Annotated in this window: 32 protein-coding genes, 2 tRNA genes and 1 pseudogene (1 of these 35 running past the window's edge); 8 read left to right on the top strand and 27 right to left on the bottom strand. The window is 69.9% G+C overall.

Annotated elements, in window-relative coordinates; translation table 11 throughout:
• Together BM004_RS00185 and BM004_RS00180 are read right to left on the bottom strand one after the other, a co-directional pair.
• A protein-coding gene (locus BM004_RS00185; RefSeq protein WP_256219727.1) for a TolC family outer membrane protein crosses the window boundary here: on the bottom strand, positions 1-704 show its start. 724 nt of this gene lie to the left of the window's left edge; the window shows 704 of its 1428 coding nt (coding positions 1-704); its start codon is at positions 702-704; its stop codon lies off the left edge, out of view.
• An 8-nt stretch (positions 705-712) separates the two neighbouring features.
• On the bottom strand, positions 713-14746 hold the full coding sequence (locus BM004_RS00180; RefSeq protein WP_143072386.1) for an Ig-like domain-containing protein: 14034 nt from the start codon (positions 14744-14746) through the stop codon (positions 713-715).
• A gap of 389 nt (positions 14747-15135) precedes the next feature.
• Here BM004_RS00180 and BM004_RS00165 point away from each other — a divergent pair, with 389 nt between their 5' ends.
• Positions 15136-16566 carry an MFS transporter gene (locus BM004_RS00165; protein ID WP_093126671.1) on the top strand — a complete coding sequence of 477 codons (1431 nt, stop codon included), beginning with the start codon at positions 15136-15138 and terminating at the stop codon, positions 16564-16566.
• 11 nt (positions 16567-16577) lie between these two features.
• The gene (locus BM004_RS00160; protein WP_093210511.1) at positions 16578-17420 is read left to right on the top strand and encodes an amidohydrolase family protein; all 843 of its coding nucleotides are present in this window, start codon (positions 16578-16580) and stop codon (positions 17418-17420) included.
• A 40-nt stretch (positions 17421-17460) separates the two neighbouring features.
• Here BM004_RS00160 and BM004_RS00155 read toward each other — a convergent pair whose 3' ends face one another.
• Both BM004_RS00155 and BM004_RS00150 read right to left on the bottom strand, forming a co-directional pair.
• Complete coding sequence (locus tag BM004_RS00155) at positions 17461-17697, bottom strand: hypothetical protein (protein WP_093126676.1); 237 nt, start codon at positions 17695-17697, stop codon at positions 17461-17463.
• A gap of 131 nt (positions 17698-17828) precedes the next feature.
• The gene (locus BM004_RS00150) at positions 17829-18446 is read right to left on the bottom strand and encodes a LexA family protein (protein ID WP_143072385.1); all 618 of its coding nucleotides are present in this window, start codon (positions 18444-18446) and stop codon (positions 17829-17831) included.
• A gap of 171 nt (positions 18447-18617) precedes the next feature.
• Here BM004_RS00150 and BM004_RS00145 point away from each other — a divergent pair, with 171 nt between their 5' ends.
• Entirely contained in the window at positions 18618-18851 is a 234-nt protein-coding gene (locus BM004_RS00145) for a hypothetical protein (RefSeq protein ID WP_093126680.1), read from the top strand.
• 32 nt (positions 18852-18883) lie between these two features.
• On the opposite strand, the gene BM004_RS00140 is transcribed toward BM004_RS00145, so the two are convergent.
• Positions 18884-19465 carry a helix-turn-helix domain-containing protein gene (locus tag BM004_RS00140; protein ID WP_093210509.1) on the bottom strand — a complete coding sequence of 194 codons (582 nt, stop codon included), beginning with the start codon at positions 19463-19465 and terminating at the stop codon, positions 18884-18886.
• A 123-nt stretch (positions 19466-19588) separates the two neighbouring features.
• Here BM004_RS00140 and BM004_RS00135 point away from each other — a divergent pair, with 123 nt between their 5' ends.
• Both BM004_RS00135 and BM004_RS41320 read left to right on the top strand, forming a co-directional pair.
• Positions 19589-20293: an aspartate/glutamate racemase family protein gene (locus BM004_RS00135; protein ID WP_093126684.1), complete on the top strand. Its 705-nt coding sequence runs from the start codon at positions 19589-19591 to the stop codon at positions 20291-20293.
• Between the two features lie 116 nt (positions 20294-20409).
• The gene (locus tag BM004_RS41320) at positions 20410-20730 is read left to right on the top strand and encodes a polysaccharide deacetylase (RefSeq protein WP_177206281.1); all 321 of its coding nucleotides are present in this window, start codon (positions 20410-20412) and stop codon (positions 20728-20730) included.
• Between the two features lie 4 nt (positions 20731-20734).
• Here the strand turns inward: BM004_RS41320 and BM004_RS00125 are convergent, their stop codons facing one another.
• From BM004_RS00125 to BM004_RS00115, 3 genes are read right to left on the bottom strand one after another with little or no spacing between them, the layout of a single operon-like run.
• On the bottom strand, positions 20735-21037 hold the full coding sequence (locus BM004_RS00125) for a hypothetical protein (RefSeq protein WP_093126686.1): 303 nt from the start codon (positions 21035-21037) through the stop codon (positions 20735-20737).
• 12 nt (positions 21038-21049) lie between these two features.
• Complete coding sequence (locus BM004_RS00120) at positions 21050-25402, bottom strand: OmpA family protein (RefSeq protein WP_093210507.1); 4353 nt, start codon at positions 25400-25402, stop codon at positions 21050-21052.
• Positions 25399-33471, bottom strand: coding sequence for an SdrD B-like domain-containing protein (locus tag BM004_RS00115; protein WP_093210505.1), 8073 nt, complete (start codon positions 33469-33471; stop codon positions 25399-25401). The genes BM004_RS00120 and BM004_RS00115 overlap by 4 nt, the downstream gene beginning before the upstream one ends.
• 224 nt (positions 33472-33695) lie before the next feature.
• On the opposite strand from BM004_RS00115, the gene BM004_RS00110 reads away from it, so the two are divergent.
• From BM004_RS00110 to BM004_RS00100, 3 genes are all read left to right on the top strand, one after another.
• A complete protein-coding gene (locus BM004_RS00110; RefSeq protein ID WP_093210503.1) occupies positions 33696-34571 on the top strand; it encodes a response regulator transcription factor in 876 nt (291 codons plus the stop codon).
• Positions 34572-34578: 7 nt separating this feature from the next.
• Complete coding sequence (locus tag BM004_RS00105) at positions 34579-36888, top strand: sensor histidine kinase (protein ID WP_177206278.1); 2310 nt, start codon at positions 34579-34581, stop codon at positions 36886-36888.
• Positions 36889-37008: 120 nt separating this feature from the next.
• A complete protein-coding gene (locus BM004_RS00100) occupies positions 37009-37416 on the top strand; it encodes a PaaI family thioesterase (RefSeq protein WP_093126696.1) in 408 nt (135 codons plus the stop codon).
• Here BM004_RS00100 and BM004_RS00095 read toward each other — a convergent pair.
• The 19 genes and pseudogenes from BM004_RS00095 to BM004_RS00005 form a co-directional block, all read right to left on the bottom strand.
• Positions 37382-38440 (bottom strand): lysylphosphatidylglycerol synthase domain-containing protein, encoded by a 1059-nt coding sequence (locus BM004_RS00095; protein ID WP_177206276.1) that lies wholly within the window; start codon positions 38438-38440, stop codon positions 37382-37384. The two genes, BM004_RS00100 and BM004_RS00095, sit on opposite strands and share 35 nt — an antisense overlap.
• Positions 38441-38450: 10 nt before the next feature.
• Positions 38451-38696, bottom strand: a complete 246-nt coding sequence (locus BM004_RS00090; RefSeq protein WP_093211923.1) for a hypothetical protein — start codon at positions 38694-38696, stop codon at positions 38451-38453.
• Positions 38697-38856: 160 nt separating this feature from the next.
• Complete coding sequence (locus BM004_RS00085; protein WP_093210497.1) at positions 38857-39078, bottom strand: hypothetical protein; 222 nt, start codon at positions 39076-39078, stop codon at positions 38857-38859.
• A 183-nt stretch (positions 39079-39261) separates the two neighbouring features.
• Positions 39262-39337, bottom strand: a tRNA-Phe gene (locus BM004_RS00080).
• Between the two features lie 24 nt (positions 39338-39361).
• Positions 39362-40063, bottom strand: a complete 702-nt coding sequence (locus tag BM004_RS00075; protein WP_093126705.1) for a response regulator — start codon at positions 40061-40063, stop codon at positions 39362-39364.
• An 89-nt stretch (positions 40064-40152) separates the two neighbouring features.
• Positions 40153-42483: a sensor histidine kinase gene (locus BM004_RS00070; RefSeq protein WP_093126708.1), complete on the bottom strand. Its 2331-nt coding sequence runs from the start codon at positions 42481-42483 to the stop codon at positions 40153-40155.
• Positions 42480-43046: a DUF4390 domain-containing protein gene (locus BM004_RS00065; RefSeq protein ID WP_177206375.1), complete on the bottom strand. Its 567-nt coding sequence runs from the start codon at positions 43044-43046 to the stop codon at positions 42480-42482. The genes BM004_RS00070 and BM004_RS00065 overlap by 4 nt, the downstream gene beginning before the upstream one ends.
• 52 nt (positions 43047-43098) lie before the next feature.
• On the bottom strand, positions 43099-44478 hold the full coding sequence (gene rsmB, locus BM004_RS00060) for a 16S rRNA (cytosine(967)-C(5))-methyltransferase RsmB (protein WP_093210495.1): 1380 nt from the start codon (positions 44476-44478) through the stop codon (positions 43099-43101).
• A gap of 77 nt (positions 44479-44555) precedes the next feature.
• On the bottom strand, positions 44556-45182 hold the full coding sequence (locus tag BM004_RS00055) for a LemA family protein (protein WP_093210493.1): 627 nt from the start codon (positions 45180-45182) through the stop codon (positions 44556-44558).
• A gap of 98 nt (positions 45183-45280) precedes the next feature.
• Positions 45281-49516 carry a DNA-directed RNA polymerase subunit beta' gene (rpoC, locus tag BM004_RS00050; protein ID WP_093126719.1) on the bottom strand — a complete coding sequence of 1412 codons (4236 nt, stop codon included), beginning with the start codon at positions 49514-49516 and terminating at the stop codon, positions 45281-45283.
• Between the two features lie 19 nt (positions 49517-49535).
• Positions 49536-53660, bottom strand: a complete 4125-nt coding sequence (gene rpoB / locus BM004_RS00045) for a DNA-directed RNA polymerase subunit beta (RefSeq protein ID WP_093126721.1) — start codon at positions 53658-53660, stop codon at positions 49536-49538.
• 252 nt (positions 53661-53912) lie between these two features.
• Positions 53913-54290: a 50S ribosomal protein L7/L12 gene (gene rplL, locus BM004_RS00040; protein WP_093126724.1), complete on the bottom strand. Its 378-nt coding sequence runs from the start codon at positions 54288-54290 to the stop codon at positions 53913-53915.
• Between the two features lie 42 nt (positions 54291-54332).
• On the bottom strand, positions 54333-54869 hold the full coding sequence (gene rplJ / locus BM004_RS00035) for a 50S ribosomal protein L10 (RefSeq protein ID WP_056512894.1): 537 nt from the start codon (positions 54867-54869) through the stop codon (positions 54333-54335).
• A 244-nt stretch (positions 54870-55113) separates the two neighbouring features.
• Positions 55114-55812 (bottom strand): 50S ribosomal protein L1, encoded by a 699-nt coding sequence (rplA, locus tag BM004_RS00030; protein ID WP_093126727.1) that lies wholly within the window; start codon positions 55810-55812, stop codon positions 55114-55116.
• Positions 55813-56244 carry a 50S ribosomal protein L11 gene (gene rplK / locus BM004_RS00025; RefSeq protein ID WP_056584627.1) on the bottom strand — a complete coding sequence of 144 codons (432 nt, stop codon included), beginning with the start codon at positions 56242-56244 and terminating at the stop codon, positions 55813-55815.
• A 137-nt stretch (positions 56245-56381) separates the two neighbouring features.
• A complete protein-coding gene (gene nusG, locus BM004_RS00020; RefSeq protein ID WP_081269556.1) occupies positions 56382-56993 on the bottom strand; it encodes a transcription termination/antitermination protein NusG in 612 nt (203 codons plus the stop codon).
• Positions 56994-57377: a preprotein translocase subunit SecE gene (gene secE / locus BM004_RS00015; protein ID WP_093126729.1), complete on the bottom strand. Its 384-nt coding sequence runs from the start codon at positions 57375-57377 to the stop codon at positions 56994-56996.
• 103 nt (positions 57378-57480) lie between these two features.
• Positions 57481-57556, bottom strand: a tRNA-Trp gene (locus tag BM004_RS00010).
• 21 nt (positions 57557-57577) lie between these two features.
• Positions 57578-57671 (bottom strand): annotated as a pseudogene (locus tag BM004_RS00005) (elongation factor Tu); the annotation flags it as partial.

Here is a 57671-nt window from a genome sequence, read left to right as displayed (position 1 = left end):
TTCACCTGCAGCAGGTTGGCGCGCGCGCTGTCCACGCGCGACTCGGCCTGGATCGGGTCGGCCCTGGTGCTGATGCCCGCGTTGGCGCGCAGCCGCGCGGTCTCCAGCACCGCCTCCACCGCCTGCACCTGGTCCTGCGCGATGGCGTAGAGCGACTGGTAGCGGTGCGCCATGACCACCGCCTCGGCCGCCTGCTGCGCCACCGCGTCGATCTGCTTCAGGATGCCCGCCTGCTGGCGCCGCACCAATGCCTCCGACTGCGCCACCGCGCCGTCGACCTTGCCGAAGTCGTACAGCATCTGCGACACGGAGGCCGAGGCCACGGTGCCGGTGCGCCCGCCCTGCGAGGCCGGCGCGCTGCTGGTGCCGCCGCCCACGCCCACGCGCACCTGCGGGTAGTAGCCGGCGCGCGCCACGTCCACGCCGCCGGCCTGCTGCGCGAGCGTGGCGATGGCATCGGAGATCGACGGATGGCGCGCCACCGCCTGGCGCACCGCCTCGTTCAGCACCAGCGGCTGCGTGCTGGCCGGCGCCTCGGGCAGCGGCGCGCCGGGGCGCACCTGGAGTTCCTGCGCGAGCGAGCTCGGCGCGAGGCGGCGCGCGACCTTGAGGCCGCCGTCGTCCGCCCGCGCGGCGCCCGTCAGGCCCGGCAGGCCCGAAAGGGCCAGCGACGCGCACACGGCAAGGGCGATGCGGTGCTTCACCACCCTGCTCAGACCACCACCAGCTGGTGGTTGGCGAGCAGCGTCGCCAGGTCGGTGTTCACGCCGTTGAGCGCCAGCAGCGGCGTCATGGCCTGCGCGCTGCCCGCGCCGTCGCGGTCGATGCTCAGCACGGTGTTGCCGTCCGTGTGCGTCACCTGCAGGTAGTTGGCGAGCGGGTCGCCGGTGTGGGCCGCGTAGCCGGTCAGCAGCGACGAGAGGTCGATGCGGTCGGCGCCGGGCGTGCTCTCGAAAGCGCCGACCTGGAAGTGGTTCAGTTCGCTGAAGGCGTTGCCGCCGGTGTCGCTGGCCGCGACCAGCAGCTTGAACATCAGCGTCTCGTGGCCGTTGCCGGCCGCGGGCTCGGCCGTGGTCGCCGCCGGTTCGCTCGAGGCTGCGGGGTCCGCCACCGTGGTGTCGACCGCGGCCAGCGACGCCTTCTGCGCCACGGCGTCGTCCGCCGCGGGCGCCTCGATGCTCGCGAGCGACTGGATGCCGGTGCTGCTCGTGCCACCCACCAGCAATTGCCCGTTCGCCAGCAGCGTCTCCAGCGACACCGTCACGCCGGTCAGCGTGATCATCGGCGCGCCGAAGCTGCCGGTGCCGCCCGTGTCGATGGCAATGAAGGTGTTGCCGCCCGCGTTGGTCACGTGGATGTAGTTCAGCAGCGCGGCCGACGAGGCGTCCAGCACGTAGCTGCCGCTGGCCGCGTCGCGGTACACGTGCGCGGTGCCGGTGTAGCCCGCGAGCACGCCGCCCAGGTCGATCAGGTCGGCGTCGGTGCTGGCCGCGTTGGCGAAGCTGCCCAGCGTGAAGCCGTTGACCACGTCGCTGCCGTTGCCGCCGGTGGCCTTGTCGGCCGCGTTCACCAGGTTGTAGACCAGCCGGTCGTTGCCGCCGCCCACGCCCAGGAAGTAGGTGTCGTTGCCGCCGCGGCCCTCGAACAGGTTGTCGCCCAGGCTGCCGACGAAGGTGTCGCCCAGCGCGCTGCCGCGCACGCCCTCGACGTTGTTCACCGTGCCCAGGATGCCCCAGCCCGTCACCAGGTTGGTGGTGAGGTCCACGCCCACGCCGCTGCTGGCGTTGCGGAAGTCCACGATGTCCATGCCGCCGGTGGCCGACCAGGTCCGGGTCTCGCCCGGCAGCAGCGGCACGCTCCAGCCGCCGCCGCCGTTGTAGACCACGCTGCCGCCCACCACGCTGGTGACCACGTAGGTGTCGTCGTAGCCGGTGCCGGTCATCACGTTGGGCAGCGCGGTGGTCAGGTCGGAGGTGGTCAGCAGCTGCGCGCTGGTGGCGTCGCCCGGCGTCACGCTCCACTGGTAGGTGGTGGGCGTGCCGTTGTTGTTGGCCAGCAGCTTCACGGTGTAGGTCTGCGTGGGGTCCAGGCCGAACACGTTGACGATGCCCGAGCTGTCGTTGCCCCAGTTGCCCGACTGCGGGTTGAGGATCTGCGTCGACACCAGCGTGCCGGCCGCGTTGTACACCTGCACCGTGTTGCCGAAGTAGACATTGAAGCCCTCGGCGTTGAGGATGCGCAGGTGCAACGAGGTGCCGTCCTTCACCTGGTTGGTGTTGGCGATGATTTGCGTGGCGGTGTTGCCGTTCATGCCCACCAGCAGGTCGACGTCGCCGTCCCAGTCGTAGTCGGCCGCGGCGATGCTGTTGGCCGCGTTGTCGGCCAGGTCGGCGAGCTGGCGCGTGGCCCAGCCGCCGGCGGCCACGTTGCCGCTGTTGGTGTAGAGGTTGGCCACGCCGGTGGCATGGTCGAGCTCGATCGCGTCCATGCGGCCGTCGCCGTTCCAGTCGAGCGCCACCGAGGCGTCGCCGGCCAGCGTGTCGCCGGCCACCGCCACGCCGGTGGTCGACAGCGTGCCCGCGTTGTTCACGTAGACCTTGCTGGCCGCGCCCGCGCGGCTGCTGTTGACGAACAGGTCGAGGTAGCCGTCGCCGTTGAAGTCGGCCCAGGTGAGCGAGACCGCGTCGGTGCTGTTGCCGGTGGCGGCGTTGGTGGCGAACACGTCGTTGATGGCCTGCGCCTCGGTCCAGTTCGCGCCGTTGAGGCTGCTCTTGCCGTTGTTGGTCAGCAGGGTCAGCGTGAAGTCGTTGTTGTTGCCCAGCGTGGTGGTGGTGGTGCTGTGCAGCGCGATGTCCACGCGCCCGTCGTTGTTCAGGTCCACGCCCGAGACCTCGCGCCCGGTCTGCAGGTTCGCGATGCCCGCCGCCGTGAGGCCGATGCCGGTGCTGTTGCCGTAGGGCGTGAACACGCCCAGGCCGTCGTTCTTCAGGAACGAGGCGGAGTCGCCCGCGCCGTCGCCGACGATCGCGTCCAGGAAGCCGTCGCCGTCCATGTCGAGCACCGCCACGCCGCCGTTGGACACGCCGGTCAGCCCGGTGGCCGCCGCGCCGGGCACGTAGCCGAGCGCCGAGCCCGCCCACAGCGGCGTGCTGTTGACGCCGCCGGCGTTGTTGTCGGTGCCGATCACGTCGAGCAGGCCGTCCAGGTTGTAGTCGAAGAACGAATACGCGGTCGACGTGCCGCCCGAGAGCAGCTGCAGCGCGAGGTCGGTGGTGGTGTAGGCGCTTTGCGAGGTGCCGTTGTAGACCGCCTGGTCGCCCACGAAGCTCCAGTTGCCCAGCAGGTTGATCGCCATGGCGCCGCCGAAGCCGGTGCTGTTGCTGGTGCCGTGCGCGCCGTTGGCGGCGGCGAGATGGTCGAGCGTGGCCACCACGTCGACCTCGCTGGTGGCGCTCAGGCCGGTGCGGTTGCCCGCGGCGTCCCACACCACGTAGCCCAGGTGGTACGGGCTGGCCGACGCGGCCAGCGCGGCCGATATCGTCCATGCGCCGCCCGCCCCGGCCACGGCCGTGCCCAGCACCACGTCCACGCCCTCGGTGTAGATGCCGTCGTGGTTCACGTCGTTGATCAGCGCCACCGTGGCGCCCGCCTCGACCGTGCCGTCCACCGTGCTGCCGAACACGGCCGTGCCCGCGGCGATGGTCTTGTCGCCGTCGGAGTCGATGGCCGCGGCGTTCACGAAGTCGGGCGCGCTGAGCGACGGCACCGGCGCGGAAAGGTCGACCGTGAAGCTGGTCGTGACCGCGTTGCCGTGCGTGCCGTTGGCGGCGTTCTCGATGCGCACCTGCGCGGCGATGGTGGCGCCGGCGGCGAAGGCCGGCGGCGCGTAGCTCCAGGCGGTGGCGCCGTCGGTGTCCTGCACCGTGATCCAGGTCAGGCCGCCGTCCAGGCTGACGGTGACCACCTCGTCGGCCTGCAGCGGCCGGCCGATGGTGCCGCTCAGCAGCGGCGTGGCGTCGCGCGTGACCAGGTCGGTGTTGAGCGCGTCGCTGCTGTTCGAGAAACCGCCCGCGACCGAGAAGCCGGTGTCGGTGGCCAGCGCGGTGAGCGTGGCCAGCGCGTCCACCGTGAGCGTGAACGGCGTGCCCGCCGTGCTCTCGTTGCCGGCCGCGTCCACGAGGGTGGTGGTGTAGCTGTGCAGGCCGAAGCCCAGCACCGGCGGCGCGTAGGTCCAGCTGGTCTGGCCGGCGGCGAGCACGATGGAACGCACCAGCACGCCGTCCTGGTAGATGCGCAGCGTGTCGCCTGCGGCCACGCCGGCGCTCAGCGTGCCGTTGAGCACCGGCGTGGTGTCGTCGGTGATGGCGCCGCTCAGGAAGTTGCCGACCGCCGCGCCCAGGTTGTCGGTGAAGCTGGCAATGGCCGCCACCTGCGTGGGCGCCGTGACGTCGACCACCACCACCTGCGAGTCGACCGGCCCGAGGTTGCCGGCCGCGTCGATCACCCGCACGCGGTAGGTGTAGCTGCCGCCCGCGAGCACGCGCGCATCCGTGAACGACCAGGCCCCGCCGACCACGGCAAGGTCGACCCAGGTGGTGCCGTCGATGCTGATCTGCGCCCGCTCGCCCGCGCCCAGCGTGCCCACCGTGCCGTTGACGGTGAGCGAGGTGTCGCGCGTGAGGAAGTCGGTGAGGCTGCTGCCGGTGTCGTCGCTGATCGAGGCGATGTCGATGGCGGCTGTCGGTGCGGTGACGTCCACCGTGAGCGTGAACGACGCCGAGGCCGCGCTCTCGTTGCCGGCCGCGTCGGCCACCACGGCGGTGTACACGTGGGTGCTGCCGCCGGCCAGCGCGACGGGCGCGAAGCTCCATGCGGTGCCCGCGACGGTGGCGGTGCCGATGAGCGTGGCGCCGTCGTAGATGCGCACCACCTCGCCCACGCCGAGCGCGGCGCTGAGCGTGCCGTTGAGCACCGGCGTGGTGTCGTCGGTGGGAACGCCGCTGCCGAAGGGGCCGAGGTTGAGGCCCACGTCGTCGGTGTAGCTGACGATGAGCGCGCTCTGCGCCGGCGGCGTGGTGTCCACCGCGAGCGTGAACGGCGCGGAAGGCGCCGACTCGTTGCCCGCCGGGTCGGCCACCACCGCGGTGTAGCTGTGGCTGCTGCCGTTGGCGAGCGCCGGCGGCGCGAAGGTCCACGCGGTGCCGGCGACGGTGGCGGTGCCCACCAGCGTGGCGCCGTCGTAGATGCGCACCACGTCGCCCGCGGACAGGGCCGCGCTCAGCGTGCCGTTGAGCACGGGCGTGGTGTCGTCGGTGCTGGTGCCGCTGCCGAAGGGGCCCTGGTTGGTGCCGGCGTTGTCGGTGTAGGTGGCGATGGCGGCCGTCTGGGCGGGCGCCGTGGTGTCGATGGTGAGCGTGAAGCCGCCCGAGGCCGCGCCCTGGTTGCCGGCCGCGTCGGCCACCACGGCGGTGTAGGTGTGCGTGCTGCCGTTGGCCAGCGCGGTGGGCGCGAAGGTCCACGTGCTGCCGGTGACGGTGGCCGTGCCCAGCAGCGTGGCGCCTTCGTAGATGCGCACCACGTCGCCGGCGCCGAGCGTTGCGCTCAAGGTGCCGCTGAGCACCGGCGTGGTGTCGTCGGTGACCGTGCCGCTGCCGAACGGGCCCTGGTTGCTGCCCGCGTTGTCGGCGTAGTTGACGATGGCCGCGGTCTGCGCGGGCGGCGTGGTGTCCACCGTGAGCGTGAAGCCGGCCGAGGCCGTGCCTTCGTTGCCGGCCGCGTCGGCCACCACGGCCGTGTAGGTGTGGCTGCTGCCGTTGGCCAGCGTGGGCGTGGCGAAGGTCCACGCGGTGCCCGCGACGGTGGCGGTGCCGACCAGCGTGGCGCCGTCGTAGATGCGCACCACCTCGCCCGCGCCCAGCGCGGCGCCCAGCGTGCCGTTGAGCACCGGGGTGGTGTCGTCGGTGGTGCCGCCGCTGCCGAAGGGGCCCTGGTTGGTGCCCGCGTTGTCGGTGTAGCTGGCGATGGCCGCCGCCTGCACGGGCGGCGTGGTGTCGACCGCGAGCGTGAAGCCCGCCGAGGGCGTGCCCTGGTTGCCCGCGGCGTCGGCCACCACGGCCGTGTAGGTGTGGCTGCTCCCGTCGGCCAGCGTGGGCAACGCGAAGCTCCAGCTGGTGCCGGTGACGGTGGCCGTGCCCAGCAGCGTCGCGCCTTCGTAGATGCGCACCACGTCGGACGCGCCGATGGGCGCGCCGAGCGTGCCGTTGAGCACGGGCGTGGTGTCGTCGGTGCTGGTGCCGCTGCCGAAGGGGCCCTGGTTGGTGCCGGCGTTGTCGGTGTAGCTGGCGATGGCCGCGGCCTGCGCCGGCGGCGTGGTGTCGACGATCAGCGTGAAGCCCGACGAGGCCGTGCCCTGGTTGCCCGCGGCATCGGCCACCACCGCCGTGTAGGTGTGGATGCTGCCGTTGGCCAGCGCGGGCGTGGCGAAGCTCCAGGTGGAGCCGGTCACCGTGGCGGTGCCCAGGAAGGTCGCGCCGTCGTAGATGCGCACCACGTCCGTCGCGCCGAGCGCGGCGCTCAGCGTGCCGTTGAGCACCGGCGTGGTGTCGTCGGTGGTGGTGCCGCTGCCGTAGTCGGCCTGGTTGGTGCCGGCGTTGTCGGTGTAGCTCGCGATGGCCGCGGTCTGCGCGGGCGGCGTGGTGTCGACCGCGAGCGTGAAGCCCGCCGACGGCGCGCCCTCGTTGCCCGCCGCGTCGGCCACCACCGCGGTGTAGGTGTGCGTGCTGCCGTCGGCGAGCACGGGCGCGGCGAAGGTCCACGCGGTGCCGGCAACGGTCGCGGTGCCCACGAGCGTGGCGCCGTCGTAGATGCGCACCACCTCGCCGGCGCCGAGCGCCACGCTCAGCGTGCCGTTGAGCACCGGCGTGGTGTCGTCGGTGGGGGTGCCGCTGCCGTAGTCGGCCTGGTTGGTGCCGGCGTTGTCGGTGTAGCTGGCGATGCCGGCCGTCTGCGCCGGTGCCGTGGTGTCGATGGTGAGCGTGAGGCCCGCCGACGGCGCGCCCTCGTTGCCCGCGGCGTCGGCCACCACGGCCGTGTAGGTATGGGTGCTGCCGTCGGCCAGCGTAGGCGTCGCGAAACTCCACGCGGTGCCGTTCACCGTGGCCGTGCCCACCAGCGTGGCGCCTTCGTAGATGCGCACCACGTCGCCCGCGCCCAGCGCCGCGCTCAGCGTGCCGTTGAGCACCGGCGTGGTGTCGTCGGTCGGCGTGCCCGACGGGAACGGTCCCTGCTGCGTGCCGGTGTCGTCGGTGTAGCCCGTGAGCGCGGCGGCCTGCGTGGGTGCGGTGGTGTCCACGCTCAGCGTGAAAGGCGGCGACGCGGTGCCCTGGTTGCCCGCGGCATCGGCCACCACGGCCGTGTAGCTGTGCGTGCTGCCGTTGGCGAGCGCGGAAGGCGCGAAGGTCCACGCGGTGCCGTTGACCGTGGCGGTGCCCACCAGCGTCGCGCCGTCGTAGATGCGCACCACCTCGCCGGCGCCGAGCGCGGCGCTCAGCGTGCCGTTGAGCACCGGCGTGGTGTCGTCGGTCGGCGTGCCCGAAGGGAAGGGGCCCGCGTTGGTGCCGGCGTCGTCGGTGTAGCTGGTGAAGCTCGCGGTCTGCACCGGCGCGGCGGTGTCGATGGTGAGCGTGAACGGCGCGGAGGCCGTGCCTTCGTTGCCTGCCGCGTCGGCCACCACGGCGGTGTAGCTGTGCGTGCTGCCGTCGGCGAGCACGGGCGCGGCGAAGGTCCACGTGGTGCCGGCAACGGTCGCGGTGCCCACGAGCGTGGCGCCGTCGTAGATGCGCACCACGTCGCCCGCGCCCAGCGCCGCGCTCAGCGTGCCGTTGAGCACCGGCGTGGTGTCGTCGGTGGGGGTGCCGCTGCCGTAGTCGGCCTGGTCGGTGCCGGCGTTGTCGGTGTAGCTGGCGATGCCGGCCGTCTGCGCCGGGGCCGTGGTGTCGATGGTGAGCGTGAGCCCCGCCGAGGGCGTGCCCTCGTTGCCCGCCGCATCGGCCACCACCGCCGTGTAGGTGTGGCTGCTGCCGCCGGCCAGCGGCGGGGTCGCGAAGCTCCAGCTGGTGCCGCTCACGGTGGCGGTGCCCAGCAGCGTGGCGCCTTCGTAGATGCGCACCACGTCGCCCGCGGCGAGCGGCCCGCTCAGCGTGCCGTTGAGCACCGGCGTGGTGTCGTCGGTCGGCGTGCCTGCGGGGAAGGGGCCCACGTTGGTGCCGGCGTCGTCGGTGTAGCCGGTGAGGCTCGCGGTGAGCGCCGGCGCGGTGGTGTCGGCGGTGAGCGTGAAGGCCGGCGACGGTGTGCCCTCGTTGCCGGCCGCGTCGGTCAGCACGGCCGTGTAGCTGTGGCTGCTGCCGTCGGCCAGCGCGGGCAGCGCGAAGCTCCAGCCGGTGCCGCTGACCGTGGCGGTGCCGAGCAGCACGGCGCCGTCGTAGATGCGCAGCACGTCGCCCGCGCCGGGCGGCGCGCTCAGCGTGCCGTTGAGCACGGGCGCGGTGTCGTCGGTGCTGGTGCCGCTGCCGAACGGGCCCTGGTTGGTGCCGGTGTCGTCGGTGTAGCTCTGGATGGTCGCGGTCTGCACCGGCGCGGTGGTGCTCACCGACAGCGTGAAGTCCGCCGAGGCCGGGCCCTCGTTGCCCGCGGCGTCGGCCACCACGGCTGTGTAGGTGTGCGTGCTGCCGTTGACGAGCCCCGGCGCGGCAAAGCTCCACGCGGTGCCCGAGACCGTGGCGGTGCCCAGCAGCGTGCCGTTCTCGTAGATGCGCACCACGTCGCCCGCGGCCAGCACCGCGCTCAGCGTGCCGTTGAGCACCGGCGAGGTGTCGTCGGTGGTGGTGCCGCTGGCGAAATCGCCGCGGTCGGTGCCGGCGTTGTCGGTGTAGGTGGCGATGGCCGCCGTCTGCGCGGGCGGTGTGGTGTCGACGGTGAGCACAAGGGCGGCCGAGGGCGCGCTCTGGTTGCCGGCCGCGTCGGCCACCACGGCCGTGTAGCTGTGCGTGCTGCCGTCGGCCAGCGCGGTGGGCGCGAAGGTCCACGTGCTGCCGGTGACCGTGGCCGTGCCCAGCAGCGTGGCGCCGTCGTAGATGCGCACCACGTCCGTCGCGCCGAGCGGCGCGCTCAGCGTGCCGCCGAGCACCGGCGTGGTGTCGTCGGTGCTGCCGCTGCCGAAGGGGCCCTGGTTGCTGCCCACGTCGTCGGTGTAGGTCGAGATGGCGGCGGTCTGCGTGGGCGGCGTGGTGTCGACCGTGAGCGTGAAGCCCGCGGAGCGCGTGCCCTCGTTGCCCGCGGCGTCGGCCACCACGGCCGTGTAGGTGTGGGTGCTGCCGTCGGCCAGCGCGGGTGGCGCGAAGCTCCAGGCGGTGCCGTTGACCGTGGCCGTGCCCACCAGCGTCGTGCCTTCGTAGATGCGCACCACGTCGCCCGTGCCGAGCGCGGCGCTCAGCGTGCCGTTGAGCACCGGCGTGGTGTCGTCGGTCGGCGTGCCCGCGGGGAAGGGGCCCACGTCGGTGCCGGCGTCGTCGGTGTAGCCCGTGAGCGTGGCGGTCTGCGCCGGTGCGCTGGTGTCGACCGTGAGCGTGAAGACCGCGGAGGGCGCGCCCTGGTTGCCCGCGGCGTCGGCCACCACGGCCGTGTAGGTGTGGGTGGTGCCGTCGGCGAGCACGGGTGGCGCGAACGTCCAGGCGGTGCCGTTGACCGTGGCGGTGCCCACGAGCGTGGCGCCGTCGTAGATGCGCACCACGTCGCCCGCGCCCAGCGCCGCGCTCAGCGTGCCGTTGAGCACCGGCGTGGTGTCGTCCGTCGGCGTGCCCGCGGGGAAGGGGCCCTGCTGCGTGCCGATGTCGTCGGTGTAGCCCGTGAGCGTGGCGGTCTGCGTGGGCGCGGTGGTGTCCACGGCGAGCGTGAACGGCGGCGATGCCGTGCCTTCGTTGCCCGCGGCATCGGCCACCACGGCCGTGTAGCTGTGCGTGCTGCCGTCGGCCAGCGCGGGCGGCGTGAAGGTCCAGGCGGTGCCCGTGACCGTGGCGGTGCCCACCAGCGCGGCGCCGTCGTAGATGCGCACCACCTCGCCCGTGCCGAGCGTTGCGCTCAGCGCGCCGTTGAGCGCGGGCGTGGTGTCGTCGGTCGGCGTGCCCGCGGGGAAGGGGCCCACGTTGGTGCCGGCGTCGTCGGTGTAGCCGGTGAACGCCGCGGTCTGCACCGGCGCGGTGGTGTCCACCGTGAGCGTGAAGCCCGCCGACGGCGTGCCCTCGTTGCCCGCCGCATCAGCCACCACCGCCGTGTAGGTGTGGCTGCTGCCGCCGGCCAGCGCGGGCGGCGCGAAGGTCCAGGCGGTGCCGGTGACCGTGGCGGTGCCCACCAGCGTGGCGCCGTCGTAGATGCGCACCACCTCGCCGGCGCCGAGCGCCGCGCTCAGGCTGCCGTTGAGCACCGGCGTGGTGTCGTCGGTCGGCGTGCCCGCGGGGAAGTTGCCGTTCTGCTGCGTGCCCACGTCGTCGGCGAAGCCCAGCAGCGCCGCCGTCTGCGTGGGCGCGGCGTTGTCGAGCGTCACGGTGCGGGTGTCCACCGCGGTGTTGAGCGCCGTGTCCTGCACCTCCACGCGGACGGTGACGGGGCCGTTGACCAGGCCGCTGATGTCGGCCGCGGTGGCCGTCCAGGCGTTGCCCGCCACCACCGCGGTGGCGGTGACGCTGTTCGTGCCGTCGCTGAAGGTGACGGTGACGACCTGCCCGTTCTCGATGTTCGCCGTGGTGCCGCCGACCACCAGCGCGCCGTCTTCCGCCGCGTTGACCAGGCCGTCGCCCGCGATGGGCGAGCCGATGGTGACCACCGGCGTGGCCACGCTCACGCCGTAGGCCTGGCTGGCCGTGCCGCTGGCGGTGTTGCCGGCCGCGTCGGTGGCGGCCACGCTGGCGGCCACGGCGTGGTCCGCGTCGGCCACCAGGTCGCTGCCCGCCACGTCGATGTGCCAGTTGCCACCGGCGTCGACCGTGGCGCTGTAGCTCACGCCGTTGACCACCAGCGTGACCACGTTGCCGGCCTGCGTGCCGGTGCTGCCGCCCGTGACGGCCACGGTGCCGCCGGCCTCGGCCGCATTGACGATGTTGTCGGAGGTGATGCTGGCGACCGTGAGGCCCGGCGTGGCCAGCACGGTGTCGACCACCGCGCTGGCGCCGACGGGCGGCGCCGAGACGTTGCCGGCCGCGTCGCGGCTGGTCGCGCTCACGGTGAGCGTGGCGCCTTCGGGCGGGTTGGCGAAGCTGAAGTCGACGAAGCCGTTGGCCAGGTCCGCCGCGCCGAGCGTCACGCTCGAGGTGGTGGTGCCGTCGGTGGCCTCGACCGTGTCGCCCACCGCCGCGCCGGACACCAGCGAGACCCGCACGGTCACGCCGGCGCTCAGCTCCGCGGCGTTGATGAAGCCGTCGCCGTTGGCGTCGCTGACGATGCTCACGCCGATGGCCGGCGCCGCGCTGTCGACCGTGGCGGTGGCCTCGGGGCTGGTGTTGCCGGCCGCGTCGGTGGCCGTGACGTGCAGCACCGTGCCGTTGGCCGGCGTGCTCGCGGGCGTGAGGCTGTAGGTGCCGTTGCCCAGCGCCGTGACGCTGCCGATGACCGTGCCAGCGCCGTCGGTGATGGTGACCAGCGAACCCGCTTCGGCGCTGCCGGTGATCGGGCTGCCGTCGGTCGGCGCGATGGTGGGCGCGGCGGGCGCCGCGCTGTCGACCGCGCCGGTGACCTCGGCGCTGGTGTTGCCGGCCGCGTCGGCGGCGGTGACGTGCAGCACGGTGCCGTTGGGCGGCGTGGTGGCGGGCGTGATGCTGTAGGTGCCGTCGCCCAGCGCGGTGGCGCTGCCGATGACGGTGCCCGCGCCGTCTTTCACGATGACCACCGAACCCGCTTCGGCCGTGCCGGTGATCGGGCTGCCGTCGGTCGCGTTCAGCGTCGGCACGTTGGGCGGGACGCTGTCGACCGTGGTGGTCGCCTCGGGCCCGGTGTTGCCGGCCGCATCGGTGGCCGTGACGTGCAGCACGGTGCCGTTGGGCGGCGTGCCGGCGGGCGTGATGCTGTAGGTGCCGTCGCCCAGTGCGGTGGCGCTGCCGATGACCGTGCCCGCGCCGTCCTTCACCACCACCAGCGCGCCCGCCTCGGCCGTGCCGGTGATCGGGCTGCCGTCGGTCGCGTTGAGCGTGGGTGCGGGAGGCGGCGCGCTGTCGACCGTGGCGGTGGCCTGCCCGCTGGTGTTGCCGGCCGCGTCGGTTGCGGTGGCGTGCAGCACGGTGCCGTTCGGCGGCGTGGTGGCGGGCACGATGCTGTAGGTGCCGTCGCCCAGCACGGTGGCGCTGCCGATGACGGTGCCGCCAGCGTCCCTGATGGTGACCACGGCGCCCGCCTCGGCCGTGCCCGAGATCGGGCTGCCGTCGGTCGCCGCGATGGTGGGCGTGGGCGGCGCCACGCTGTCGACCGTGCCGGTGACCTCGGCGCTGGTGTTGCCGGCCGCGTCGGCCGCGGTGACGTGCAGCACGGTGCCGTTCGGCGGCGTGGTGGCCGGCGTGATGCTGTACGTGCCGTCGCCCAGCGCCGTGGCGCTGCCGATGACGGTGCCCGCGCCGTCCTTCACGACCACCAGCGAACCCGCTTCGGCGGTGCCGGTGATGGGGCTGCCGTCGGTCGGCAGCACGGTCGGCGCATTGGGCGGCACGCTGTCGACCGCGCCGGTGGCCTCGGCGCTGGTGTTGCCGGCCGCGTCGGTCGCGGTGGCGCGCAGCACCGTGCCGTTCGGCGGCGTGGTGGCCGGCGTGATGCTGTAGGTGCCGTCGCCCAGCGCCGTGGCGCTGCCGATGACCGTGCCCGCGCCGTCCTTCACGACCACCAGCGCGCCCGCTTCGGCCGTGCCGGTGATCGGGCTGCCATCGGTCGCATTGAGCGTGGGTGCGGGAGGCGGCGCGCTGTCGACCGTGGCGGTGGCCTGCGCGCTGGCGTTGCCGGCGGCGTCGGTCGCGGTGGCGTGCAGCACGGTGCCGTTCGGCGGTGTCGTGGCGGGCGTGATGCTGTAGGTGCCGTCGCCCAGCACGGTGGCGCTGCCGATGACGGTGCCGCCGGCGTCCCTGATGGTGACGACGGCGCCCGCTTCGGCCGTGCCGGTGATCGGGCTGCCGTCGGTCGCGGCGATGGTGGGCGTGGGCGGCGCCGCGCTGTCGACCGTGCCGGTGGCTTCGGCGCTGGTGTTGCCGGCCGCGTCGCTGGCCGTGACGTGCAGCACCGTGCCGTTCGGCGGCGTGGTGGCGGGCGTGATGCTGTAGGTGCCGTTGCCCAGCGCGGTGGCGCTGCCGATGACCGTGCCCGCGCCGTCCTTCACGACCACCAGCGCGCCTGCTTCGGCGGTGCCCGTGATCGGGCTGCCGTCGGTCGGCAGCACGGTCGGCGCGTTGGGCGGCACGCTGTCCACGGTCACGGTGGCGGGCGGGCTCTGCTGGCCGCCCGCGTCGGTCGCGACCACGCTGAGCACCGTGCCGTTGGGCGGCGTGCTGGCGGGCGTGACGCTGTAGCTGCCGTCGGGCGCCACCGTGGCGCTGCCGATCACGTGGCCGGCGCCGTCGGTCACCGTGACCACCGCGCCGGGCTCGGCCGTGCCGGTGATGGGGCTGCCGTCGGTCGCGTCGACCGTGGGCGTGGGCGACGTGGCCTCGATGGTGGCCGAGGCCTGCGCGCTGGTGTTGCCGGCCGCGTCGCGCGCCACCGCGCGGATCGACGTGCCCGCCGCCAGCGGCGTGGCGGGCGTGAAGCTGAAGCTGCCGTCCGCCCCCGCCGTGACGCTGCCGATGACCTCGCCCGCCGCCGTGCTCAGCGTGACCACCGAGCCCGCCTCCGCGAGGCCCGTGATCGGGCTGCCGTCGGTCGGGTTGAGCACGGGCGCGGCCGGCGCGGCGCTGTCGACCGTCACCGTGGCCGGCGGGCTCGCGTTGCCGGCCGGGTCGGTGGCCACCACCTGGAGCACCGCGCCGTTGGGCGGCGTCGTGGAAAGGGTGACGGTGTAGCTGCCGTCGGGCGCGGCCGTCGTGCTGCCGAGCACGTGGCCGGCGGCGTCGACGACGCTGACCAGCGCTCCGGGCTCGGCGGTGCCGGTGACGGCGGTGCCGTTGCTCGGGCGGCTGGTGGGCCGCTCGGGCGGGGTGGTGTCGCCGGGCATGCCGGGTGCGGGTGGAGGTGCGGGCGGCGGTGCGGGCGGCGGTGCGGCAGGCGGAAACGGCGCGATGCCGGGGTCGTCGCCGCCGCCGCCGCCGTTCGCAACGGCCGCACCGGCCAGCAGGCCGCCGCCGATCACCCAGGGCAGCGCGCCGCCCCATCCCGCGCCGGCCGAGGCATGCAGCATCAGCGGCTCGACCGAATCGATGCCCGTGTAGCCGACCGCGAGTTCGCCCTGCCCTTCGCTCAGGCCGGCCAGCCACTGGCCGCCGCCGCCGTCGGAGAGCACCAGGTCGCTGTGCACCTCGCCGGGCCAGGCGAAGAAGTCGTGCACCGTGACGGTCTCGCCCGCGGTGGTCGTGATGACCAGGTCGTTGCCCACCCTGCGCATGCCCCTGACCGACGCACGCGGCAGGTCGATACGGACAACCGATGCCTCTGTAAGAAAAACCTCGCTCGATGCCGCCAGTTTATTGACCGCACCGCCGCTTTTTCCGATGACTTCCAATGAGACCATTCCGCCTCCGCTGTCAGTTCAATTCGTTATTCAGAGGCTCCCGGAGGCGCCGTTGAAAACATAATTTAACAACGTTGACAGAATTTGCAATGCAACGCTAAGTCTTCGATTTCATGGAAGAAATTGGAACGAGATTCAAAAAGTAATGCTTTTTAAATAGGATTCATCGCAAATACCGGCCCTTTTGATTCACATATAGAAACAAAGAATACATGCGGCCGGCCCGACTCAATTAGCGAAATAACCATGGGCAAATACCCTGAACCCCCCTGAATTGCCGGAATTCATCTGGCAATTGCCTTGCGCTCAATTCGGGGCGCCGGATGCTCGCCACGCCGCCACAGCCCCGCTGTAGGCAGCTGGCGCCACCCGGTGTCAGACTTCGCCTCATGACAGACATCGCCAGGCCCGCCGAGGCCACGGACAGCGCCTCCAAGCGCATCGCCCTCACGGTGGCCGCGGCCTTCTTCATGGAGACGCTGGACGCCACCGTCATCGTCACGGCGCTGCCGGCCATCGGCGCGGGCTTCGGCATCGGCGCGCTCGACGCCAGCCTGGCCGTCACCGTCTACCTGATCGCGATGGCGGCGCTGGTGCCCGCGGCGGGCTGGTGCGCCGGGCGCTTCGGCGCGCGGCGCGTGTTCGCGCTGGCGGTCGGCACCTTCACGCTGGCCTCGCTGCTGTGCGGGCTGGCGCCCACCTTCGAGGTGCTGGTGGCGGCGCGCGTGCTGCAGGGCGCGGCGGCGGCGTTCATGTCGCCGGTCGGGCGGCTGGTGGTGCTGCGCGAAACGCCCAAGCACCGGCTGATCGAGGCCATCGGCACCATCACCTGGCCCGGCCTCATTGCGCCGGTGCTCGGCCCGCCGCTGGGCGGGCTGATTGCCACGCACGCGTCGTGGCACTGGATCTTCCTGCTCAACGTGCCGCTGGGCCTGGCGGGGCTGTGGCTGATCCTGCGGCTCTTTCCGCGCCGCACCGACGCGGCGCCCACGCGCTTCGACGCCACCGGCTTCGTGCTGACCGCCGTGGCGCTGGCCGCGCTGGTCGAGGGCCTCACGCGGCTGGGCGGCGCGCAGCCGGGCTCGCCCCTCACGCTCGGCCTGCTGGCGGGCGGCGCGCTGGCCGGGGCCGCCGCGGTGCGCCATGCGCGGCGCGCGGCGGCGCCCATGCTCGACCTGCGCGCGCTGGCCGTGCCCACCTATGCGCTGGCCACCGCCACGGCCGGCTTCGTCTCGCGCGTGGCGATCAACGCCTCGCCCTTCCTGCTGCCGCTGATGTTCCAGATCGGCTTCGGCATGACGGCGTTCCAGGCCGGCTCGATGCTGCTGGTGTACATGGGCGGCAACCTCGTGATGAAGAGCGCCACCACCGCGGTGCTGCGGCGCTTCGGCTTTCGCAACGTGCTGGCGGTGAACGGCGCCATCTGCGCCGCCACGCTGTTCGCCTGCGGGCTGCTGGCGCCCGGCGACCCGCTGCCGTGGGTCTGCGTGCTGCTGTTCGTGGCGGGCATGGCGCGCTCGATGAACTACACGGCGATCAACACGCTGGCCTTTGCCGACGTGCCCGACAGCGCGCGCGCCGGCGCGAGCACGCTCGGCACGATGCTGCAGCAGGTGTCGCTCGCGCTCGGCGTGGCACTGGGCGCGATGGTGCTCGGCGCGTCGAAGGCGCTGCGCGGCGCGCCGGCGGTGCAGCTGGTGGACTTTCATCATGCGTGGTACGTGGTGGGCGCGCTCATGACGGCGGCCACGCTGATGTCGCTGCGGCTGGACCGGCATGCGGGCGCGGCGGTGTCGGCAGGGCAGCGAGGCGCGCGTTGAAAATCCACGCCATGGACGCCTCCATCTTTTCCACCCCCAAGACCGACTGCCACTGCCACCTGTTCGACCCCGCGTCGTTCCCGTATGCGCCGGGCGTCTTCTACGAACCCGCGGGCGGCGAGATCGCCACGGCCGCCTGTTTCACCGAGGTGATGGACGCCTACGGCGTGCCGCACGCGCTGCTGGTCGGCCCCAACTCGGGCTACGGCACCGACAACCGCTGCATGCTCGACGCGATCCGCCACGGCCAGGGCCGCTTCAAGGGCATCGCGGTGGTCGAGAACGACGCATCGCGCGCGCAGCTCGAAGACCTGCGCGCGCAGGGCGTGGTGGGCATCGCCTTCAACATGGCGCTGCTCGGCCTCGCGCACTATGCCGACGCCGACGCGCTGTGGGAGCGCCTGGCCGCGCTCGGCATGTGCGTGCAGGTGCAGGTCGAGGGCAACCAGATGGCGCAGCTCGCGCCGCGCCTGCTCGGCTGCGGCGCGCAGCTGCTGGTCGACCACCACGGCCGGCCCGACGTGTCGCAAGGCCTCGCGAGCCCCGGCTTCCAGGCCTTGCTGGCCATGGCACCGGGCGGGCGCTGCGCGGTCAAGCTGTCGGGCTACGACAAGTTCTCGCGCGAGGCCTTGCCGTACGCCGACGCACAGCCCTTCACCGCCGCGCTGCTGGCCGCGTTCGGCCCCGCCAACTGCCTGTGGGGTTCCGACTGGCCGCATGTGCGCGCCACGCGCCGGCTCGACTACGGCACGCTGCTCAAGGTGTTCGAGCGCAGCGTGCCGCTGGAGGCCGACCGCCGCGCGATCCTCATGGACACGCCGGCGCGGCTGTTCGGTTTCGGCAAGCAGGACTGACACGGCGGCAGCGGGTGCAACCGGCGCAATGCGCCGGCCGCTATGGATGCCGCGCGATCCACTCGTCGATGTACAGGCGCGAGCGCGCGTCGAGCTGCACGATGGTCTCCACCGGGTCCGACATCACGCTGGCCGACACGAGGCGGCAGCGGTGCGCGCCGTTCTCGTGCAGGTCGGCATGGCCGGCCACGCATTCGCCCGCGCGCACCACCGTCAGCCGGACGACGATCGTCCAGCCGCGGTGCGCGAACACGTGCTCCTCGCTTTGGATGGCCATGGGGTCAGGCGCCGGGTACGGCCCCAAGGCCTGCGGCAGCCGCCTGTTCAGTCGGATAGAAAATTAATCAAACGCAGGCAAATCTATCCATAACGCCTGCTTTCCACAACCCTCAGCCCCTGCGCGCGCCGCTACCGGAAGCGCTTGGAGAACTCCCGCACCACGCCGATGATCGCGGCCTTGCCCAGCGGCCGAATGGGGTAGCGGGTGTTCAGCGGCTTCAGGTAGAGCTCGCCGCCGTCCTTCACGAGCTGCTTGAACGTGGTCTCGTTGTTCGCGTTCAGCGCAATGACGTAGTCGCCCGGCACGGCCTCCATCTCGGGTTCGACGATGACGATGGCGCCTTCGGGAAACGAGTCGCCGGTCTCGCTCACCATGCTGTCGCCGCTCACGCGCAGGGCGTAGGTGTGGCGCTTCACGGGCACCGTGACGGGCACGGTCTCGAACTGGTTCTTCGGCTTGTAGTTGTCGATGACGGTGTAGTTGCCGGCCACCACTTCGGAGACCAGCGGCACTTCGGCGCGCGCGCCCACGCCCGGGCCGATGTTCGATCCCCCGGACAGCAGCTCGGCCACGGAGATGCCGAGCAGGCGGGCCACATGCGGCTGGTTGGTGCGCTTGGGGGCGGTGCCGCCGGGCTTCTCCCACTGCTGCACCGCACCCCGACTGACCCCGACGGCATCGGCGAACTGCTGCTCGCTCATGCCCAGACGCTGGCGCCCTTCTCGAATCAGTCTATGAATGCTCATAGTTGGCGAGGCTAGGACTTCACGAAGATAGAAAATAAATCTTCGATAGGCATTCTTGCAAGCCTTGCAGGGGTCGCGTTCGTGGTTTTTGTGCCCTCGCGCACCCCGGCGCCTCGGCACAGGTCTATGCTGGCCGTCTTGGTCCACAGGATCCCCCTCGAGAGGCCCGACATGGACACAGACCTCGGCCCGGAATGCAACCCCCTGCTGCCGGCCGGATGGACCTTCGAACTGCGCATGAGCCGCGACGCCGCAGGCGAGTTCAGCGGCGCCGGGCTGCTGCGCCGCCGCGGTCAGAACATGTGCCACCTGACCTTGCCCGGCCTGCGCAAGGACCGCGCTGGCGCACTGAAGGCGGTGAAGCTGCGCGTGGAGTCGTGGCTCGCCGAGTGGCAGTCCCGCTAGCCGGGGCCACCGTGCTGCCTGTCCAGCACGCGCTAAGCGTGCTCGATCACGATGACCGCCGTGGTCTCCGGCTCCAGCGCCTCGAACAGGTGGGGCACGTCGCCCGCATAGCTGATGAAGTCGCCGGGGAACAGCTCCACCGGCGCATCGACCGGCCCCACCCTCGCGCGGCCCGTGGCCAGCACCAGGTGCTCGGTGGTGCCCGGCATGTGCGGCTTGGAGACGCGCGGCTTGCCGGGCTGCACGCGCAGGCGGTAGATGTCGCGCCGCGCATGCGCCGGTGAGGCGGCCAGCAGCGTGGCCACGTAGTTGCCGCGCTCGGCCCGCGTGCTCGGGCCCTCGCCCGCACGGATCACGCCCACGCGCGCACGCGGCGCCTCGATCAGCCGGCTCACCGGCACGTCGAGCGCCGCCGCCAGTGCCCACAGCGTTTCCACGCTCGGGTTGCCGACACCGGCCTCGAGCTGCGACAGCGTCGACTTGGCCACGCCCGCCGACTTGGCGAGTTCCGACAGCGACAGCCCCGCGCGCTCGCGTTCGCGCTTGATCGACGCCGCCATGGCGCCGAGCGGATCGGCCGCGGGGCTGCTTTCGAAGGTGGTGGACAGGTCCATGGGGTGTTCGCTTTGATGCGCGTTCGTTCGGCTTGACGAACGATTCTAGGACGTTCACCATACCGGTCGATCGTTCGTTTTGTCGTTCGTTCTTCCGTTTCCACTTTTCCCAGGAGTCCTGTCATGTCACTGCACATCGGCGTGGTCGGTTGCTCGGCCGAGGGCGCCGCGCTCTGCTACCGCACGCTTTGCGTGGAAGGCGCCGCGCACATGGGCGCGCCGCACGCGCACCCCGAGGTCTCGATGCACACGCACTCGCTCGCCACCTACGTCGAGCTGCTCGACCGCGGCGACATGCAAGGCGTGGCGCAGCTGATGCTGTCGTCGGCCGGCAAGCTGGCCGCGGCGGGCGCGGACTTCCTGGTGTGCCCCGACAACACGATCCACCAGGCCATGCACCTGGTGCGGCCGCACTCGCCGCTGCCGTGGCTGCACATCGCGGAGGTGGTGGCGGCCGAGGCGGCCGCGCGCGGTTTCAGTCGCGTGGGCGTGCTGGGCACGCACTGGCTGGTGGGCAGCGAGGTCTATCCGCAGGCGCTGGCCGCAGCGGGCCTGGCCGCCGTGAAGCCCGAGGCGCCCGAGCGCGCCGAGCTCGGCCGCATCATCATGGACGAGCTGGTGCGCGGCGTGTTCCGCGCGGCGTCGACCGCGGTGCTCCAGCAGATGATCGAAGGCCTGAAGGCGCGCGGCTGCGACGCCGTGGTGCTGGGCTGCACCGAACTGCCGCTGGTGCTGGACGACGGCAACTCGGCCCTGCCCACGCTCGACTCGACGCGCCTGCTGGCGCGCGCCGCCTTGCGCCGCGCAACCGCCCCGGGTTTGTCCTGAGGCCGGCGGCGGGCCGGGCGCGTCGCTTTCTGTTGCAGGCGCGCCCGTGGCACGCGTATGCTGCTTCGACCGAACCAGGGACTGTGAGATCGGGACGCTGATGCAAGGAAACCTGGATGACCTACGAAGCGATACGCGACCAGTTCAACGTGCCCGCCCGTCGCGGCGCGCGGGTGCTGGTCAACGGGCAACCGGGCGCGGTGACCTCGGTGCGGGGCTTCGTGCTTCGCGTGAAGCTCGACGGCGGCACCTACTCCCGGCCGTTCCACCCCAGCGAACTGCAGTGGGTGCTTGACGCCGCCGAGGAGCGGCAGGAGCCCGACATCGAAACCGCCTCGCCCCGCCTGCCGCACCAGGGCGACTTCCACGAGGGCGCGCCGTCGCCGCTGCCCTCGCCCTGGCACCGCCCGCGCAGCAGGCCGCCGGCCTGCCGCTGAAGACTCAGCGCACGCCGGCGATCAGCCGCGCCTCGCTGCACAGCCGCGCGCCGAAGTCTTCGCTGCGCGCCTCGAAGCCATAGGCCGCCGCGCGGCGCAGCGCGAACGCCGTCACGTCGCGCAGGTAGGTGCGCCCCGGCTTGCGGCCGGCCGCGGCGCGGGCCTCGAAGTCGGCCTGGAAATCGCGCGCCCACTCCTCGTAGAGCTGGTAGCGGCCCTGGTGGTCGACCGGGCAGCCCGCCGCGGCCAGCGCCTGCGCGATGTCGACCAGCGGAACCGTGATGGGAATGTCGCGTAGGTCGCGCATGGCGGGGCCTCGTCAGAACTTGCCGAGCACGTTCAGGAACCACCCCTTGCTGCGGTAGCTCATGTCGGTGAGGTTGTCGGAGTAGTCGGTGAAGTTGTAGCCCACGCCCACCTTCAGGTTCTCGTTGACGTGGTAGTACGCGGCGGTGACCCAGCCGTTCTTGCGGTCCTGCAGCTCCCTGGCGCGCAGCGAACGCCACTCGACCATCCAGTCCCAGTTGCGCACCAGCTTCCAGTCGACGCGCAGCACCGCGAGCTCGGCCGAGCTCTTGAACCACGGCGACGAGTTGTCGCGGCTCGCGCGCAGTTCGCCGCGGCGCCAGGCGTACTTGCCGCCCAGCGTCCAGCGCTCGTTCAGGTCCCAGGTGGCGTCGATGGCGAACACATGGCTGCGCTGCTGGTAGTCGATGCCGGTGGTGGACACGGTGCCCAGCGTGGAGTCGACGCCGCCCGACACCACCTGGCCCGGCGACGACAGGTCGTACAGGTAGGTGTACTTGAACAGCAGGTTCAGCCGGTCGTCCAGCGCGGGGCGCAGCGCGTAGCCGATCATGGCCTCGGTGTACTTGGCCGCGGCCAGCGTGCCGGTGGTGCTGTCGCTGTCGGCCCAGTTGAACTTGCCGACCCAGCGCGCGTCGTTGTCCACCTTCCAGCTGAAGGAGTTCTTCACGAGCCAGCTGGTGCGCGTCTCGCTCGCGGTGGCGTCCTTGCGGTACTCCAGGCCGCCGCTGTACTTCAGGCGCTCGCTCGAATAGCCGGTGGTGAAGGCCACGGCCTGGCGGCGCGTGGCGCCCAGCGTCTCGGCGCCGATCCAGCCGTTCTCGAAGTTCACGCCGAAGGTCCAGCGCGTGTCGGGCGCGTACTGCACGCCGTAGGCATGCGTGAGGCCGGGCTGCGTGCCGGTGGCCTGGCGGTGCTCGGTGAACAGCGTGAGGCCGTCGCCCACGCGCGAGCGCACGCCCGTCACCAGCGAGCCGCCGCGGCCGATGAGGTTCTCGTCGGTGCGGCCGGTGTCGGCCACGTAGGTCATGTAGACGCTGGAGCGGTCGTCGTACTGGTAGTCGACGCCGGCCTTGCCGGCAAAGCCGCCGTCGCCGGTGGACACCTCGCCGCGCAGCGCGAGCTTGTCGTTGACGCGGTAGCGCCCGCCGATGCCGAGACGGTCGTTCTCCAGCCGCGTGCCGGTGCGCCGCAGCGTCTTCTGCGCGAAGCCGTAGGCGCTCCAGGTGTCGCTGCCGGTGTACTCCAGCTGCACGGCCGCGTCGGCGCGCTCGCCCGACACGGCCTGCGTGGTGGGCAGCGACGGGCTGGTGATGAGCGCGTCGCCGGTCTTGTCGTCGTAGCGCATGCCCAGGCCGAGCTTCCAGTCCGGCGACAGCGCTACGGCGTACTGCGCGTCGAGCACACTGCTGTTGTAGCCGTTGCGCTCGTCGCGGCGGTCGGCCTTCAGGCGCAGCTCGCCACCCTCGCCCTTCTCGCCGAAAGGCACCGTGGCCTGCACGCCCACCTGGCGCGTGGCGTTGCTCGCGTACTGGCCGGGCGCGGAGAAGCCCGCGTCGCGCGACTGCGCATAGGCGCTCACGCGCCCGCCGCCGCGGATCTCGTAGTCGCCCAGGTCGGCCTGGCCTTCGAGGCGCCACGCGTTGGCGTTGCCCGTGGGGCCATTGCCGAGCGAGTTGCCGAGCGACCCGTTGCGTCCCGTGAAGCTGAAGCCCCCGTCCAGCGAATCCAGCTGGCTCGTGCCCGGGCCCTTGCTGCGCGCGAACTCGCCCTTGACATAGGTGTTCTCGGTCTTGCGCAGCGTGATGTCGGCGCCGGCCAGGCGCTGGTCGCCGCCGATCTGGTCCTGGCGCGATGCGGTCACGCCCACGCCCACGTGGTCGTTGGCCCACCACGACACGCGCCCGCCCACCGCGAGCGTGTCCAGCGTGGTGGCCAGCGGCGTGTATTCGTAGTCCACCACCAGGTAGGTCGGCATGCCGGTGAAGCCGCCGGCGCGCACCAGCGAACCGTCGTCCGACAGGCTGGGCAGCGGCGCGGACAGCAGCACGCGGCCCTGCAGGTAGTCGATCTCGTAGTCGGAGCTGGGCACGAGCTGCGTGCGCTTGAGCACGAAGCCCGAGTCGCGGTCGCGGATCTCCAGCGTCACGCGCTCGGCGCCGCGCGTGATGTCCTGGTTGCGCAGGTAGTACAGCGAGCCGCCGGTGCCGCGGAACTCCTCGCGCGCGGCCAGCGTGCCGGGCTCGGCCGCGAAGGCGTCGATCTTCAGGCGCGCCTCGCCGAAGGCGGTCGACTCCTCGCCCAGGTAGCGGCCGTGAAAGCCGTAGAGGCCGCGGCTCACGCGGGTGAGCTCGGTGTCGCCGAAGTTGAGCTTGAAGTTGCCCCACATGGCCTGCGAGCGGCCGTCGTCCACGCGCAGGTAGAAGCGGCCCTGCGTGGGCGCGTCCTCGACGGTGGTGGAGTCGTCGCCGAAGGTGCTCCACGAGTCCTCGGGGTCGAAGCGGCGGAACAGCGAGGTCGGGTCCTTGCGGTCGAGGTTGCGAAACAGCTCCTTCAGCGGCCGCTCTTCGGTGTCGACGCTGGCGGTGAGCGTCCAGCGGTCGTTGAGCTGGCCCTTGGCGTAGCCGGCGATGCGGCCTTCGCTCCAGCCGCCACCGCCGTAGCGGTTCTTGTCGTTGGTCATGATCGCGGCCGGGCCGCTCACGCTGTTGCTGCCCACCGTGAGGTCGGCCTGGCCCACGAAGAACCAGTCGCTGGCGGGCAGCTCGAAGTCGCGGCGGTAGGCGCGCGTGGCGCCCTGCGCGTCGGTGACGGCGATCTCGCCGGTCTGCACGCGGCGCGGCACCAGCTGCTGGAACACGAAGCGGCCGTTCTCGTCCACCGGCACCGCGAAGCCGAGCGCGCGCACGCTTTCGCCGGGGCGGATGGCCGCGCCGCTGGCGGTGACGGTGCCGGCGCTCAACGGGATGTTGGCAATGGCGATGTTGTTGTTGCCGTAGCCGCGCAGCAGTTCGCGCGCGGGGTCGATCGGCGTGCCGGTCTCGGGCTTGTGGCGCTTGGCCAGCGTGAGCGAGAGGTCGTCGGTTTCGTCGAAGCGGCCCTGGCGGTCGTACACGCGCACGCGGTAGTACAGCTTGCCCGTGGCCGCCTCGGCGAGGCGATCCGCCAGCCCCGCGGGCACCTGCCACTCGCCACGCAGGCCGGCGTCCAGCGGCACGGTGGCCAGCAGGCGGCGCTGCATCACGTCGTTGGCGGTGTACACGCGCAGCTCGGCCTTCGAGGTGAACAGCAGGTAGTTGCTGTAGCCGGCGAAGCGCACGGTGTCGCCGGCCACCACGGTGGTGGGCCAGGCGCTGGCGCTCAGGCGGCGCGGCTGCGAGAGGTTGTCGTACTGCAGGCGAAGCTGGTTGCGCTCGAGTTGCACGTCGACACAGCGCTGGCGGTCGGCGCTGGCGGTGCCGGTGGTGCCGGTGGTGCCGGCTGTGCTGGTGCCGGTCAGCAGCTCGCCGTCCACGCTCAGGCGCAGCGGCGCATCGTCGGTGCCGAAGGCGGTGAAGGTGCGGCAGATGCCGGGGTCGGCCGGCGCCGTGGCGGCGGCGGCCATGGCAGCGGGTGCATCGCGCCAGTACACGCGCACTTCCACGCGCCGGTTGGCGGCCCAGTTGGAGGGGTCGACGGCGGGCACGGCCACGGGCGCGTCGGGGCCGCGCGAGGTGGCGGAGGCGGCCGCTTCGTCCAGGCCCAGGCGCTGGGTGAGGTAGCGCGCGGCCTGCTGCGCGCGGGCCAGGCCCAGCGCGTGGTTGTCGGCGAAGCGCTCGCGCGACTTCGCGCCCAGCGGCTGCGCGTCGGTGTGGCCGACGATCTCGAAGCGCAGGCCGTCGCGGCCCTTCACCTGCGCGGCGATGCGCTCGAGCTGCGCGCGGTCGGCGGGCGCGAGGCTGTCGGCGCCGGAATCGAAATGCGGCGTGCCGGTGTCGCTGCGCTCGGCGGACGACGCAGCGGCGGCGACCGGTGCGGCGGCTGTAGCGGGTGCGGCAGCCGGTGGTGCGGGTGCGTCGCCGAGCACGAAGGTCGCCTTGGGCAGCTCGCGCTCGCTGCCGCGCGGCAGGTGGCGCGCGCCGTCGATCTCCACCGCGCGCGGGTCGGCGGCGGCGCGGTCGAGCATGCGCCCGCGCACGGCGCTTGCCTGTGCGCCATCGGTTGCAAGGTCCTGCGCGGCGGCCAGGCTCATGCCCAGGCAGGCGGCGGTGACGGCACCCGCCAGGGTCATGCGCTGGGGCAGCTTTCTTCTTCTCATGTCGGCTCGCTGGATCGGGTTCGGTGTGGAGGGGCGGGTCATGGCGGTGGTGCTGTGTCCTCGCGTCATGGCTTCACCTCCTCCGAAGCGGCCTGGGCGGGCACGAGTTCGACCTCGATGTCCAGGTTGAACAGCGGCGGCTCGTTGCGTCCGGCGCGCTGTTCGCCCAACTGCTTCCAGCGCGCGAGCACCGCGGCCTTCACCGCGTCGGTGCGCTGGCGGCCCAGCGACCCGGCCTCGCCGGCCGCGGCCTTGTAGGCCAGGCGCAGCACCGAGGTCTTCGCGGCCAGCACGGCGACCGTGCGATCGAGCTCGCCCACGAAGCCGGCGCTCAGCGTGGCGGCGCCTTCGTCGAAGGCCGCGCCCTGCAGCGCGAGGCGCACCACGCGGTGCACGGTGGCGCCGAAGTTGATCTTCAGCACCTTGCCGCGCGTGGCGCGCTCGGCCGCCGGGTTCTCGCTGGTGGTGCGGTAACCCGAGGGCAGCGTGCGCTCGTCGAGCTTGAGGACCAGGTTGCTGCCGGTGCCTTCCTTCGGAATGGCGGCGCAGGCGATGTGGTAGCGGCCTTCGGCGTCGGTGGTCGCCAGCACGCCGTTGACGGTGGCGATGCGCACGTTGGCCAGGCCCGGCTCGCCCTCGTCCTGGTAGCCGTTGGCGTTCCTGTCGTCGTAGGCCTTGCCGATCACGTCGGTGCAGTCGAACAGCGCGTCGGGCACCACGCGCACGGTGGCGGTGGCCAGGTTCGACAGCGTGCGGCCGCCCACGCCCTGCAGCGCGACGACCTGGTTGACGAACTCGCCCTCGCCCACGCCGACCCCCACGCCCGCGACCATCAGGTACTCCCTGGTCTCGTTGGGCGCGAAGTTCTGCCCGGGCACCACGAGCTGGCGCCCGCTGACCTGCGGCACCACCGGCAGCGCCGCGCCGCCGGGCAGCGTGCGCACGGTGAGCGAACCCTGGATGTAGCGGAAGCCCGGCGGCAGCGTGTCGACCACGGCCACGCCCGGCACGGCGTTGCCGCGCGTGTTGCGCGCCGTGATGCGGTACGGCAGCAGCTCGCCCTTCTTCACGGTCAGCTTGGAGGTGGTCTTGCGCAGCTCGATGAGCGTGGCGTCCGACGGGTCGAGCGGAATGTTGTTGGCCACCACGTGCTGGCCGCCGCCGCCCGGCATCTGGAACACCAGGTAGTAGCCCGCGCCCGGCACCAGGGCCGCGCCGGGGCTCACCACGCAGGGGTTGACCTGCGCGGGCGCCGGGCCGTTGGCGGGCGCCGCGCACGACTGCGTGCCCAGCGCGCCGGCCGCGGCCGGGTACATCGACGAAGGCAGGTAGGCGCCCGGCGGCGTGACGACCAGGCGGTACTCGCCGGCCGGTGCGCCCGGCAGCACGAAGAAGTCGTAATAGCCGCCGGGGCCGGTGGTGTAGCTGTCGCGCTTGTCCAGCAGGTGCTGCGCGGGGTCGAAGCCGCTCGGGCCGACCAGGCGCACCACGGCGCCGGGCACGGGCGTGCCGCTCACGCTGTCGTACACCACGCCGCCCGGGTCGTACGGCAGGTCCTGCTTCTGCACGTTGGCGCCCGCGTTCACGCGCACCTTGATGCTGAAGCGCGGGTCGCTCGCGGCCGGGGTCGGGTACGGGCCGCCGGCGCCGTTCTGCGCGGCGTCGGTCGGCCACACGCCGCCCACGGTGCGGCCGTCGGGCGAGCGGAAGCGCACGCGGTACTCGCCGGGCACGAGGTCGCCGAAGCGGTAGCTGCCGTCGGCGCCGGTGGTCACGGTGTAGAGCACGGTGGCCGCGGTTTCCGAGCAGGCGTTGCCGCCGTCGGCGCAGCGCAGCAGCTCCACGGTCCAGCCCTCGCCCTGGCCTTCGCCCGATTCGCGCGTGCGGTTGTGGTTCTGGTCGAACCACACGGTGCCGGTGAGCGAGGCGGGCTGGTTGCTGTGCTCGTTGAAGTCGTAGCCGGTGCCGTGCGCGTCCAGGCCGGTGAAGCTCACGCGGATCTGGTTCGGGCCGGCCGCCGTGCCGCCCAGCGTGCCGGGCACGGCGATGCCTTCGTCGTAGCCGGCGGGCTGCGTCTCGGTGAGCGTGTAGCCGCCGCTGCCGGGCAGGGGCAGGCCGGGCAGCTCGTAGCGGCCGTTGGCGTCGGTGACGGCGGTGCGCGTCACCGGCTGGCCCGCGGCGTCGGTGCCGGTGAGCGTGACGGTCACGCCCGCGATCGGCAGGTCCTGCGGCTCGCGCGTGCCGTTGCGGTTGGCGTCGTTGTAGACGGTGCCCGCCAGCGATGCGCCGCGTTCGCCGAAGTTGTAGTTGTCGCCGTTGCCGCCGCGGTAGGCGATGGCGCTGATGACGTCGTTGCCCAGCGTGCCGCTGGGCGCGCCGTCGAGCGTGCCCACGGCGTCGAGGCCGTCGGCGTAGGTGGCCGGTTGCGTCTCGCGCAGCGTGTAGCCCGCGGCGTCGGCCGGCAGCAAGCCGGTGAAGACGTAGCGGCCGCTGGCGTCGGTGACGGCAGTGGCGTTCACCACGAGGCCGCTGGCCGAGCGGCCGGTGAGCGTGACGCTCACGCCCGCGATGCCGGCCTCGGTGGCCTGGCGCACGCCGTCGTTGTTGGCGTCCACGTACACCCAGCCCGCGATCTGGCCGCCGCGCTCGCCGAAGTTGTAGTCGATGCCCGCTTCTTCCGACACCAGCGCGAGGCCGCCGAAGCGGTCGTTGGTGCCGCCGGGGTTGGCGCTGCCGCGCGGCGCGCCGCCCACGGTGCCCAGCGACTCGGGGCCGTCGGCCATGCCGGCGGGTTGCGTCTCGTCGATCTGGTAGGTGCCGGGGGTCAGCGTGTCGACCAGGTAGCGGCCGTCGGCGGCGGTCTGCACCGTGCGCGTGACGGCGTTGCCCAGGAAGTCGGTGCCGCTGACGCGCACGGTGGTGCCGCCGATGCCGGGCTCGCCGCTGTCGCGCGTGCCGTTGGACGGTGCCACGTCGGCGTACACGTAGCCCGAGAGGCTGGCCGGCTTCACAGCCGAGAAGTTGTTGCCGGTCGAGCCCGCGTCGGCCACGCCGGCGCCGAGCACGATGTCCCGGATCACGTTGGCGGTCGAGCCGTTGGGGCCGCTGCTCACGCCGGCGCCGGTGGTGGGCACGGTGCCGCGCACGCTGCCCGTGCCGGCGACGAGACCGGCGTGCGTGAGGCCGGGCTCGTAGCCCGCGGGCCGCGTCTCGGTCACGGTGTAGGTGCCCGCGCCGAGGTCCGCGAAGCTGTAGTTGCCGCTGGCGTCGGTGACGGTGGTGCGCGACACCGGCTGGTTGTTGATGTCGATGCCGGTGACGGTGATGGTCACGCCCGCGATGCCGGGCTCGGTGGCCGGTGCGCCCTGCGCGCCGTTGCCGTCGCGGTCGTAGTACACGCGCCCCGAGATGCCGGCGGGCAGCAGCTCGCCGAAGTAGTACTCGCCCTGCGTGAGCGGCACGCTGGTGGCCGAGACGGTCACGCCCGTGATGACGTTGCCGCCGCCCTGCGGCGTGCCCGGGTTGCCGTTGTTGTTGGCCTTGCCCGGCGCGTAGTTGGCCGGCTGGGTCTCGGTGATGGTGTAGCCGCCCGCGCCCGACGGGGGCACGTTGCGGAACTCGTAGCCGCCGGCCGTGCCGGTGGGCACCGCGACGATGTTCACCGCGTTGCCCGCGGCGTCGGTCCCCGTGAGGCGCAGCTCGACGTTGGGAATGCCGGTCTCGCCGGCCTGCGGAATGCCGTCGTTGTTGGGGTCGACGAACACGCGCACCGGAATGCGCGTGAGCAGCTCGCCGAAGTCGTAGCCGGTGGCGGCGACGTTGGACCGCAGCGCGATGGCGCTCACCACGTCGTTGGCCACGGTGCCGCCGGCGGTGCCGGCCGCGTCCGCGCCGTCGGCGAAGGCCGCGGGCTGTGTCTCGGTCAGCGTGTAGCTGCCGGGCACGAGGTTGCCGAAGGCGTAGTTGCCGGTGGCCGCGGCGGTGGTGGTGGTCAGCGACACCGGGTTGCCGAACATGTCGGTGCCGGTGAGCTTCACGGTCACGCCGGCGATGCCGGGGTCGCCCGCGCTGGCGGTGCCGTTGTAGTCGGCGTCCTGGTAGACGCGGCCGGCCAGGCTCGCGGCGCGCACTTCGCCGAAGTTGTTCGCCGGGGAGGTGCCGCCGGTGCCGAGCACGATGGCGTCGATGCGGTTGGCGTTGGAGCCGTTGGGCCCGTTCGACGTGCCGGGCGGCACGGCGCCGGGCGTGCTGCCCGCGCCAGTGACGGTGCCGGCGCGCGTGATGCCGGGCTGGTACGCGGCGGGCTGGTCTTCCACCACGCTGTAGGTGCCCGCGGGCACGGTGAAGCCCCAGTTGCCGTTGGCGTCGGTGGTGGTGACCATCGAGACCGCGTTGCCGACCGCATCGGTGCCGCTCAGGCGCAGGGTGACGCCGGCAATGCCGGGCTCGCCGGCCTCGATGGTGCCGTTGCCGTTCAGGTCTTCGTACACGCGCCCCGAGAGCGCGCTGTTCTGCACCACGACCTGGCCGTCGTTGAAGTTGTTGCCGCCGTCAGGGTCGGTGCCGCCGTTGGTGTCGGCCGAGCCGGTGGTGACGATGTGCGCGCGGTTGCTGAGCACGGTGCCGTTGGCCGGCGCGGCGCCGCTGAAGCGCACCGGGATGCGCACGGTGGCCGTGCCGTTGGCGGGCATCGAGGTGATGGCGCAACTCACGGCCGTGCCGCCGGCCGCGCCGGTGCAGGTGGGCGCGGTGGGCGTGAACACGCCGCCGGTCACGGTGAACACCGGCGGGCCGGCCAGCACCAGCGGCGAGGGCAGCGTGTCGGTGAAGGTGGTGGTCTCGGCGGGGTCGGGGCCGTTGTTGCGCAGCTGCACGAGCCAGTCGAAGGTCTGGGTCGTCGACACCGCGGCCAGCGGCGTGGTGGTTCCGCTCGACATGGCAGCCTTGCTGACCACCTGCACGTCGGCCTTGTAGCGGAACGTGGTGTTCTCGGCCACCGCGTTGTTGCCCTTGTTGACGTCGTAGTTGTCGCGCCCGTCGTCGAAGAAGTCGACCTTGGCGTTGTTCTGGAAGGTGCCGCGCGACACGCCCTTGAGCACCACGCGGAACTGCAGCGAGTTGAGGTCGCCGGTGGCCGTGGGGCCGGTGCCGCCCAGCGTCGGGATGGTGAACACGATCTGTCCGCCGGCCGAGCCGACGGCCGCGCCGCCGGCCAGCACGTAGGAGGTGCCCGCGGGCGCGGTCACCGACACCAGCGTGGGCGGGGCCTCGCCGCCGGCGAGCGCCAGTGGCAGCAGCTCGGTCATGCGCACGTCTTCCGCGGTCGACGCGCTGTTGTTCGACACCGTGACGGTGTAGCCGACGTCGTCGCCCACGTTCACCGGGTCGGTGTCGTCGTGCTTGGTGACGACCAGGTCGTACACGGGCGCGGTGACGGTCACCGGCGCGCTGGCGTCGTTGTTGGTCGTGTCGAGCTCGGGCGTGGCGGTGGCGACGTGCACGCCGTTGGTCACGCTGGCGCCGTTGAGCGCGTACAGCGGCCGCACGCGCACCGTGACGGTCTGCTGCACGTTGCGGTCGAGCGCGCCCCAGGTGCACGCGAGCTGGTTGTTGGTGATGCCGGTGCCGGTGGGCTGCGTGGTGCTGGGCGTGGTGGCGCAGACGCCGCCGTTGGAGGCCGTGGCCGAGATGAACATCAGGTTGGCCGGCAGCGTGTCGGTCACGCTCACGCCGTAGGCACGGCTCAGGCTCTGCGGCACGTTGCGGTTGATGGCCGTCAGCGTGTAGGTGAGCATCTGGCCGACCGGCACCGAGGCCGGGCTGGCCGTCTTGGTGACCGTCATGTCGGTGCGCGCCACCAGGTAGGCGGTGGTGCTGCCGTCGTTGTTGGCCAGGTTCGGGTCGGCCGGCGTGGCGGCCACGGCGCGCGCCGTGTTGCCGATCTGGAAGCCGTGGTCGGCGGCCGAGGCGCCGTCGCCGTAATGCCGGGCGACGACCTGGATCACCGGGCACAGCGGCAGCGCGCTGGCGGGGTCGGTGCTGGCGCGGCAGACCGGCAGCGTCGACAGCGTGCAGCCCGAGAGCGACGCCGCGCCGAAGCCGCCGCCGTTGGCCGGCAGCGCGCAGGTGCCGGAGAAGGTGCCGCCGTTGGGGGTCTGGGTGACGATGCCGGCGCCGATGACCTGGGCGAAGGCGTCCGTGACGGCCACGCTCTGCGCTTCGGACGGGCCGGTGTTGACGACCTCGATTTCCCAGGTGATGTTCTGGCCCGCGACCTGGCGGTTGCCGGTGGCGTCGCCGATGCCCACCACGCGCTTGAGCACCTTCACGTCGGCGGCGGTGGCGCCGTCGTTCGCGCCGGTGGCCAGGCTCACGCAGTCGTTGCCGGTGTTGGCGTCGGGGTCGGCGCCCAGGGTGGGCGCGCTCGCGGGCAGCGCCGCGTTCACGCACATGCTGTTGACGATCTGCCCGCCCGGCGGCGCGGCCGGAATGGTGGCGTTCACGACGATGTAGCCGCCGTTGCGCGCGGCGCTGCCGTTGGAGGTGTCCACGCCGATGTCGGCGGTGAGCGTGCGCGTGCAGGTCACGGTGGCGGGGCCGGGCACCGGCACGGCCACGCTCGGCACGACGGGTGCGCCGCCCTTGGTCACGACGCAGGTGTAGCCGTCGCGCTCGGTGACGCTGTTGATCTGCACGCCGGCCGGCAGGTCGTCGACCAGCTGCAGGGTGCTGCCGGCCAAGAGCCGCGTGCTGCCGAGGTTGGTGCTGCCGACCTGGTAGTCGAAGGCCTGGCCCAGCGGCACGTTGTTCTGCGGCCAGCTGCGGCGCTTGTCGGCGCGGAAGTCGGCGGCGGACACCGCCACGTCGGCCGGCACGCTGCCGGTGGCTGAACTGGCGATGGGGCCGGTGGCGCTCACCGTGGCCTGGTTGACGATGCCGGTGCCGGCGGTCATGGCGATCACCGGGATGCTGATGTCGCCGAGCGCCACGCTGGCGCCGCCGTTGCCGCCGATGTCGGCGCGCGTGCAGCTGACGATCTGGCCGCTGACCGAGCAGTTCCAGCCGCCGACCGGGGGAATCGGCGCCTGGATCGAGAAGTTGGCGGGGAGCGTGTCGCTCAGCGTGACGCCCGTGGGCGCGCTGCCGCTGAAGCTCGGGCTCAGCCGGAAGTTGAAGCGCTGGCCCACCAGCAGCTGGCCGCCGTCATGGCTCTTGGCGAGCGCGAGCACGTAGCCCGCGGTGACGCTGGTGTTGGCGGTGGCGCTGTTGTTGGTGGAGACGCCGTCGCCGATGGAACCCGCGGACGCCACGGCCGGCTGGTGCGTGATGGTGGAGCCCGCGCCCGCGGTGACCACGCCGTTGACGCTGAGCGTGCGGGTGCCGTTGACGGCGATGCTGGCCACGTCGCAGGTCAGCAGGCTGGCGCTGACCGAGCAGCCCGACGGCAGGCCCGTGCCCGCCACCGACAGGCCGGTGGGAATGGGATAGGTCAGCGTCGAGCCCGAGCTGGCGTCGGGGCCGTTGTTGGTGAGCGTGAAGACGATCGGCACGGTGGTGCCGCTCGGCGCGCTGGCCGGCGCGCTGATGGCCACGCCGATGTCGGCGCCCTGGTTCACGGTGATGGTCTTGGTCTCGCTGGAGCCGCCGCCGCTGGGCGTGGCCTTGACGCTCAGCGTGCCCTGCGTGGTGGTGCGCAGCAGCACCTCGAAGTTGCGCAACTGGTTGGCGGCGAGCGTGATGCCCGAGCAGGTGAGCATGCCCGGGCCGGCGCTGCCCGCGGTCACGGTCGACGAACAGCTGCCCACCGGCACCGCGCCGGTGCCCATGTAGATCGTGTTGACGGGGATCTCATAGGTGAAGGAGGCCCCCGGCGCGCCGATCGCCAGGCTGTCGGTCTCGGCGATGGTGACGGTGCTGGTCACCGTGCCGCCGGCGGGAAGGATGTCGGGGGCGTGCACCAGGCTGGACACCTGCGGCACCGCCTGCGCGGCGGCGGCGAACAGCAGGCCCGCCAGCGGCAGCGCCAGGCGGGACAGGCGCTGGCGCCAGCGATGAAGCGGCAACGACAGCGGCGCAGGGTTGGAAAGCAGGTCGCGTCGCGACGACGCGCCCGACAGATTCGATGGGGTCCTGGACATCCCGTCCCTCGTGATGGCTCTGATGGACCGGGCACCGTTTGTTCTGTCGCCACTGGCTGCGGCGGGGTGCTCCGGAAAGAGCGGGATTCTTGGACCTGCCTCGCATGCCGACTTTTGCCATTCCGGACAAAAGGTTTGCTTTAGATGACAATTGTTTACGAATGCAACGGAATGTGAACTTAATCACACTGTGTTTCGGCCATGCTCCCCTACGCTCGACCCCCATGTCCTACTGGTCGACCACGCCGCCCCGGCGCGCGCACATCCTCGTCATCGACGACAACATCGAAGAGCTGCAGTTGCTGCTCGGCGCGCTGCGCGACGCCGGCCACCGCATCAGCCTGGCGTTCGAAGCACTGCAGGGCTACCGCCGGGCGACGGCGCTGCTGCCCGACCTGGTGCTGCTGGACGTGCGCATGGGCGCCACCGACGGCTACGCGACCTGCCGGCTGCTGAAGGCCGACCCCGCGACGGCGCACATCCCGGTGATCTTCGTGACCTCGTCGAGTTCGGTGGAAGAGCGGCTCACCGGGCTGCGCGAAGGCGCGGTCGACTACATCCTGAAGCCCTTCGAGCCGGCGGAAGTGCTGGCGCGCGTGGCGGTGCACCTGGCGCTGGCGGGCAGCCGGCAGCAGGCCCGGGCCTGCATCGCGCAGGCGCAGACCGCGCTGGAGAACGCGAGGGGGGCAAGTGCAACGGATGCCGGCGCCGCGATCGTGAGCCACGCCGATCGCGTGCTCGCCCAGGCGGTCGAGCGCCAGGTGCGCGCCGACCTCGCGAACGTGCCCACCCTGCCCGCGCTGGCGGCGCGCGTGGGCACGCACGAGAAGCGGATGTCGCGCGTGTTCCGCGAACAGACCGGCCGCTCGGTGTTCGAGTTCGTGCGCGAGACGCGCCTGGCCGAAGCGCAGCGGCTGCTCGCGGGCTCGGCGCTGAGCGTGGAGGAAGTGGCGCTGGCGGTGGGCTTCTCCAGCGCGGCCAACTTCTCGACCGCCTTCCGCGAACGCTTCGGCCGCACGCCGACGGCGTACCGGCAGGCGCCGCATGCACCACGCGAGCCGCACTCTCGTTGTCCGCCACCGCCGATGGCACCGGCCTGACGCGGCGGTGACCGCCGCGGCCCTGCGCAGTTTCTGCGCCTTCATGCTGTGCGCTGCCTTCTGGCTGGCGGGCTCGCCCGCCGCGCGGGCCGCCACGCTGCATGTGAACGACGACACGCGCTGGCCGGTGGTGCTCGACACGCACGTGGAGGTGCTCGAGGACACCAGCGCGCAGCTGTCGCTCGAGGAGGTAGATGCCCTGGGCAGCGATGCGCCCGACAGCTTCCAGCCCGGCAACGCGGCCCGCATGCGCCCGGGTTCCTCGAAGTCGGTCTTCTGGCTGCGGCTTTCGCTGTCGAACGACACCGGCGCGGTCCAGCCGCTGCGGCTGGTGCTCGACGCCACCTGGCTGCAGCACGTGGACTTTCACGTGCGCAAAGAAGTGGACGGCCAGGCCGCGTGGACCCTCGAGCGGGCCGGCGTGTCGGTGCCGCTGCGCGCGGTGCGTGATCGCGTACCGACCCTGTCGCTCGACCTGCTGCCCGGCGAACAGGCGCGCGTGCTGGTGCGCGTGCAGACACGCAACAGCGTCAAGCTCGCGCCGGAACTGCACACGGCCGACAGCTGGCGCGAGAGCGAGAGCAGCCATGCGCTGCTCGACGGCCTGCTGGTGGGCTGCCTGCTGGTGTTCGCGGTGTACTCGCTGGCGCTGTGGTTCATCACCCGCACCGTGCCGATGGCGCTGCAGAGCCTGGGCTTCGCGTTCGTGGCGCTCTACGAGAGCGTCTACCGCGGCCATGCACGGCTGCTGCTGTGGCCCGACAGCGTCGAGTGGAGCTACCGCGCGGTCGGCGTCACCGCGGGCTGCTGCGTGCTCGCGCTGATGGCCCGCATGTACGCGGCGTCGCGGCGCGGCCCGGTGCGCGCGCCCGGCCTGCCCGTGCTCGTGCTGCTGGCCGCGCTGCACGGCGTTGCGGTGCTGGGCATGCTGTGGGGCCCGTACACGCCCTTCGCCAGGATCGGAGCGTGGAACGCGCCGCTGGCCATGATCGCGCTGACGATCAGCAGCTTCGTCTACATGCGGCGCGCGGGGCCGGGCGGCCGGCTGGCCTTCGGCGCGATGGGCATCGTCACCGTCGGCGTGTGCCTGCGGCTGGTCGAGGTCGCGATGCCGACGCTCATGGTGCCCGGCTTCGACGCCTATGCGCTCGGCTTCCCGGGCATGCTGGTGGGCCTGGTGGCGCTGTCCGCGTGGATGCACCACCTGTCGCGGCAGCGGCGCGCCGCGCAGCGCACGCTGGTGCACTGGCAGGCCGAGGAACAGCAGCGCCTGGAGGAGGAAGTGGCGCGCAAGACGCACGCGCTGAACGCCGCGCTCGAGCAGGCCGAACACCAGGCGCGCGAGCAGACGCGGCTCATGGCCTACATCAGCCATGACCTGCGCGCGCCGCTGTCGACCATCATCGGCAACGTGCGCCTGCTGCGCGACGACAACGCGCCGCCGCCCGAGCGGCTGCAGGCCATCGAGCGCAGCGTGGCCTACCAGCTCGCGCTGATCGACGACCTGCTGGACTACGCCAGGAGCGAGCTGCTGCCCTTCGCGGTGGAGCCCGTGCCGGTGCACCTGCGCGCGCTGATCGACGACATCGCCCAGTACGCAGAAACGCTCGCGCAGCGCCAGCACAACCGGTTCGAGCTCGACGTGCAGGACGCGCTGCCGGTCGGCGTGTACCTGGACAGCAAGCGCTTCCAGCAGGTGCTGCTGAACCTGCTGTCGAACGCCGCCAAGTTCACGCGCGACGGCAAGATCGGCCTGCGCGTGCAGGCGCGTCCGCGCGCGGATTCGTGGCGGCTGAAGTTCGAGGTGTGGGACAGCGGTGTCGGCATTGACGAGGAAGACCAGGCGCGCATCCTGCAGGCCTTCGCGCAGGGCGCGCCCAGTGCGCAGGGCAACGGGCTCGGGCTGGTGATTGCGCGCAGCATCGTGCAGCACATGGGCGGGCGGCTGCTGCTGGAGAGCCACCGCAACCTGGGCACGCGCGTGCGCTTCTCGGTGATCGTGAAAGACGCGCCGAAGGAGCTGTTGCCCGTTGCCGCAAGCCCGCCGCGCCCCAAGTCACCGATGACGCCGGTGGCGGCGCCCCGCACGCGCCGCGCGCCGCCGCCCGCGATTGCGCCGCTGCCCGCCGAGGTGCGCGACGAACTCGAGATGCTCGCGCGCGACGGCCGCTGGAGCGACCTGCACGAATGGGCCGACCGCCTGGCGGCCGACACGCGGCATGCGGCGCTGGTCGACGCGGTGCGCCAGGCGCTGGAGCTGCTGGACTTCGAGCACATCCGGCTGCTGGCGCGTGCGACGCCGAACGCGCGTCAGTGATGCGCTGGTGCTTTCTGCGGCCATGACGCGCCGGTGCCTTGGTCGTCAATGACGCCGCGGTGCTTTGCCTGCGCGCAGGGCTCTGTTTAGTATCGAAGCCCCGATCACGAGGAGACACCCATGCACGACATCGCCGCGCTCCAGACGCTGCTCGATACGCTGTTCCCCGGACTGATGGGCGTGAAGCTCGCCGAGCTCGCGCCCGACCGCGTGGTCGCGCGGATGGAAGTGCGCGCCGACCTGTGCACGGCCGGCGGCATCCTGCACGGCGGGGCGTACATGGCCTTCGCCGACACGCTCGGCGCCGTCGGCACCATCGTCAACCTCGGCGAAGGCCAGCGCACGACGACCACCGACTCGAGCACCAAGTTCATCGCGGGCGCGAAGCTCGGCAGCACGGTGACGGGCACCTGCGTGGCGCTGCACCGCGGCCGCACCACGCACGTGTGGCAGACCTCGGTCACCAATGCCGAGGGCAAGCTGTGCGCGGTGGTCACGCAGACGCAGCTGGTGCTTCAGGCGGCCTGACGCCCTCTTCCTTTTTCTCGTCCTCTTTTTCGCTCTCGCCGGGGTGGGTCGATGCATAACGTTCGAGAAACAGATACAGCACCACCCCGCCGGCCAGCGGCAACAGGTAGTACAGCGCGCGGTACGCGAGCACCGCGCCCATCAGCGCGCCCTGCTTCACCGTGCCCGACAGCAGCGCGAGGTACACCGCCTCGAGCACGCCCAGGCCGGCCGGGATCGGCGTGATCACGCCGACGATGGAAGCGGCGAGCAACACGCTCAGCGTGGTGGCGTACGGCACCTTCTGGCCCAGCAGCAGGTACATGGCGGTGCCCATCAAGGCCCAGTTGGCGGTGGACAGCGCGAGTTGCGTCACGGCGATGCGCGCGTTGGGCAAACGGAGCCGCTTGCCCCTGAACGCCCATTCGCGCTTGCGCGAGACCGCGCATGCCGCCACATAGCCCAGCGCCAGCAGGATCATCGCCACGCCGAGCGCGCGCAACGCGCCCTGCCCGATGTGCGCCTGGCGCGGCGGCTCGATCACGCCGGCCGCGAACAGGCCGCCGGCCAGCAGGCCGTAGCCCAGCCAGTTGGTGAGCAGGCTGAGGCCGACCACCTGTGCGACCGTCGCGTCGTCGAGGCCGGCGCGCGCGTACAGGCGCGCACGCATCGCGATGCCGCCCACGAGCGAACCGAGGTTGAGGTTGAACGCGTAGCTGGTGACGGCGATGGCCCACGTGCGCCACCATGGCAGGCGGTGGCGCAGGTGGCGCCGGCCGATCAGGTCGAAGCAGCCGTACAGCGCGTGGCTCGCGGTGGCGAGGCCCAGCACCGCGAGCAGCAGCCACGGCGAGTAGCGCTGCAGCGCCTGCCACGCGCCGGCCCAGTCGACCTTGTGCGCGTGCGACAGCAGCAGGCCCAGCACGGCGACGCCGAGCAGGGGAAGCACCCATCGGCGGCAGCGCTGCCAGAGCGATGCGTGCGCGCCGGCGTTGTCGGCCGGCATCGAAACGGGGGGCGCCGCCTGGGCGGCCTGGAGGCTCATGACGGCGGCTTCAGGCCGGGTCCTGCTTGCCGCCTTGTTTTTCGGGTTGCCTGTCGGATTTCTCGGAATTCCCGGATTTGCCGGACTTCTCGGGCGTCTTGTGCTCGGCCTCACCCTCGTCGTGGAGCTTGCGATTGGCCACGTCCTTCATCAGGCGCTCGCCCTCGGTGTCCCGGCCGTCGCTGGGCACGGACTCTTCCTGCGTGACTTCGGGTTCTTCGTGCGTGGATGGCTTGGCGGGGGTCGGCTGGGACATGGGCGGCTCCTCGGGCTCTGTGCGGGTGTCATCTATGCGAATGCACGGAGTCTTCGGTGCGCGGCGCTGCCGCACCGCCATCCGCCGGCGACGACGGGTGCAGGACATTTGCCATAGCGGCAGTCGCCGGTGGGGCCGCGGCGGAACCGGGCAGGCCGGCTTACGCGCCCGGCGCCGGGTCGGCGTCGAGGTAGATCAGTTCCGTCGGATGGATCGGCACACCGTAGCGCGAGCCCTCGAACTTGACCCGCACGCAGTCGCCGCTGGAACGCGTGATGACGCCGATCTTTCCCTGGTACGACACACGTGCGCGAAACTTGGCGGGCACGCCGTGCTCCACGCTGAGGTATTCGAGGGCGGGTCGGAACAAGGGGGCCGGCATGGCGGGGTGGCGTCGATCTCGGTGAAAGACCGGCTCCAATGCCGGGCAGCCTGCGATGCTAGCCAGCGCCTGCTGCGGGCGTAAGTGACGAAAGTCATGGGTCGCGCGCGGGGGGCGCGGTTGGCTGAAGCGGCGCCACAAGCGAAAAGCCCCTGACTCTTTTCAGAATCAGGGGCTTTGATTTGGTGGCCTGGGGCGGAATCGAACCACCGACACGCGGATTTTCAATCCGCTGCTCTACCAACTGAGCTACCGGGCCATTGCAATTGTGTGCAGCCTCGAATTATACAGCGCTTCTGCGTCCTCGGGAAAGATCCACACCAAGTTGTTTGAGTTTTCTGTAGAGATGGGTCCGCTCGAGGCCGGTTTTCTCGGCCACGCGCGTCATCGAACCGTTCTCCATCGCCAGGTGGAACTCGAAGTAAGCCTTCTCGAAACCGTCGCGCGCATCGCGCAGCGGGCGGTCGAGGTCGAAGCTCTGGGTCGATTGCGGGCCGGTCTCGGCCACGGGCACGGACGCCAGCGATGCCATCAGCAGGCTGTCGCCCGTGGTGGTGATCGCCGCGGCCTGCGTGCCGGTGACGGGCGCGGGCACCACGCCAGCGGCGGCGCGGCGTGCGCTCTCGCGTGCCAGGCCCTGCTCCACCGCCTTGAGCAGCTTCTGCATGGTGATCGGCTTCTCGAGGAAGGCGAAGGCGCCGATGCGCGTCGCGTCGACCGCGGTGTCGATGGTGGCGTGGCCGCTCATCATGATCACCGGCATGCTCAGCAGGCCCGAGGTGGACCACTCCTTGAGCAGCGTGACGCCGTCGGTGTCCGGCATCCAGATGTCGAGCAGCACGAGGTCGGGCCGTGCACGCTGGCGCGCAGCGCGTGCTTCGGCGGCGTTTTCCGCGAGCTCCACGTTGTGGCCTTCGTCATTGAGAATTTCGAAGAGCAGGTCCCGGATGCCCAGCTCGTCATCGACCACGAGAATGTTTGCCATGAGTGCTGCTTATTGTGTGCGCTGGTGTCTGCAAGATGTGTTGAGGTCCGCCGGCCGATCCGTCGCCTGTGCGACGGAATCGCGTGTGCTCAGGCGGCAGAAGACTTCGAATCTTCGGTGTGAGCGACCGCTGCCCGCGGCTCGCTTGCCAGCGCGAATGATAGCGAGACTTGCGCCCCTGCTACAGCCCCGTCCACCACGCGGTTCGAAAGCTCGATGCGCGCACCGTGTTCATCGGCAATTTTCTTGACCACCGCAAGGCCCAAACCGGTACCTTTTGTTTTCGTGGTGACGTACGGCTCGAACGCGCGCTTCAGGATGTTGTCGGCAAAGCCGGGGCCGCTGTCCTGCACCGTCAGGCGCACGCGCTGGCCCGAATCGCCGAGCCGCGTGCGAATGACCACCTCGCCCATCTTGCCGGTGACGACGGCGGCCGCCTCTGCGGCGTCCTGGGCGTTTTGCAACAGGTTGTGTATGACCTGGCGGATCTGCTGCGCGTCGCCGCGAACCGGCGGGCAGCGCTCGTCGAGTTCGGAGCGCAGCGTGATGGGCAGGTTCTCCACGTGATAGAGCTGGAGCACGTCGGTCAGCAATGCGTTCAGGTCGACCGGCTTCAGGTCGGCCGCGGGCAGCCGCGCGTAGTCGCGGAATTCGTTCACCAGCCGCTTCATCGCATCGACCTGGTCGACGATGGTCTTCACCGACTTCACCAGGATGGCCTGCTCCGGAGGCGGCACCTTGCCCGAGAGCTTCATCTCGAGCCGCTCGGCCGACAGCTGGATGGGCGTGAGCGGGTTCTTGATCTCGTGCGCCAGGCGGCGCGCCACCTCGCCCCAGGCCTGTGCGCGCTGGGCCGAGACGATTTCCGAGATGTCGTCGAACACCAGCAGCCGCGCGGCACCGGGCAGCTCGGCGCCGCGCGCCACGATGTTGATGGCGCTGTCCTGCTGCGGCAGGTCGTTGCCCGAGGCGTGAAGCTCGAAGGCGTGCTGCCAGTGGTCCAGGCCGTGCTGCATGCGCTCGACGAGGAAGTCGTCGAACTGCTGCTGCACCCTGGCGCCGAAGTCGGCCAGGCCCGGCACGTCGGCCAGCGCCTGCCCTTCGTAGGCGGCCATCGGCGCGCGCAGCACGCGCGTGGCGCCGGGGTTGGTCGACAGCACGATGCCCTTGGCGTCGAGCACGATCACACCCGACGTGAGGTTGTCCAGGATGGTCTGCAGGTTGGCGCGCGCGGCGTCGAGCTGGCCCATGGTCTTCTCGACCGCGCCGCGGGCGTCGGCCAGTTGCTGCGTCATGACGGCGAACGAGCGCGTGAGGCCGCCCAGCTCGTCCTTGCCCTGCAATACGGCGGTGGGCCGCAGGTCGCCGGCGGCCACCTGGCGCACGCCGTCGGCCAGCACGAGCAGCGGCCGCGCCAGCTGGTTGCCGAACAGCACGGCCAGCAGCACCGCGCCGAACACGGCGAGGAACAGGCTCAGCGTGAGCGTGCCGATGTACATGCGGCGCAGGCCCTCGCGCGCCAGCGCCCGCTCCTGGTATTCGCGGTTGGCCTCCTGCACCGCGAGCGCGTTGGCCACCACGGCCGGTGGCAACGCCCGCGTGACCTGCAGGTAGCGCGGCGCGGTGTCGAAGTCGAAGCCGGGGCGCTGCACCATGGCCAGCGCGCGCACGCTCGCCACCGGCGGGGTCGCGCCCGGCGCGACGGTTTCGTCCAGCCCCTCGACGTGCGCCACGGCACGCTCGGGGCGAACCTGGCGGAACTGCTGCGCGGTCGGCCGGTCGGGGTTGAGCTGGAAGCGCGAGGCACCGGCGCTGGCCACCAGTTGCCCGCTGCCGGTCCAGAGCACCACGTCGCTGGCCTCGAGCTGGTCGCGGATGCGCTCGAGCATCAGGCCCGCGCTGGCATCGGACACCTGCGCGAGCTGCGAACTGGCGCTGCGCGTCTTCACCGCGAGGTCGTCGGTCAGCGAATCGAGCGTGGCGCGCCCGAGGTTCAGGCCGGCGTCGAGCGCGCCCTCGACCTTGACGTCGAACCAGCTCTCGATCGAGCGCGCCACGAACTGGTAGGACACCACGTAGACCAACGCCCCGGGCACCACGCCCACCAGCGCGAAGATGGCCGCCAGCTTGATCAGCAGGCGGCTGCCGAACTTGCCCTGCCGCAGGCGCCGCAGCAGGCGGAAGGCGACCCAGCCGATCACCAGCACCAGCAGCACCGCCACCACCACGTTGATGCCGAACAGGCGCACGTAGTAGCGCTCGTACAGCGCGCGGTTGTTGGTGGCCTGCGCGAGCAGGAACATCAGCACCAGGCCGATGGCCGTGACCAGTGCCGCGCCGACGCCGACGGCCCAGCGCGTGGCCCGCGCGCGGCGTGCGGCCGGCGTGGCCGCTGCGCCGCTGCGCCCGGAAGTGCTCACTTCTGCTTCTCCACAGTGAGCTTGGCCGAGCGCTCGGCGGCAATGTTCCAGTCGTTCTGCCCGACCACGCCGATCTGGAAGGGGCGCGGCAGCTGCGAGGTGTCGAGCCGGAAGCGGAAGGTGACCTGCTGCTGCGGGTCGTCGCCGATCTCGGCCGCGTCGCCGAGCCGCAGGCGGCCGACGCGCTTGATGGCGTCGAGCGCGTCGCTCAGGGTGTCGAAATTCTGGTTCAGCGAAATGCCCAGGCCGGCCGCGCCGGTCATGGGCGCCGCCGACACGTTGAGCCGCCAGCGCCGCGTGAGCGGCTGGTAGGCCAGGCGCATGTGGCGCGTGACCTGGGCGACCTTGCGGTCGGTCCAGTACCAGCGCTCCTGGAACACCTCGGCCTCGGCCACGAAATAGATGGCGATGCCCTTGTCGAGCACCTCCTCGACCAGCGAGGGCAGATCGAACTGCACGGCGGCGCTGAAATAGACGCCGTCGTCGGCCTGCTCGAGGCGCATCTGGGTGATCGACGCGCCACTGCGGCCCTGGGCCACCGCCGGAGCCGGCAGCCAGGCCATCCACATCACCCATACCCACAGCAGCACGGCCAGCAGGGCCGGCCGGCGGCGATCAGTGCGGGCGCTTTTCGAGCAGGGCGTAGAAGAAACCGTCGTGGTCACCAGAGGGATTGTCCGGGACGCTGCGGCCATTCGACCCGCTTTGGGGCAGCAAATGGCCTGGCGACGGCAGCAAACGTGCGTCGGTGTTGTGTACAAGAAACGCATCAATTTGTTGCGAACCCTCTTCGCGAAACACGGAGCAGGTGCAGTAGAGAAGGCGTCCGCCCGGCCGCACCAGCGGCCACAAGGCGGCCAGCAATGCGGCCTGCTGGGCAGCCAGTTGCGCGGTGTCGCTCTCGCGGCGCAGCCAGCGGACGTCGGGATGGCGGCGCACGATGCCCGATGCGGTGCACGGTGCGTCGAGCAGGATGGCGTCGAACGGCGTGCCGTCCCACCACTGGGCGGGGCGCGAGGCGTCGGCCACCACCACCTTGGCCGGCAGGCCGATGCGCGCCAGCGTGTCGTCGATGCGGCGGGCGCGCACGGCGTCGACCTCCAGCGCAATCACGTCGACAGCCTCGGGGCCAGCCAGCTCGAGCAGGTGCGCGGTCTTGCCGCCGGGCGCGGCGCAGGCGTCGAGCACGCGCAGCGGCGCGGCGCCGGGCGCGAGCGGCAGCAGGCGGTCGAGCAGCAGCGGCGCGGCCATTTGCGCGGCAGCGTCCTGCACCGAACTGGCGCCTTCGGCAAAACCGGGCAGTTGCTGCACCGGCCGGGCGCGCGCCAGTTGCAGGCCGGCGGGGCCGACGCGGGTGGCCGCGAAGCCGGCAGCCTCCAGCTCCACCAGGTACGAGGCCGCGGTCGACTTGCGGGCGTTGACGCGCAGCGTCATCGGCGCCTGCGCGTTGTCGGCGCCCAGCACCCGCTGCCACTCGCGCGGATGGTCGCGCTTGAGGCGCTCGATCCACCAGCGCGGGTGATTCCACTGCGCAACGGGTTCGGTGTCGGTGGCGGCCACCAGCTCGTCGCGCTCGCGCAGGAAGCGCCGCAGGCAGGCGTTGATGAAGCTGGCCTGCGCCCGCGTGGCGGGGTTGCGCTTGGCGGCCTCGACCGCCTGGTCGACCAGCGTGAAGGGCTCGTAGGGGGCGCGCTCGCCGTCCCACGCCAGCGCCAGCGCGGTGCACAGCAAGGCGTCGGGCAGCGGCGGCGGCGTGCGCTTGGCCAGGTGGCGGCGCAGCGCCTCGGCGCGGCCGAGCCAGCGCAGCACCTGGAAGCCGAGCGCCTGCACGCCGGGGCGCATCGCAGGCTCGACCGCCTCGAACGCCACCGAGCCGGAGGTACCGGCGCGGATCGACGCCAGCGCCACCGCGGTCAGTTGCAGTTGGCGCCAGAGCGGAGGTTGCTGCGCCGGGGCGCCGCTGCTGCTCGAAGAATCGGAATGTAGTTCTGACAAGTTGGGGCGATGGTAACGGGCGCCCCAAAAGCCGGACGCCTCGCAATGGAAAGAAAAGACCGGGCCGGGTGCCCCGTTCAGAGCAGCGGCGCGGCCGGACGCAGACGCACGGCCCATGCCACCAGCAGCGCCGGGAACTGTGCGATCGCGGCGTTGTAGTGCCCCACCGCCTGGTTGAACTGGTTGCGCGCGATTTCCGCGGCCGCCGAGGGTTCGGGCCACGCGATCGGTTCGATCGCGGCCGGCACGCCGCTCATACCGTTCATACCGCTCACGCCAGCCGGCATCAGCTGCGCGGGCCGCGACAGTGTGCCGTCGGCGTCGAACACCGTCACGTCGTCGGGGTGCTGGCGCCGCCATGCATTGATCCACACCTGCAGCGCGGTGGCCAGCGCCGCCATCACGCCGGCGTCCAGCGGGCGCGTGCGCGTGGCGCCCAGCAAGGTCGACAGCTGCGTGGTCGCGGCCTGCAGCGGCGCGATGGTCGACAGCGACTCGCCCGTCGGCGCGACCTCCGGCGGCGGGCCGGTGGTGATGCTGGTCTGCACGAAATCCAATTGCCTGGCCAAGGCCGCATCGAGCGCGCCGTAGGCCTGCAGGACGGCGGCGCGCAAACGCACCAGCCGGTTGTAGGCGCCGACAAACCAGAACAGCAGCACCGCGATCACGATCCAGCTGGCCAGCGATTCGGGCAACAGACTCATCGACAACAAGGCCTCATGGAAAACACAAAGAAAAACGCCCCCCAACCGGGAGCGGTCGGGGGGCGTGTGTACCGGTCATGGCCGGTGATGCTAACCAGTTATTCGGTTGCGGCGCCTTCGCTGGCGTCCACCGTGGCTGCTGCATCGCTGCTGTCGCTGGAGGCTGCCATTTCGGCGGCTTCCGACTCGGCAATGGCGCGGCGCTCGGCTTCATCCATGGCGTCCTTGACCTTGCGTGCCTGGTGGTACGCCATGCCGGTGCCTGCGGGAATCAGGCGGCCGACGATCACGTTTTCCTTCAGACCGCGCAGCTCGTCGCGCTTGCCCATGATCGCGGCTTCGGTCAGCACGCGCGTCGTTTCCTGGAACGAAGCAGCCGAGATGAACGAGTCGGTCGACAGCGACGCCTTCGTGATACCCAGCAGCAGGTTGGTGAACGTCGCGGGGATCTTGCCTTCGGCGCGCAGGGCGTCGTTGGTGTTGAGCATTTCGCTGCGTTCGACCTGTTCGCCGGAGATGTAGTTCGTCTCGCCGATGTTGTCGACCACGACGCGGCGCAGCATCTGGCGAACGATCACCTCGATGTGCTTGTCGTTGATCTTCACACCCTGCAAGCGGTACACGTCCTGCACTTCGTCCACGATGTAGCGCGCGAGTTCTTCCGAACCCAGCAGGCGCAGGATGTCCTGCGGGTCCGCCGGACCATCGACCACGCTTTCGCCCTTGTTCACCACCTGGCCTTCGTGCACCAGGATGTTCTTTTCCTTCGGCACGAGGTCTTCGTAGACGCCGCCTTCGGGATCGGTGATCTGCAGGCGGATCTTGCCCTTGGTCTCCTTACCGAACGACACGGTACCGGTCATTTCGGCCAGCATGCCCTTGTCCTTCGGCGAACGGGCTTCGAACAGCTCGGCCACACGCGGCAGACCGCCGGTAATGTCGCGGGTCTTCTGGCCTTCGACCGGAATACGCGCCAGCACTTCGCCGGGGCCCACGTCCTGGCCGTCGCGGATCTGCACCAGCGAGCCAATGGGGAAGCCGATCGTCACCGAGTGGTCGGTGCCGGGGATCTTCACTTCCTGGCCTTGCGCGTCGATCAGCTTGACCTGCGGGCGAACGACCTTGGCAGCGCCGCGGCGCTTCGGGTCGATCACCACCAGGGTCGACAGACCGGTCACTTCGTCCACCTGCTTCGCAACCGTGAGGCCTTCCTCGACGTTTTCGAACTGCGTCTTGCCGGCGAACTCGGTAATGATCGGTCGGGTCAGCGGATCCCAGTTGGCAAGCACGTGGCCGGCCTTGATCTGCTGGTCGGCCTTGACGGCCAGGATCGCGCCGTACGGCACCTTGTGACGTTCGCGCTCACGGCCGTGCTCGTCATGAATGACGATCTCGCCCGAACGCGAAATCACGACCAGCTCGCCCTTGCTGTTGGTCACGTAGCGCATCGTGGCGTTGAAGCCGATCGAACCGTTCGACTTGGCTTCCACGCTCGAGGCGATGGCAGCGCGCGAAGCGGCACCACCGATGTGGAACGTACGCATCGTCAGCTGCGTGCCGGGTTCGCCGATGGACTGGGCGGCGATCACACCGACGGCTTCGCCGATGTTGATCAGGCCGCCGCGGCCCAGGTCGCGACCGTAGCAGGTGGCGCAGATGCCGAAACGGGTTTCGCAGGTCAGCGCGGTGCGGACCTTGACCTCGTCGACGCCTTGCGCTTCCAGCACTTCGATGTTGTCTTCGTCGAACATCGAGCCGGCCTTCAGCAGCACCGAGCGGTTTTCCGGGTGCAGCACGTCGTCCGCAGCCGAGCGGCCGAGGATACGGTCGCGCAGCGACTCGATCACTTCACCGCCTTCGACGATCGCGCGCATCAGGTAGCCGCCGTGCGTGCCGCAGTCCTGCTCGGTCACCACCAGGTCTTGCGTCACGTCGACCAGACGACGGGTCAGGTAGCCCGAGTTCGCCGTCTTCAGTGCCGTGTCGGCCAGACCCTTACGGGCACCGTGGGTGGAGATGAAGTACTCCAGCACGTTCAGGCCTTCGCGGAAGTTCGCGGTAATGGGCGTCTCGATGATCGAGCCGTCCGGCTTGGCCATCAGGCCCCGCATACCGGCCACCTGGCGAATCTGGGCCGCGGAACCGCGGGCGCCGGAGTCGGCCATCATGTAGATCGAGTTGAAGGACTCCTGCTCGACTTCCTTGCCGTGACGGTCGATGACCTTCTGCTTGGAGAGCTTGGCCATCATCACCTTCGACACTTCGTCGCCGGCCTTGCCCCAGATGTCCACCACCTTGTTGTAGCGTTCGCCGGAGGTCACCAGACCGGACACGTACTGCTGCTCGATCTCCTTCACTTCCTTGGCGGAGCGCTCGATGATGCCGTGCTTCTCGGCGGGCACCAGCATGTCGTCGATGGCGATCGAGATACCGGCCTTGGTCGCCAGACGGAAGCCGTTTTGCAGCAGCTTGTCGGCGAACACGACGGTCTCTTTCAGGCCGCACTTGCGGAACGAGACGTTGATGAGCTTGGAGATTTCCTTCTTCTTCAGCGCCTTGTTGATGTTCGAGAACGGCAGGCCCTTCGGCAGGATCTCGGACAGCAGGGCACGGCCCACGGTGGTGTCCACGAGCGAGGTCGACGGCGTGAACACGCCGGTTTCCTTGTCCTTGGTGTACTCCGTGATACGCACTGCCACCTTGGCGGTGAGTTCGACTTCGTTGGCGTCCAGCGCGCGCTGCACTTCACCGATGTCGGAGAAGATCAGGCCCTCGCCCTTGCCGTTGATGCGGTCGCGGGTCGTGTAGTACAGACCCAGCACCACGTCCTGCGAAGGAACGATCGACGGTTCGCCCGACGCCGGGAACAGCACGTTGTTGGAGGCCAGCATCAGCGTGCGGGCTTCCATTTGCGCTTCCACCGACAGCGGCACGTGAACGGCCATCTGGTCGCCGTCGAAGTCGGCGTTGAATGCCGCGCAGACGAGCGGGTGCAGCTGGATGGCCTTGCCTTCGATCAGGATCGGTTCGAAGGCCTGGATGCCCAGACGGTGCAGCGTCGGAGCGCGGTTCAGCATGACCGGGTGCTCCTTGATGACCTCTTCCAGGATGTCCCAGACCACCGGCGTGCCCGATTCGACTTCCTTCTTGGCAGCCTTGATCGTCGTCGCGATGCCCATGGCTTCGAGGCGCGAGAAGATGAAGGGCTTGAACAGCTCGAGCGCCATCAGCTTCGGCAGGCCGCACTGGTGCAGCTTGAGCGTCGGGCCCACCACGATGACCGAACGGCCCGAGTAGTCGACGCGCTTGCCCAGCAGATTCTGGCGGAAGCGGCCGCTCTTGCCCTTGATCATGTCGGCCAGCGACTTCAGCGCGCGCTTGTTGGCGCCCGTCATGGCCTTGCCACGGCGGCCGTTGTCCAGCAGCGAGTCGACGGCTTCCTGCAGCATCCGCTTTTCGTTGCGCGCGATGATTTCCGGAGCCTTCAGCTCCAGCAGGCGGCGCAGACGCGAATTGCGGTTGATGACGCGGCGGTACAGGTCGTTCAGGTCGGAGGTCGCGAAGCGGCCGCCGTCCAGCGGCACCAGCGGACGCAGGTCCGGCGGCAGCACGGGCAGCACGTCCAGCACCATCCAGCCGGGCTTGATGCCCGACTTGCGGAAGGCTTCCAGCACCTTCAGGCGCTTGGAGTTCTTCTTGACCTTGACTTCGGAGCCGGTCAGGTCGCCGCGCAGGCGTTCGATCTCGCTGTCGAGCTCGATGCCTTCCAGCAGGTCCTTGATGCCTTCGGCGCCCATCTTGGCGACGAACTCGTCACCGTATTCCTTGCGCTTCGCGTCGTAGTCGTCCTCGGACATGATGCCGAACTTCTTCAGCGGGGTCATGCCGGGATCGGTGATCACGTAGGCTTCGAAGTACAGCACGCGTTCGATGTCGCGCAGCGTCATGTCGAGCACGAGGCCCAGGCGCGACGGCAGCGACTTCAGGAACCAGATGTGGGCGCAGGGCGCGGCCAGGTCGATGTGACCCATGCGCTCGCGACGCACCTTGGTCTGCGTGACTTCAACGCCGCACTTCTCGCAGATCACGCCGCGGTGCTTCAGGCGCTTGTACTTGCCGCACAGGCACTCGTAGTCCTTGATGGGGCCGAAGATCTTCGCGCAGAACAGGCCGTCGCGCTCGGGCTTGAACGTGCGGTAGTTGATCGTCTCCGGCTTCTTCACTTCGCCGAAAGACCACGAGCGGATCTTCTCGGGCGACGCCATGCCGATCTTGATGGCATCGAAATGCTCATCGGGCGTGAATTGCTTGAACAGGTCGAGTAATGACTTCATGTGACTCTTTCCTTGTCGCTTAAGAACGTTCGAGTTCGATGTCCAGGCCCAGGGAACGGATTTCCTTGACCAGCACATTGAACGATTCCGGCATGCCGGCTTCGATGGAGTGTTCGCCCTTGACGATGCTCTCGTACACCTTGGTACGGCCTTGCACGTCGTCGGACTTCACCGTCAGCATTTCCTGCAGGACGTAGGCGGCGCCGTAAGCTTCCAGCGCCCACACTTCCATTTCCCCGAAACGCTGGCCGCCGAACTGCGCCTTGCCGCCCAGCGGTTGCTGCGTGACCAACGAGTACGGACCGGTCGAGCGTGCGTGCATCTTGTCGTCGACCAAGTGGTGCAGCTTCAAGAAGTGCATGTAGCCGACGGTGACGGGACGATCGAACTGGTCGCCGGTGCGGCCGTCGTACAGATACGCCTGGGTGCGCGTGTCGGTCAGGCCCTTGAGCTTGGCGATGTCGTCCGGGTAGGCGAGCTTGAGCATGCCGCGGATTTCTTCTTCCGATGCGCCGTCGAACACAGGCGTCGCGAAGGTCGCGCCGTTCTGCAGGTTCGCCGCCATCTCGAGCAGTTCGGTGTCGCTCAGCGAGCCGATGTCTTCCTTGCGGCCCGAGCCGTTGTACAGCTGCTCCATGAACTTGCGCAGTTCGGCCACCTTGGCCTCTTGCTGCAGCATGTCGCCGATGCGCTGGCCGATGCCCTTGCCGGCCCAGCCCAGGTGCACTTCGAGCACCTGGCCCACGTTCATCCGCGAAGGCACGCCCAGCGGATTCAGGCAGATGTCGCACGGCGTGCCGTCGGCCATGTGGGGCATGTCTTCGACCGGAACGATCTTGGACACCACACCCTTGTTGCCGTGACGGCCGGCCATCTTGTCGCCGGGTTGCAGGCGGCGCTTGACGGCCAGGTAGACCTTGACCATCTTGAGCACGCCCGCGGGCAGCTCGTCGCCCTGCGTGAGCTTCTTGCGCTTTTCTTCGAACGCGAGGTCGAAGCTGTGACGCGTCTGCTCCAGCGAGTTCTTGATCGACTCGAGCTGCGTGGCCACTTCGTCTTCCGCCGGGCGGATGTCGAACCAGTGGAACTTCTCGACCGACGACAGGTAGGCCTTGTCGAGCTTGGTGCCCTTGGCCAGCTTGTTCGGGCCGCCGTTGGCGACCTTGCCGGTCAGCAGCTTCTCGATACGGTCGAACGCGTCGGCTTCGACGATGCGCAGCTGGTCGTTCAGGTCGAGGCGGAAGCGCTTGAGTTCGTCGTCGATGATCTGCTGGGCGCGCTTGTCGCGCGTGATGCCTTCACGGGTGAAGACCTGCACGTCGATCACGGTGCCCTGCGAACCCTGGTCCACACGCAGCGAGGTGTCCTTCACGTCGGAAGCCTTCTCGCCGAAGATGGCGCGAAGCAGCTTCTCTTCAGGCGTCAGCGTGGTCTCGCCCTTCGGCGTGACCTTGCCCACCAGCGTGTCGCCCGGCTGCACTTCGGCGCCGACATAGATGATGCCGGATTCGTCGAGGCGATTGAGCTGCTGCTCGGCCAGGTTCGGGATGTCGCGCGTGATTTCTTCGGCGCCCAGCTTGGTGTCGCGGGCCATCACCACCAGTTCCTCGATGTGGATCGAGGTGTAGCGGTCTTCGGCGACGACGCGTTCGGAGATCAGGATCGAGTCTTCGAAGTTGTAGCCGTTCCAGGGCATGAACGCGATCAGCATGTTCTGGCCGAGGGCCAGTTCGCCGAGGTCGGTCGATGCGCCGTCGGCCACCACGTCGCCCTTGGCGATCTTGTCGCCGCGCTTGACGATGGGGCGCTGGTGGATGTTGGTGTTCTGGTTCGAACGCTGATACTTGATCAGGTTGTAGATGTCCACACCGACTTCACCGGCAGCCGCTTCGGCGTCGTTCACGCGCACCACGACACGGGTCGCGTCGACGTAGTCGACGATACCGCCGCGGGTGGCCGTGACCACGGTGCCCGAGTCGACCGCGGAAACGCGCTCGATACCGGTACCGACCATCGGCTTCTCGGGGCGCAGCACAGGCACGGCCTGACGCTGCATGTTGGCGCCCATCAGCGCGCGGTTCGCGTCATCGTGCTCCAGGAACGGCACGAGCGATGCGGCCACCGACACGATCTGCGCGGGCGACACGTCCATGTACTGGATGCGCTCGGCACCGACCAGGATCGATTCGCCGGCTTCACGCGCGGAAACCAGGTCGCCGGTCAGCACGCCGTCCTTGTCCAGGGCCGCGTTGGCCTGGGCGATGACGTACTTGCCTTCCTCGATGGCCGACAGGTAGTCGATGTCCATCGTGACCTTGCTGTCCACCACGCGACGGTACGGCGTCTCGATGAAGCCGTATTCGTTCAGGCGGGCGTACAGGGCCAGCGAGTTGATCAGACCGATGTTCGGGCCTTCAGGCGTTTCGATCGGGCACACGCGGCCGTAATGGGTCACGTGCACGTCGCGCACTTCGAAGCCTGCACGTTCGCGCGTCAGACCGCCCGGGCCAAGGGCCGACACGCGGCGCTTGTGGGTGATTTCGGACAGCGGGTTCGTCTGGTCCATGAACTGCGACAGCTGCGAGGCACCGAAGAATTCCTTCAGCGCGGCCGAGATCGGCTTGCTGTTGATCAGGTCGTGCGGCATCAGCGGCTCTTGCTCCGCTTGACCCAGACGTTCCTTCACGGCCTTCTCGATACGTGCCAGGCCGGTGCGGTACTGGTTTTCGGCCAGTTCGCCGACGCAACGCACGCGACGGTTGCCCAGGTGATCGATGTCGTCGACTTCGCCGTTGCCGTTGCGCAGATCCACGAGGATCTTGACCACGGCCAGGATGTCTTCGTTGGTCAGCACCATCGGCCCGGTCGATTCGTCGCGGCCGACCTTGGCGTTGAACTTCATGCGGCCCACGCGCGACAGGTCGTACGTGTCCGGGTTGTAGAACAGGCGCTGGAACAGGGCCTGCACCGCGTCTTCCGTCGGCGGCTCGCCGGGGCGCATCATGCGGTAGATGGCCACGCGCGCGGCGAATTCGTCCACCGTTTCGTCGATGCGCAGGGTCTGCGAGATGTACGCACCCTGGTCGAGTTCGTTGGTGTAGATCACCTGAACGTCTTGCACGCCGGCCGTGCGCAGCTTCTTCAGCAGCGCTTCGGTCAGCTCGTCGTTGGCCTTGGACAGGATTTCGCCGGAGTCGGCGTCGACGATGTTGCGGGCGATCACGCGGCCGACCAGGAAGTCTTCCGGCACGCTGATGTGCGTGGTGCCGCCCTGCTCGAGTTCACGCGTGTGGCGCGCGGTGACGCGCTTGTCCTTGGCGACCACGACCTTGCCCGACTTGTCGGTGATGTCGAAGCGCGCGACTTCGCCGCGCAGGCGCTCGGGAACGAATTCCATCTGCGCGCCGCTGTCCATCAGGCGGAAGTTGTCGTTCACGAAGAAGTTCGCGAGGATCGATTCCGGGTTCAGGCCGATGGCCTTCAGCAGGATCGTGACCGGCATCTTGCGGCGACGGTCCACGCGGAAGTACAGCATGTCCTTCGGGTCGAATTCGAAGTCGAGCCACGAACCGCGGTAAGGGATCACGCGGGCCGAGAACAGCAGCTTGCCCGAGCTGTGCGTCTTGCCCTTGTCGTGTTCGAAGAACACGCCCGGCGAACGGTGCAGCTGGGACACGATCACGCGTTCCGTGCCGTTGATGATGAACGAGCCCTTCTCGGTCATGAGCGGCACTTCGCCCATGTAGACCTCTTGCTCCTTCACTTCCTTGACCACCTTCGACTGCGACGTCGACGACTCGCGGTCATAGATGATGAGCTGAACCTTGGCGCGCACGGCCGAGGCGAAGGTCAGACCACGGGTCTGGCACTCACGCACGTCGAACGCCGGCTTCGCCAGGTTGTACTCGAGGAACTTCATCTCGACGAAACCGTTGTGCGAGACGATCGGGAAGGCAGCGTCGAACGCGGCCTGCAGGCCTTCGACGGTGCGTTGTTTGGGGGCGATGCCGGCTTGCAGGAACGCGGTGTACGCGTCTTTCTGCATCTGCAGCAGGTAGGGGATTTCAACGACGCTGTCGCGGTTACCGAAACTTTTTCGGATGCGCTTGCGTTCGGTGTAACTGTACGCGGACGATTGGGCCATGAGAGCTCCGGAGCTTGAGATCTTCAGCGACTTGTTCAGGTGCCTTGGCACCACTGCTCCTTGGCGGCTGGCCACTACCAGCCGTTGGCGGACGGCGATGCGTTGCACATCGCCCGAACCAAGGGGTCTTCTGCAGTCGGGGTCAGAAGACACTCAAAAGAAGCTGAAAGCCGGCCTCTTTTGGGTGCGCTCTGAAAGCGGCAAAGGCTGGAGGGCCTTTTCAGGCACCTCCAGCCCTCTAGGGGGTCTGAATTACTTCAGTTCCACCTTGGCGCCGGCTTCTTCCAGCTTTTTCTTTGCAGCTTCAGCGTCAGCCTTGGACAGGGCTTCCTTGACAGCCTTGGGAGCGGCTTCCACCAGGTCCTTGGCTTCCTTGAGGCCCAGGCCGGTGATTTCGCGCACGGCCTTGATGACCGACACCTTGTTCGCGCCGACATCGGTCAGCACGACGTTGAATTCGGTCTGTTCTTCCACTGCAGCAGCAGCGGCGCCACCACCAGCGCCGGCCGGAGCGGCCATTGCTGCGGCGCTCACGCCGAACTTCTCTTCGATGGCCTTGACCAGGTCGTTGAGTTCCAGGACCGTCATGCTGTCGAGCGCGGTCAGAAATGCGTCTTTATCGAATGCCATTTTTGTTTCCTAACAATTGGGTTGAATATTTCAAACGCAAGCTCAAGCGGCTTGCGCTTCTGCCGGTGCATCGGCGACGGGTGCAGCTTCGCCTTCGCCACGCTTCGCAGCCAGCGCCGCGAGAACGCGTGCCGTACGGGAAACGGGGGATTGCATCAAGCCCAGCAATTGGGACAGCAGCACTTCCTTCGAAGGGATGTTGGCCAGTTGCTTCACGCCATTGACGTCCAGGGCCTTGCCGCCAAACGCGCCACCGCGAATCACCAACTTGTCGTTGGTCTTCGCGAAGTCGGCCACCACCTTGGCGGCGGCCACTGCGTCTTCGGAAAAGCCGTAGATCAGCGGACCGGTCATCTGGTCACCGACGACTTCAAATGCGCTACCAGCCACAGCACGGCGTGCCAGCGTGTTCTTCAACACGCTGAGGGTCACGCCCTTGCTGCGAGCTTCGCTGCGCAGTTTGGTCATATCGGCTACCGAGATGCCACGGTATTCCGCCATCACGAGCGTTTGAGCTTTTGCGGCGAGGCTGGTCACATCACTGATGACCGCTTCTTTCTCACTGCGATTCAGACTCAAGGTCTACTCCTTTTAATGCGATCTTCGGCCGGGGCCTTGGATCGCGCTTCATGCAGCGACCAACTGTTTCGGAACAAAAACTGATTCCTTGCAGCGGGATCGCCATCTGCGCTGGATACCGGAAGGATCGATCCGGCGATTAAGTGCAGCGCCCTGCACACCAGCGGTCTTGGATGGCTCGCGGCAACCGAAGCTGCCGCGACCCACCACATTCGCCCCACCCTTTCGGGCAGAGCCAATCTCTTTAGCTCGCCGAGATGGTTTGCGTGTCCACGCGGACACCCAGACCCATGGTCGACGACACAGCGACCTTGCGCAGGAACACGCCCTTGCTGGTCGCCGGCTTGGCCTTGACCAGTGCATCGATCAGCGCAACGAGGTTGCCTTGCAGCTTGTCGTTGTCGAACGAACGACGGCCGATCGTGCCGTGGATGATGCCGGCCTTGTCGACGCGGAACTGGACCTGGCCAGCCTTGGCGTTCTTCACAGCCGTGGCGACGTCCGGGGTCACCGTGCCAACCTTGGGGTTGGGCATCAGGCCGCGCGGGCCGAGGATCTGACCCAGCGTACCGACGACGCGCATGGCGTCCGGTGCGGCGATCACGACGTCGAAAGGCATGTCGCCAGCCTTGACCATGGCAGCCAGGTCGTCCATGCCGACGATGTCGGCGCCGGCGGCCTTGGCTTCTTCAGCCTTGGCGCCTTGGGCGAACACGGCGACGCGCTTGGTCTTGCCGGTGCCGTTGGGCAGCACGACGGCGCCACGCACGACCTGGTCGGACTTCTTCGCGTCGATGCCGAGCTGCACGGCCACGTCGATCGATTCGTCGAACTTGGCGGTGGCCGCGTCCTTGACGATGACGATCGCGTCAACCAGCGGGTACAGCTTGTTGCTGTCGACCTTGCCTTGCAGCGACTTTTGCTTCTTGGTGATCTTGGACATTTACACGCCCTCCACATTCACGCCCATCGAGCGGGCCGAGCCGGCGATGGTACGAACTGCTGCGTCGAGGTCGGCGGCAGTCAGGTCCTTCATCTTGGCCTTGGCGATTTCTTCGAGCTGGGCGCGCGTGATCTTGCCGACCTTGTCGGTGTGCGGGCGGGCCGAGCCCTTGTCCAGCTTGATGGCCTTCTTGATCAAGGTGATCGCCGGGGGCGTCTTGATGATGAAGGTGAAGCTCTTGTCAGCGAACGCGGTGATGACCACCGGCAGCGGCAGACCCGGCTCGACGCCTTGGGTTTGCGCGTTGAACGCCTTGCAGAACTCCATGATGTTCAGACCGCGCTGACCGAGTGCGGGACCGATCGGGGGGGACGGGTTGGCCTTACCAGCTGGGACTTGCAGCTTGATGAAGCCGACGATTTTTTTCGCCATGCTTTGCTCCTTGCGGGTGATATCGCCTTGGCCTGTGGCCGAGGCTCCCCGGGGTTTAACGACTCTTCGAGATCAAGGCCGCGCGCCGAGTCGGACAACGCGCAGCCGAAAATGGTGCGGGCCTTGCGGCCCGGGGCTCAGGTCTTCTCGACCTGGCTGAATTCGAGTTCCACAGGTGTCGCGCGGCCGAAAATCATGACCGACACGCTGACCTTGCTCTTCTCGTAATTGACTTCTTCGACGGTGCCGTTGAAGTCGGTGAACGGGCCTTCCTTGACGCGCACGAATTCACCCACGGTGAACTCGACCTTGTGGCGCGGCTTCTCGGTGCCCTGCTGCATCTGGCTGACGATGTCCTCGACCTCTTTCTGCGAGATCGGGGCCGGACGGTTCTTGGCGCCGCCCACGAAACCCGTCACCTTGTTGGTGTGCTTCACCAGGTGCCAGCTCTCGTCGTCCATGATCATTTCGACCAGCACGTAGCCCGGGAAGAAGCGGCGCTCGGTGGTGCGCTTCTGGCCGTTCTTGATTTCGACCACTTCTTCGGTCGGAACCAGGATGCGGCCGAACTTGTCCTGCATGCCGGCGCGGTTGATGCGCTCGGTGATGTTGCGCTCGACAGCCTTTTCCATGCCCGAATAGGCATGGACCACGTACCAACGCAGATCAGGGTTGGCGGCGGGAGCCAGCACGGAGGTGTTTTCTTCCTCCGGCGTGCTTGGCGTGGTTTCAACTGCGTCGTCGGTCATTTATTTTCTCCAGCCCAGAATGAGGTCGAAAAACACCCATTCGAGCGTCTTGTCGGTGAGCCAGAGGAAGACGGACATGATCGCCACGAAGGCGAACACGTAGGCCGTCATTTGCATCGCTTCCTTGCGGGTCGGCCACACGACCTTCTTGACCTCGCGCCACGAGTCGCGGCCGAAGGCCCACAACTGGCGGCCATTCTCCGAACTGCCGAAAGCAGCCACTGCGGCGGCCAGGCCGACCAGCAGCGCAGCCCATTGCACCAGCGAGCCCTGGCGCGACAGCAGATAGAACGCCACGATGGCGCCCACTGCCAGCACAACGGCCGCGGCCAGTTTCGCCTTGTCGGCGCCGGTGCTCACGGTTTCGATTTGAGAAGTGGCCATGTTCGGCTGATTTCCTGTGGCCCTGAGGCCTTCAATTCAATGCGCCTTCTTCAGACGCCGAAGCCCGTCGGGACACGACGGGCTTTTCGGGGTGCCACCTAGGTGGCAGGGGCAGTAGGAATCGAACCTACAACCTTCGGTTTTGGAGACCGACGCTCTGCCAATTGAGCTATACCCCTCCGGTACTCTTTGCGCCCGACTTAGATGTCGAGGATCTTGGCCACGACGCCCGAACCCACGGTGCGGCCGCCTTCACGGATGGCGAAGCGCAGGCCTTCTTCCATCGCGATCGGG

It is taken from the genome of Variovorax sp. OK212 (assembly GCF_900112425.1).
Classification (GTDB): Bacteria; Pseudomonadota; Gammaproteobacteria; order Burkholderiales; family Burkholderiaceae_C; genus Variovorax.
Note: the sequence above shows the minus strand (reverse complement) of the source record. Positions and strands in the feature narration are given on the sequence as shown.

What these genes read in the sequence shown, in the direction of transcription:
- BM004_RS00180 (WP_143072386.1), bottom strand. Translation starts at nt 14,746, where the DNA reads ATGGTCTCATTGGAAGTCATCGGAAAAAGCGGCGGTGCGGTCAATAAA.
- BM004_RS00165 (WP_093126671.1), top strand. Translation starts at nt 15,136, where the DNA reads ATGACAGACATCGCCAGGCCCGCCGAGGCCACGGACAGCGCCTCCAAG.
- BM004_RS00160 (WP_093210511.1), top strand. Translation starts at nt 16,578, where the DNA reads ATGGACGCCTCCATCTTTTCCACCCCCAAGACCGACTGCCACTGCCAC.
- BM004_RS00155 (WP_093126676.1), bottom strand. Translation starts at nt 17,697, where the DNA reads ATGGCCATCCAAAGCGAGGAGCACGTGTTCGCGCACCGCGGCTGGACG.
- BM004_RS00150 (WP_143072385.1), bottom strand. Translation starts at nt 18,446, where the DNA reads ATGAGCATTCATAGACTGATTCGAGAAGGGCGCCAGCGTCTGGGCATG.
- BM004_RS00145 (WP_093126680.1), top strand. Translation starts at nt 18,618, where the DNA reads ATGGACACAGACCTCGGCCCGGAATGCAACCCCCTGCTGCCGGCCGGA.
- BM004_RS00140 (WP_093210509.1), bottom strand. Translation starts at nt 19,465, where the DNA reads ATGGACCTGTCCACCACCTTCGAAAGCAGCCCCGCGGCCGATCCGCTC.
- BM004_RS00135 (WP_093126684.1), top strand. Translation starts at nt 19,589, where the DNA reads ATGTCACTGCACATCGGCGTGGTCGGTTGCTCGGCCGAGGGCGCCGCG.
- BM004_RS41320 (WP_177206281.1), top strand. Translation starts at nt 20,410, where the DNA reads ATGACCTACGAAGCGATACGCGACCAGTTCAACGTGCCCGCCCGTCGC.
- BM004_RS00125 (WP_093126686.1), bottom strand. Translation starts at nt 21,037, where the DNA reads ATGCGCGACCTACGCGACATTCCCATCACGGTTCCGCTGGTCGACATC.
- BM004_RS00120 (WP_093210507.1), bottom strand. Translation starts at nt 25,402, where the DNA reads ATGACGCGAGGACACAGCACCACCGCCATGACCCGCCCCTCCACACCG.
- BM004_RS00115 (WP_093210505.1), bottom strand. Translation starts at nt 33,471, where the DNA reads ATGTCCAGGACCCCATCGAATCTGTCGGGCGCGTCGTCGCGACGCGAC.
- BM004_RS00110 (WP_093210503.1), top strand. Translation starts at nt 33,696, where the DNA reads ATGTCCTACTGGTCGACCACGCCGCCCCGGCGCGCGCACATCCTCGTC.
- BM004_RS00100 (WP_093126696.1), top strand. Translation starts at nt 37,009, where the DNA reads ATGCACGACATCGCCGCGCTCCAGACGCTGCTCGATACGCTGTTCCCC.
- BM004_RS00095 (WP_177206276.1), bottom strand. Translation starts at nt 38,440, where the DNA reads ATGAGCCTCCAGGCCGCCCAGGCGGCGCCCCCCGTTTCGATGCCGGCC.
- BM004_RS00090 (WP_093211923.1), bottom strand. Translation starts at nt 38,696, where the DNA reads ATGTCCCAGCCGACCCCCGCCAAGCCATCCACGCACGAAGAACCCGAA.
- BM004_RS00085 (WP_093210497.1), bottom strand. Translation starts at nt 39,078, where the DNA reads ATGCCGGCCCCCTTGTTCCGACCCGCCCTCGAATACCTCAGCGTGGAG.
- BM004_RS00075 (WP_093126705.1), bottom strand. Translation starts at nt 40,063, where the DNA reads ATGGCAAACATTCTCGTGGTCGATGACGAGCTGGGCATCCGGGACCTG.
- BM004_RS00065 (WP_177206375.1), bottom strand. Translation starts at nt 43,046, where the DNA reads ATGGCCTGGCTGCCGGCTCCGGCGGTGGCCCAGGGCCGCAGTGGCGCG.
- BM004_RS00055 (WP_093210493.1), bottom strand. Translation starts at nt 45,182, where the DNA reads ATGAGTCTGTTGCCCGAATCGCTGGCCAGCTGGATCGTGATCGCGGTG.
- rpoC (WP_093126719.1), bottom strand. Translation starts at nt 49,516, where the DNA reads ATGAAGTCATTACTCGACCTGTTCAAGCAATTCACGCCCGATGAGCAT.
- rpoB (WP_093126721.1), bottom strand. Translation starts at nt 53,660, where the DNA reads ATGGCCCAATCGTCCGCGTACAGTTACACCGAACGCAAGCGCATCCGA.
- rplL (WP_093126724.1), bottom strand. Translation starts at nt 54,290, where the DNA reads ATGGCATTCGATAAAGACGCATTTCTGACCGCGCTCGACAGCATGACG.
- rplA (WP_093126727.1), bottom strand. Translation starts at nt 55,812, where the DNA reads ATGTCCAAGATCACCAAGAAGCAAAAGTCGCTGCAAGGCAAGGTCGAC.
- rplK (WP_056584627.1), bottom strand. Translation starts at nt 56,244, where the DNA reads ATGGCGAAAAAAATCGTCGGCTTCATCAAGCTGCAAGTCCCAGCTGGT.
- nusG (WP_081269556.1), bottom strand. Translation starts at nt 56,993, where the DNA reads ATGACCGACGACGCAGTTGAAACCACGCCAAGCACGCCGGAGGAAGAA.
- secE (WP_093126729.1), bottom strand. Translation starts at nt 57,377, where the DNA reads ATGGCCACTTCTCAAATCGAAACCGTGAGCACCGGCGCCGACAAGGCG.